At 54.9% G+C, this 57671-nt stretch carries 45 protein-coding genes, 1 tRNA gene and 1 pseudogene (1 of these 47 running past the window's edge); 14 read left to right on the plus strand and 33 right to left on the minus strand.

The window, feature by feature from the left end; genetic code table 11:
* The first annotated feature begins 118 nt into the window (after window positions 1-118).
* Entirely contained in the window at window positions 119-2035 is a 1917-nt protein-coding gene (gene treF, locus Abor_RS04975; protein WP_244877871.1) for an alpha,alpha-trehalase TreF, read from the plus strand.
* A gap of 537 nt (window positions 2036-2572) precedes the next feature.
* Here treF and Abor_RS04980 read toward each other — a convergent pair.
* Window positions 2573-3244 (minus strand): histidine phosphatase family protein, encoded by a 672-nt coding sequence (locus tag Abor_RS04980; protein ID WP_048840750.1) that lies wholly within the window; start codon window positions 3242-3244, stop codon window positions 2573-2575.
* 16 nt (window positions 3245-3260) lie between these two features.
* Window positions 3261-5420 (minus strand): hypothetical protein, encoded by a 2160-nt coding sequence (locus Abor_RS04985; protein ID WP_048840751.1) that lies wholly within the window; start codon window positions 5418-5420, stop codon window positions 3261-3263.
* A 175-nt stretch (window positions 5421-5595) separates the two neighbouring features.
* On the opposite strand from Abor_RS04985, the gene rfbB reads away from it, so the two are divergent.
* The 6 genes from rfbB (at window position 5596) to Abor_RS05015 (ending at window position 12783) form a co-directional block, all read left to right on the plus strand.
* Window positions 5596-6654 (plus strand): dTDP-glucose 4,6-dehydratase, encoded by a 1059-nt coding sequence (rfbB, locus tag Abor_RS04990; protein WP_048840752.1) that lies wholly within the window; start codon window positions 5596-5598, stop codon window positions 6652-6654.
* Window positions 6655-6674: 20 nt separating this feature from the next.
* Complete coding sequence (gene rfbA, locus Abor_RS04995) at window positions 6675-7544, plus strand: glucose-1-phosphate thymidylyltransferase RfbA (RefSeq protein WP_126621540.1); 870 nt, start codon at window positions 6675-6677, stop codon at window positions 7542-7544.
* 62 nt (window positions 7545-7606) lie between these two features.
* On the plus strand, window positions 7607-8164 hold the full coding sequence (rfbC, locus tag Abor_RS05000) for a dTDP-4-dehydrorhamnose 3,5-epimerase (RefSeq protein ID WP_048840868.1): 558 nt from the start codon (window positions 7607-7609) through the stop codon (window positions 8162-8164).
* Window positions 8157-9083 (plus strand): dTDP-4-dehydrorhamnose reductase, encoded by a 927-nt coding sequence (gene rfbD, locus Abor_RS05005; protein WP_048840754.1) that lies wholly within the window; start codon window positions 8157-8159, stop codon window positions 9081-9083. The genes rfbC and rfbD overlap by 8 nt, the downstream gene beginning before the upstream one ends.
* A 392-nt stretch (window positions 9084-9475) precedes the next feature.
* Window positions 9476-12091: an FtsK/SpoIIIE family DNA translocase gene (locus Abor_RS05010; RefSeq protein WP_048840755.1), complete on the plus strand. Its 2616-nt coding sequence runs from the start codon at window positions 9476-9478 to the stop codon at window positions 12089-12091.
* Window positions 12088-12783: an RluA family pseudouridine synthase gene (locus tag Abor_RS05015; protein ID WP_048840756.1), complete on the plus strand. Its 696-nt coding sequence runs from the start codon at window positions 12088-12090 to the stop codon at window positions 12781-12783. Before Abor_RS05010 ends, Abor_RS05015 begins: the two co-directional genes overlap by 4 nt.
* A gap of 45 nt (window positions 12784-12828) precedes the next feature.
* Here Abor_RS05015 and Abor_RS05020 read toward each other — a convergent pair whose 3' ends face one another.
* From Abor_RS05020 to Abor_RS05045, 6 genes are all read right to left on the minus strand, one after another.
* A complete protein-coding gene (locus tag Abor_RS05020; RefSeq protein ID WP_084594384.1) occupies window positions 12829-13992 on the minus strand; it encodes a glycosyltransferase family 4 protein in 1164 nt (387 codons plus the stop codon).
* A gap of 226 nt (window positions 13993-14218) precedes the next feature.
* Window positions 14219-14905, minus strand: a complete 687-nt coding sequence (locus Abor_RS05025; RefSeq protein WP_048840757.1) for a glutathione S-transferase — start codon at window positions 14903-14905, stop codon at window positions 14219-14221.
* A 14-nt stretch (window positions 14906-14919) separates the two neighbouring features.
* Window positions 14920-16002, minus strand: coding sequence for a tRNA 2-thiouridine(34) synthase MnmA (gene mnmA, locus Abor_RS05030; RefSeq protein WP_048840758.1), 1083 nt, complete (start codon window positions 16000-16002; stop codon window positions 14920-14922).
* Window positions 16003-16034: 32 nt separating this feature from the next.
* Complete coding sequence (locus tag Abor_RS05035; RefSeq protein ID WP_048840759.1) at window positions 16035-16349, minus strand: ferredoxin family 2Fe-2S iron-sulfur cluster binding protein; 315 nt, start codon at window positions 16347-16349, stop codon at window positions 16035-16037.
* 44 nt (window positions 16350-16393) lie between these two features.
* Window positions 16394-17578, minus strand: coding sequence for a cysteine desulfurase family protein (locus Abor_RS05040; protein WP_048840760.1), 1185 nt, complete (start codon window positions 17576-17578; stop codon window positions 16394-16396).
* Between the two features lie 30 nt (window positions 17579-17608).
* Entirely contained in the window at window positions 17609-18754 is a 1146-nt protein-coding gene (locus tag Abor_RS05045) for a cysteine desulfurase family protein (protein ID WP_048840761.1), read from the minus strand.
* Between the two features lie 458 nt (window positions 18755-19212).
* Between Abor_RS05045 and Abor_RS05050 the strand changes: the two genes are divergently transcribed.
* On the plus strand, window positions 19213-19878 hold the full coding sequence (locus Abor_RS05050) for an alpha/beta hydrolase (RefSeq protein ID WP_048838910.1): 666 nt from the start codon (window positions 19213-19215) through the stop codon (window positions 19876-19878).
* Window positions 19879-20085: 207 nt separating this feature from the next.
* Here the strand turns inward: Abor_RS05050 and Abor_RS05055 are convergent, their stop codons facing one another.
* Window positions 20086-20862, minus strand: a complete 777-nt coding sequence (locus Abor_RS05055; RefSeq protein WP_179193338.1) for an RNA methyltransferase — start codon at window positions 20860-20862, stop codon at window positions 20086-20088.
* Window positions 20859-22205, minus strand: a complete 1347-nt coding sequence (cysS, locus tag Abor_RS05060; protein WP_048840764.1) for a cysteine--tRNA ligase — start codon at window positions 22203-22205, stop codon at window positions 20859-20861. Before cysS ends, Abor_RS05055 begins: the two co-directional genes overlap by 4 nt.
* A gap of 159 nt (window positions 22206-22364) precedes the next feature.
* Between cysS and Abor_RS05065 the strand changes: the two genes are divergently transcribed.
* A tRNA-Thr gene (locus tag Abor_RS05065) sits at window positions 22365-22439 on the plus strand.
* Between the two features lie 57 nt (window positions 22440-22496).
* On the opposite strand, the gene Abor_RS05070 is transcribed toward Abor_RS05065, so the two are convergent.
* From Abor_RS05070 to tsaE, 6 genes are all read right to left on the minus strand, one after another.
* Window positions 22497-23852: a bifunctional folylpolyglutamate synthase/dihydrofolate synthase gene (locus tag Abor_RS05070; protein WP_048840765.1), complete on the minus strand. Its 1356-nt coding sequence runs from the start codon at window positions 23850-23852 to the stop codon at window positions 22497-22499.
* An 8-nt stretch (window positions 23853-23860) separates the two neighbouring features.
* Window positions 23861-24775, minus strand: a complete 915-nt coding sequence (accD, locus tag Abor_RS05075; protein ID WP_048840766.1) for an acetyl-CoA carboxylase, carboxyltransferase subunit beta — start codon at window positions 24773-24775, stop codon at window positions 23861-23863.
* A 168-nt stretch (window positions 24776-24943) separates the two neighbouring features.
* Window positions 24944-25270, minus strand: a complete 327-nt coding sequence (trxA, locus tag Abor_RS05080) for a thioredoxin TrxA (protein ID WP_048840767.1) — start codon at window positions 25268-25270, stop codon at window positions 24944-24946.
* Between the two features lie 127 nt (window positions 25271-25397).
* Window positions 25398-28967, minus strand: coding sequence for a double-strand break repair helicase AddA (gene addA / locus Abor_RS05085; RefSeq protein ID WP_048840768.1), 3570 nt, complete (start codon window positions 28965-28967; stop codon window positions 25398-25400).
* Window positions 28964-32140, minus strand: a complete 3177-nt coding sequence (gene addB / locus Abor_RS05090) for a double-strand break repair protein AddB (protein ID WP_232014976.1) — start codon at window positions 32138-32140, stop codon at window positions 28964-28966. Before addB ends, addA begins: the two co-directional genes overlap by 4 nt.
* Window positions 32137-32598 (minus strand): tRNA (adenosine(37)-N6)-threonylcarbamoyltransferase complex ATPase subunit type 1 TsaE, encoded by a 462-nt coding sequence (tsaE, locus tag Abor_RS05095; protein WP_048840769.1) that lies wholly within the window; start codon window positions 32596-32598, stop codon window positions 32137-32139. Before tsaE ends, addB begins: the two co-directional genes overlap by 4 nt.
* Before the next feature lie 486 nt (window positions 32599-33084).
* Between tsaE and Abor_RS05100 the strand changes: the two are divergent.
* Window positions 33085-33847, plus strand: a pseudogene (locus tag Abor_RS05100) (response regulator transcription factor).
* Between the two features lie 10 nt (window positions 33848-33857).
* Here the strand turns inward: Abor_RS05100 and thiD are convergent.
* The 17 genes from thiD to secA all read right to left on the minus strand — a co-directional run bounded on the left by thiD (window position 33858) and on the right by secA (window position 52448).
* A complete protein-coding gene (gene thiD / locus Abor_RS05105; RefSeq protein WP_048840770.1) occupies window positions 33858-34667 on the minus strand; it encodes a bifunctional hydroxymethylpyrimidine kinase/phosphomethylpyrimidine kinase in 810 nt (269 codons plus the stop codon).
* Window positions 34667-36025 (minus strand): phosphoglucosamine mutase, encoded by a 1359-nt coding sequence (glmM, locus tag Abor_RS05110; RefSeq protein WP_048840771.1) that lies wholly within the window; start codon window positions 36023-36025, stop codon window positions 34667-34669. The genes thiD and glmM overlap by 1 nt, the downstream gene beginning before the upstream one ends.
* Before the next feature lie 139 nt (window positions 36026-36164).
* Window positions 36165-37199, minus strand: coding sequence for a dihydropteroate synthase (folP, locus tag Abor_RS05115; RefSeq protein ID WP_048840772.1), 1035 nt, complete (start codon window positions 37197-37199; stop codon window positions 36165-36167).
* Between the two features lie 71 nt (window positions 37200-37270).
* Window positions 37271-39220, minus strand: coding sequence for an ATP-dependent zinc metalloprotease FtsH (gene ftsH / locus Abor_RS05120; protein WP_048840773.1), 1950 nt, complete (start codon window positions 39218-39220; stop codon window positions 37271-37273).
* 178 nt (window positions 39221-39398) lie between these two features.
* A complete protein-coding gene (gene tilS, locus Abor_RS05125; protein WP_048840871.1) occupies window positions 39399-40670 on the minus strand; it encodes a tRNA lysidine(34) synthetase TilS in 1272 nt (423 codons plus the stop codon).
* A 49-nt stretch (window positions 40671-40719) separates the two neighbouring features.
* Window positions 40720-41583 (minus strand): tetratricopeptide repeat protein, encoded by an 864-nt coding sequence (locus tag Abor_RS05130; RefSeq protein ID WP_181014209.1) that lies wholly within the window; start codon window positions 41581-41583, stop codon window positions 40720-40722.
* Window positions 41584-41720: 137 nt separating this feature from the next.
* On the minus strand, window positions 41721-42197 hold the full coding sequence (pal, locus tag Abor_RS05135) for a peptidoglycan-associated lipoprotein Pal (RefSeq protein ID WP_048840774.1): 477 nt from the start codon (window positions 42195-42197) through the stop codon (window positions 41721-41723).
* A gap of 445 nt (window positions 42198-42642) precedes the next feature.
* Entirely contained in the window at window positions 42643-44007 is a 1365-nt protein-coding gene (gene tolB / locus Abor_RS05140; RefSeq protein WP_048840775.1) for a Tol-Pal system beta propeller repeat protein TolB, read from the minus strand.
* A gap of 24 nt (window positions 44008-44031) precedes the next feature.
* Window positions 44032-45024 carry a hypothetical protein gene (locus tag Abor_RS05145; RefSeq protein ID WP_048840776.1) on the minus strand — a complete coding sequence of 331 codons (993 nt, stop codon included), beginning with the start codon at window positions 45022-45024 and terminating at the stop codon, window positions 44032-44034.
* Window positions 45025-45056: 32 nt separating this feature from the next.
* Window positions 45057-45488, minus strand: coding sequence for a protein TolR (tolR, locus tag Abor_RS05150; RefSeq protein ID WP_048840777.1), 432 nt, complete (start codon window positions 45486-45488; stop codon window positions 45057-45059).
* Between the two features lie 3 nt (window positions 45489-45491).
* The gene (gene tolQ / locus Abor_RS05155) at window positions 45492-46235 is read right to left on the minus strand and encodes a protein TolQ (RefSeq protein ID WP_179193351.1); all 744 of its coding nucleotides are present in this window, start codon (window positions 46233-46235) and stop codon (window positions 45492-45494) included.
* 97 nt (window positions 46236-46332) lie between these two features.
* Window positions 46333-46746, minus strand: coding sequence for a tol-pal system-associated acyl-CoA thioesterase (gene ybgC, locus Abor_RS05160; protein WP_048840779.1), 414 nt, complete (start codon window positions 46744-46746; stop codon window positions 46333-46335).
* Window positions 46743-47825 carry a Holliday junction branch migration DNA helicase RuvB gene (gene ruvB / locus Abor_RS05165; protein WP_048840780.1) on the minus strand — a complete coding sequence of 361 codons (1083 nt, stop codon included), beginning with the start codon at window positions 47823-47825 and terminating at the stop codon, window positions 46743-46745. Before ruvB ends, ybgC begins: the two co-directional genes overlap by 4 nt.
* Complete coding sequence (ruvA, locus tag Abor_RS05170) at window positions 47822-48430, minus strand: Holliday junction branch migration protein RuvA (RefSeq protein ID WP_048840781.1); 609 nt, start codon at window positions 48428-48430, stop codon at window positions 47822-47824. Before ruvA ends, ruvB begins: the two co-directional genes overlap by 4 nt.
* Window positions 48427-48933 (minus strand): crossover junction endodeoxyribonuclease RuvC, encoded by a 507-nt coding sequence (gene ruvC / locus Abor_RS05175; RefSeq protein WP_048840782.1) that lies wholly within the window; start codon window positions 48931-48933, stop codon window positions 48427-48429. The genes ruvA and ruvC overlap by 4 nt, the downstream gene beginning before the upstream one ends.
* Window positions 48934-48935: 2 nt before the next feature.
* Window positions 48936-49685, minus strand: a complete 750-nt coding sequence (locus Abor_RS05180; protein WP_048840783.1) for a YebC/PmpR family DNA-binding transcriptional regulator — start codon at window positions 49683-49685, stop codon at window positions 48936-48938.
* Window positions 49686-49724: 39 nt separating this feature from the next.
* Window positions 49725-52448, minus strand: coding sequence for a preprotein translocase subunit SecA (secA, locus tag Abor_RS05185; RefSeq protein ID WP_048840784.1), 2724 nt, complete (start codon window positions 52446-52448; stop codon window positions 49725-49727).
* A 234-nt stretch (window positions 52449-52682) separates the two neighbouring features.
* Here secA and Abor_RS05190 point away from each other — a divergent pair, with 234 nt between their 5' ends.
* The 4 genes from Abor_RS05190 to Abor_RS05205 form a co-directional block, all read left to right on the plus strand.
* Window positions 52683-53630, plus strand: a complete 948-nt coding sequence (locus Abor_RS05190) for a peptidylprolyl isomerase (protein WP_048840785.1) — start codon at window positions 52683-52685, stop codon at window positions 53628-53630.
* Between the two features lie 81 nt (window positions 53631-53711).
* The gene (gene argJ, locus Abor_RS05195; protein WP_048840786.1) at window positions 53712-54959 is read left to right on the plus strand and encodes a bifunctional glutamate N-acetyltransferase/amino-acid acetyltransferase ArgJ; all 1248 of its coding nucleotides are present in this window, start codon (window positions 53712-53714) and stop codon (window positions 54957-54959) included.
* Between the two features lie 52 nt (window positions 54960-55011).
* Entirely contained in the window at window positions 55012-55650 is a 639-nt protein-coding gene (locus Abor_RS05200; protein ID WP_048840787.1) for an RDD family protein, read from the plus strand.
* 146 nt (window positions 55651-55796) lie between these two features.
* Window positions 55797-57671, plus strand: partial view of a mechanosensitive ion channel domain-containing protein gene (locus Abor_RS05205; protein WP_084594385.1) — the 5' portion only. Its footprint extends 657 nt past the window's final position; the window shows 1875 of its 2532 coding nt (coding positions 1-1875); the start codon lies at window positions 55797-55799; the stop codon falls past the right edge of the window.

The following is a 57671-nucleotide window of genomic DNA, read 5'->3' on the forward strand; positions in this document are numbered from 1 at the left end:
TGCTCCTGCTCCTGCTCCTGCTCCTGCTCCTGCTCCTGCTCCTGACGCCAAAACATCTGGGGAGACAAAAGCAAGACCAACGCCAGAGCTTGAGCAAAAAAATACAGCCATACCCACCGTGCAGGTAAAACTTTTTGACCTAAAACCCCCACCACAAGCAAACCAACCAGCCCTGAACGTACCGCAAGACTTGCGCCCGCCCTCTATTGCCTTGGGGGATTTGTTTGTTGCGATACATGCCGCTAAAATATTTACAGACCCAAAATCTGTAGCAGATGCCACGCCAGACCAAGCACCGTCAGACTTGGTAGCCATATGGCAACAACAAAAAAAACTGCCTGATTTTAACTTAAAAACATTTGTTTCGCGCCATTTTACCATGCCAGTTCTGCGCTCAGCCTCCTATTCGCGCAAGCCAGATGAAAGCGTGCGAGACTATATAAGCGGCATGTGGGACGTGCTTACCCGTAGCGCTGATATACCGGTAGCGTGGTCATCTTTGCTACCGCTCCCACACGACTACATTGTGCCCGGCGGCAGGTTTTCAGAATTTTATTATTGGGACAGCTATTTTACCATGATTGGTTTATATGAAGACCAACATGTTGACCTTATGCGCAACATGGTGCGCGATATTGCATCCCTTATTGAGCGCTATGGCCACATGCCAAATGGTAACCGCACATACTACCTTGGGCGCTCACAACCCCCGTTCTTTTCTTTAATGCTAGACCTGCTTGCCAGCCATGATGGGCAAATAACCTACACGACTTTTTTACCCGCCCTGCAAAAAGAATATGACTACTGGACAGATAGACCAACAGACCTAAAACCGGACGAAGCATGGCGCCATGCTGTAAAAATGCCAGATGGAACAGTTATGTTTAGACCGTGGGATGATATGAATACCCCACGCGATGAAAGCTACCCACAAGACCAAGCAACAGCACAAACTACCCACCGTGCACCTAAAGAACTCTGGAGAGACCTACGCGCAGGTGCCGAGACAGGGTGGGATTATTCATCACGTTGGTTGGCTGATGGTAAAACGCTCTCCACTATTCAAGCAACCTCACTCCTTACCATAGAATATAATTGCCTGATTGTGCATTTAGCACAAACCTTGTCTCATGCTTATTCTTTACAGGGGAATAAAGAAAAATCTGCTTTTTATATGGCCCAAGCTGAGGCGTTACAAAATGCTATAAATACATATTTATGGAATGAAAAAGAAGGCGCGTATTTTGATTATAACTGGAAAACACACCGCCAGACAAACATACTCTCAGCCGCTACAGCCGTGCCGCTCTTTTTGCACCAAGCCCCCCAAGACCGTGCCGATGCTGTTGCCAAAACCATAGAAAAAAGACTGCTCCATGCAGGCGGGCTTACAGCAACAGACCGAGAAACTGGCCAACAGTGGGACTACCCCAACGGCTGGGCCCCCAACCAATGGATGGCCATTAAGGGGTTAGAACAATATGGACACGACACTCTCGCCGCTGAAATAGGCCGCCGCTGGATGGATCGGGTTATTGGCACATTTGAAAAAAGCGGTGTTTTATTAGAAAAATATGATGTGGTTGCAAAACAGATTAGCGCAACTGGCGGCAAAGGTGGTGGAGAATACCCCATGCAAATTGGCTTTGGCTGGACAAATGGCACTTTGCTAGGCCTTATGAACCGCTACCCACAAAACACACGTAAAGTGCTTGATAAAAACCCACTCTCTGACCAGCCATCTCAGCAACCATTACCACCAGTTGATGCATGGAACGCCAATGGGCCAGACATTGCCGTAACTGATAAATCTCCCCTTAAAGGTGTGCCGCTCTCTGCTTTACATACAGAAGAAACACAAAACCAAAAACAAGAAGAGCCAAATACACCCCATGCATCAGCTAGCGCCCCGACAGAAACACCGCCCCGTATGCGCAAAGAGCTAGAACCAAACAGTATCCCCCTGCCCGTACAGCCTTTTATGACTCCTACACCTACCCCGCTATTAAACGAAGCTATACAGCATGCACCATGAGGGAACGAAAGCCCCTACAGATTTTTGCAAGTATTATGCAACCATAAAAAAAACAGAAATAAAAATGAGTTTCTCAAATGATATTACTAAAGAAAACAAATGAGTGCAAAAAATTGATACTATGCAGAATTTAAAGGCGAAATCAAAAATTACTGCACTGGTTTTAACGTGCAGTTTAGAGCCAGAAGGCGCTGCCTCTTGGCTGGGGCAATGACCTTATTATGTTTGTAAAGCTCTCTATCTTGTTGCAAAAATAAGTATATCAAATCTGAACTTTCACAACACCTCTTTAGCAGGTTCGAAAAATTTGCACGTGATCGCATTCAGAATAATTTTATACTCGAATAATCAGGTTTACAGATACAGGTCATTTTACAAAAGCCAAACAAGATAAATAGAGATGATTCCTGGAATATATTTTAAAAATAGCAAATCTGATTTTAGAAGAAATACTTTCCCCATTTTAGAAAAAGTATTTTTAATTCACCCCAACCCTGCAATGTAATCAAAAACACTACAGGGTTGTGATACTACGCCTTAAATGCCGGGCAGTTCATTCACAGTAACAACACGCCAGCCTTCTTCTAAACGTTCCAGAATAGTTAAAGATAAATTCTGAATTGAAAAATGTAATGCTGTATCAGGGTGAATACGCAGCGCATGAGAAAGAGCTGCACGAATAGCCCCACCATGGCTAACAGCCACAATATCTTGCCCGGCATGCGCCTGCGCGAGTTTATCTAACGCCTGCCCAACGCGCGCACTTACATCAATCATGCTTTCGCCTTCTGGGGGGCATTCTGCGGCAGAAACAGGCCAGAAAGGGTGTGCCGCCAAACGCAAATGCTGGGGCAGTTCACCATGGGGCATACCCTGCCACTGGCCTAGGTCTTGCTCTATCAAGGCGGGCTCCACGGCTAAGGCATGGGGGCCGTAACCAGCATCTTGAATGGCTTGGGCTGTTTTGCGGGTGCGTGATAGCGGGCTAACAAACCAGCGTGCTTTACGCGGCAGGCGGGCAGCCAGTGCCTCGTACATAGGCCGCTGTGCAATAAGGCTTTCTGGGCACAAGGGCACATCTAAAGAGCCATACAGGCAAAGCCGTGCGTTTTGTTCAACCAAAGCGTGGCGGATAAGCCAGAACCGCGTTACGCCAGTAGCGAGTTGTGGGGTATCGAGAAAATTACCCTGATTGGTTTGCTGTGTCATACTCTGCTTTGTGCGGTCAGGACGGGCCAATGGCAAGAGAAGAAAACGTGACAGCACCTTGCCCCATACGCCCAAACAACACAGCATTATGCGGGTCTGTGCTCTCTAAAGCCCCAGAAAGAGGCCTGTAAGAGGGTAAAGGGTCTGCTTGTGCAATGGCAGGCCAATGCGCCAGAATAAGGCTGATTTTATCAAGTACCTTTTTGGCATCAGCACTTTCACGCACCATGCGCGCTTCAAGCCCCAAGCCATTATGAGACGGCTCGCCCGAAACAAGCCGTGCCCCAGCCGAAAGGCGTAAAGCTGCGGCCATGCCCTTTAAAGCATGCGGGTGTGGCAGTGCTACAGGCTGCCCTACATGGCACAAGAGAGCTGCAAGAGGTTTGTCTGTTGCAGGCACATAAGGGGATAGGTCTGCATTAAGCCATTGATACAGCTTGCGGCATCTTTCAAAATCTAAAGGGGTATCTATATCAGCCGCTTCTGGAGCACGTACCATAAGGGAAAGAATAGTTTGCTGCCTGTCCCAGTCCTGCGGTAGCGCTGGGCGTTGCGGCACAAAAGGGGTTACAAGTTGCAAGTCTGGGTTAAGCAAAATGGCCTGTGTAACAGCGTGTAAAAACTGGTGCAGCCTTTGCTGCACGGCTGGCACGGGCACTGCGGCAAAGGCCTCCATTTCGGCGCGGGCAGCAGCCCACCTAAGCAGTAAGCCGTGGTTATACCCTGCCGCCAAACCACGGCAGGCTGGCGCCTGTGGCCATTCGCTTTGGTGCGCATAAGCCTGTAAGCCCGATGGCAATACCGTATACTCTAGGCGTTGCCGCCAACTTTGGGGCAACAATAAAGCCCCGCAAAATGGCGGCCCAGTATAAAATTTTGAGCCAGTAACCATAACAGCCCATTGTTTAGCCAAATAAGCCTGCACCCGCTCTGGCATAAGCCGAGCTTGGCAGACATCTACCACAATATCCAACTGCTCTGGGTATATTTGCGCTAAATGCTCAATGGCCTGCATATCTGGCGCAAGTAAGCCCGTTTTAGAAAGATCAAGCACATGCAATAAAACATGCTGCCCTTTTTCTATGGCTTCCGCCACCATCACCTGGCAGGCCTGCACAACACTTGAAGCAGGGAGAACGCCCCCTTCTTTATTGCGTAGGGGCAGCACAAGACAGACTGATTTTTCTTTAAAACCGTCTATTAATTTACCTTTTTCTACCTGCACACCACAGGCAGTTTCTTGTGCAAAGTGGCACCCTTGTGCAGCAAGCGGTATACCGCTACCCGTTTCATCTGGGGCGGTAAGAATTGTTGTAACCGGCCTATTTTTAAGACCAGAAAGAGCGAGTGTAAATAAAGCACTATCCGTACCAGAGGGAGAAAGAATAACACCTTGGTATGCACTAAGACCAAAAAAGTCTGCTAAAAATTTCCTTGTTTCATCAGCTGTTTTTGTAAGAAAATTATCAGATTTTTCTTCTATAATGGCTTTCATAAAAGCAAGGCGCATATGCTCGCCCGCAGCAAACCCCCGCTCAGATAAAGATGACGCTGTAGATGATGCAAACGTAACAGCCCATGGCCGAGGACGATGAGAACACCCGTAATGATTAAGGCCTGTTGTAGCATCAATATTCAGGCGGCCATCGCCCCCTTCTGCCATTAACGCTTCAACTGGCCCGATAGAGGGCCACACCGTGGCAAGCCACGCCAAAAAATGTGACCATTCAGGCCCAGATAGCGGCAACGTTGTTTCTGGCGCGTTACACAACGGTAAGAGTTGGGCAAGACTTTGCGCCAAAATGTGCTGTGAAGGAGGGTGCTGCGCTGCGTAAGCCTTACCCCATGTAACAGGGCAAGGCGCTTGCCCGTCATGATCTAGCAACCAAAAACGCGCGGCATTACGGGCAGAGACAACTAAAATTTTTACTGTTTCTAAAGGTGTATTTTTTAAATCTTGGAGCAGAAACGCTAACTCAAGCGCATGGCGGACATAAAACGCAGCCTGCGCGTTCTCACCTAAACAGAGTGGTCCAAAAATAATATGCCCATCACGCTGCACCTCAAACGGTAACGTAAGTTTTTCGTTAAAAGAGAAATAACAATATCCAGCCAGAACCTTGACCTCTGGAGCATGAAGACGTTGTGATAACGCTTTCAGTTTTTGGGTTTTCACGGTTCTAACTTCCTATTATTTTTTAACGGCTTATTCGTTTTTAAGCGAACAACAAGGCAACGATACAAAATTTATAACTTTTCATATTTATGCTCGAATTCTGCTATTCGCGCACCCAAACATTTCATAAATTTAACTATCATTCTTTTTGCTCCAAACACAACACGGAGTCTCAATGCGTATTTTATTAACCGGAGGATACGGGTTTATCGGTTCAGCGGTAACCCGTTTTCTTATGCGCAACACGGCACATGTAGTCTTAAATGTTGATTGCATGACTTACGCTGCCTCACCCGAAACTGTGGAAGATGCCAGCTCTAACGAGCGTTACCATTTTACGCAGACCAATATTTTGGAGAGCGCCTCTCTCAACCGCCTGTTTGAAACCTTCCGGCCCGATGCCGTTATGCACTTGGCCGCAGAAAGCCACGTTGACCGCTCTATTGATGGGCCGGGCGCATTTATTCAAACCAATATTGTGGGCACCTATACCTTACTGGAAGCCGCACGGAAATACTGGCTAACGCTGGACAGGTCTGACCGCAAGGCGTTTCGTTTCCATCATATTTCTACCGATGAAGTATTTGGCGCTCTTGCCCCGCAAGACCCACCGTTTACAGAAACCACCCCCTACGACCCACGCAGCCCCTACTCTGCCAGCAAAGCGGCTTCAGACCATCTTGTGCGCGCATGGTACCATACTTACGGCCTACCAACCTTTGTGACCAATACCACAAATAATTATGGGCCATGGCATTTCCCTGAAAAACTCATTCCCCTTATCACTCTTAACGCCATTGAGGGCCAAAAACTGCCTGTTTATGGCCAAGGCACCAACGTACGTGACTGGCTATTTGTAGAAGACCACGCACGCGCCTTGGTGAAAGCAGTTGAATGCGGTGTGCCGGGGCAGACCTATGCCATTGGCGCCCGCCAACCCCGCACCAATTTAGAGGTTGTGCAGGCCATCTGCCATGTGCTGGACGAGCTCGCCCCCAACGCAGCAGGCCCACATGAGCGGCTTATTGACTTTGTAACAGACCGACCCGGGCATGATTTCCGGTATGAAATTGACCCAAGCCATGCTGAGCAAGCTCTTGGCTGGAAAGCTGACTACACTTTTGAAACTGGCATACGCCACACAGTGCAATGGTATTTGCAAAATAAAAGCTGGTGGCAGGCTATACGCGCTAACCGCTATACTGGCCACCGTATGGGAGCTGCCGCAGAATGACCCAACCCTCTAGCACCCCCATGAAAGGTATTTTGCTTGCTGGTGGCTCTGGCACCCGCCTATACCCCATGACATTAGCCGCCAGCAAACAACTGCTGCCGGTTTATGACAAACCAATGGTATATTACCCGCTTTCTACCTTAATGCTGGCGGGTATTCGTGATATTATGATTATCAGCACGCCACTTGATTTACCCCAGTTTCAGCGCCTTTTGGGCGATGGTTCGCAATTTGGTGTGAATTTTGAATACCGCGTGCAGGAAAAACCTGAGGGTATTCCACAAGCATTTTTGATTGCAGAAGACTGGTTGCAAAATGCCCCTTGTGCACTCGCTTTGGGTGATAATCTGATTTTTGCTGACCATTTAAGCACCTCTCTTCAACTGGCGGCGCAACGTACAACAGGAGCAACGCTTTTTGCCTATCAGGTCAGAGACCCTGAGCGCTACGGTGTGGTAAGCTTTGACAAAACCGGGCGTGCTTTGAGCATTGTTGAAAAACCAGCAATGCCTGCATCAAATTGGGCCGTAACGGGGTTATATTTTTACGATAACAGAGTGCTGGACTTTGCAAAACGAGTGCGCCCCTCTGCCCGTGGTGAGTTAGAAATTACAGACCTGAACCGTTTTTATCTTGAAGATGGTAGCCTACATGTTGACCGCTTAGGGCGTGGCTGCGCATGGCTTGATGCCGGACTCCCTGATAGCCTGATGGAGGCTGGACAGTTTGTAAACACCATTCAGGCCCGACAAGGTATGCTGGTTGGGTCTCCGGCTGAGGTCGCTTTTAGAATGGGGTATATTACCCCCGCCCAGCTCAGAACCCATGCACAACGTATGGGCAAAACAGAACTGGGGCGCGTGCTCACATTAATTGCTGATTCTGCATAATTTTGTTTAATAGCAACACAACCTCTCTTGTCGCCCCGTCTATTATTCAGGAGTTTTTTACCATGAAGGTTCAACGCCTTGCTGTTCCTGAGGTCATTCTTGTGACCCCACCACGTTTTGAAGATAGTCGGGGGTTCTTTTCAGAAACGTATAATGCTGAGCGCATGCACGATGCAGGCATTACTCTCCCTTTTGTGCAAGACAACCAAAGCCTTTCGCGCCAGAAGGGGGTAGTCCGTGGGCTACACTGCCAGTTAGCCCCCTACGCCCAAGGCAAACTGATACGCTGCACCAAAGGTGCTATCTGGGACGTAGCAGTCGATGCCCGCACAGGCTCACCCACTTATGGCAAATGGGTTGCAGCCGAATTGTCTGAAGATAACTGGTCTCAACTCTGGATTCCACCGGGCTTCTTGCACGGTTTTTGCACCCTGACCGATAACGCAGAGGTGCAGTATAAATGCACAGCCCTTTACAACAAAGCCTCTGAGCGAGCCGTAATCTGGAACAGTAAAGACCTGAATATTGCGTGGCCCATTAAAGAAGAGGCCGCCATACTCTCTGAAAAAGACCTGATTGCCGGTGAATTTTCTGATGCTAAAGGCTGGTTTCATGTCTAAAACTCAGCACCTGCCCGCCGCCATTTTAGCACCCAACGGTGGCCCTATTCTAGTTACAGGGCAGCATGGGCAACTGGCCACAGCATTACGCGCACTAGGTGGCCCGCGCATTCAGTGCATTGGCCGCCCAGAGCTGGATTTTGACGCACCAGACACACTGCAAAAAACGTTTGATGCCATAAAGCCCAGCGCTATTATTAATGCCGCAGCCTGGACGGCGGTTGATTTGGCCGAGAGCGAAGAGGCTGCCGCCACACGCGCAAACGCCACAGGCCCCGCAGAACTGGCACGGCTTTGCGCCGCAGCCGACATACCATTTCTGCACGTTTCAACCGATTACGTCTTTGCGGGAGATAAAGGGGCACCCTACGTAGAGACAGACCCGATCTCTCCCCAAACGGTCTATGGGCGTAGCAAAGCAATGGGGGAGGCTCTAACACTGGCAGCCAACCCTAAAACGCTTATTTTTCGGACAGCATGGGTTTACTCAGCCCACGGTAAGAATTTTGTACGCACCATGCTTAATGCCGGTGCCAAAAACCCAGCTCTTAAAGTGGTGGGCGACCAGAAAGGTAACCCCACCAGCGCAGATGACCTGGCACGGGCCTTGCTGGAAGTTTTAGCCTACATTGAAAACAATGGGTGGCAGGACGCGTTTGCTGGTATTTACCACGCCTGCGGCACAGGAGAGACAACCTGGCACGGGCTTGCGGTCGCAACCCTGCAAGAAGCGACCCACCATGGGCAAGCCATGCCAGACATTACCGCCATTGCCACGCAAGATTGGCCAACCCCAGCCAAACGCCCGGCTGATTCGCGCATGGATACGAGCAAGTTAGCCCGAACTTTTGGTGTCACCCTCCCGCACTGGGGTGACAGCGTGAAACGCACTGTGCGCGACATTTTTAACCAGCGGTAAGCTGGAACCCTCCGTCTTTTTGTTACACATTCCCCCGCAAAGGGGGCTTTCACAACGGCGCTTACACATATTGCTGTAGGGGGGAGTGCGCACGAGTCTCACTGGCGCCTATACCCAAGCGGCTCTCTTGCAGGCAACGTACATAGCGCCGCCCATAACATTTTCAGTACCGCTACACGGACGCTAAACGCATTTTGCCTGCAGTTTTAATGGCATAAACCCAAAAAAATGCGACATTGCCAAAACTCTGCCGTACAAACCTTCTTTATAACGCGGGTTCGCGGTAGATTGGTGTGCTCTTCTCAACACCTTTTTGTTGCAATTGCCCGACAAGAGCAGCGCCCTTATACGGCGCCTGCTTTTTTGGCCCACTGGAGTCAGGACACAGACCTTTGGCGCGACCAAGCCACACACACACAACTGATTATGGTTCTTCCACTTACAAAAGCAAGTTGCGCCTGCGGCTTGAAGAAGGCGGCGGCATAGTTCTGTGCGTGCTGGCCTGTGCGCTCCTGGTCGCACTGGCAACCTATAACCCAAAAGACCCCTCATTTAACACCGCAACAGGCCAACCCCCTACCAACCTACTGGGTATGGTGGGCGCTGTGTTGTCTGACACATTGTTGCAAGGCATTGGTATAGCCGCAGCCTTACCCGCCCTTGTGCTTATGGCATGGGGCTGGCGGTTTATGGGCCACCGGCTCTTGGGCCATGAAACCCTTATGGTGTTTGGGTTGCGGGTTGTGGCCTTTTTGTGCCTGCTGCCGGTAGCGGGGGCACTTTTTGCGGCCATACCGTTACTCTTTACGGCACTCCCCCCCTTACATTGGCCAACTGAGGCCGGTATTGGCGGCGGTATTGGTTTTTCTATTGCGCAAACCTCTCTCTCTGCTGGTAGTGCCGCCATTGGCCCTGCGGGGGGCATGGTGCTTTGGATTTTAGGGCTATTGCTGGCATGCCTGCTTACGGCCCTTACCACCGGCCTTAACCGGCAGGAGTGGTTGGCACTGTGGCACGGCGTTATGGTTGTAGCCCGCCTGCCCGGTAAACTGAGCATGCGCTTTGTACGCTATTATGCCAGCCGCAAACCGCATACTGATGAAGCCCCCCTTGGCCCCGTGGGCGGTTATGCTACGGGCGAAGAAACCTCTTACGCGCCAAGCAGTGGCCCTACGCAAACACCCCATTCTCTTTTCCATGATGATCTGGACGAAGATGATCTGGCATTTGATGAGCACCCGGCAGCACCCGGTACAGCTTTAGCCCTACGCGATGACGAACCACCGGCACGCCCTGCCCCAACGCCAGAGCCCACCCGTACCACGCCAGCCCTACTGCGCGACGAAAAAGCGGCACCCGCACCATACCCCGTGCAACCCCCAGCCCCACAAACACAGGCTGCACCACCAAAAAATGGTCTTTTAGGCAGGCTCTTTACCCCCAAAGACCAAGCTGGCAGCAGCCCCTCTGCCCGCAGCATGGCCACCACCCAAAAGGGTGGGTGGGAGCTACCGCCACTTGATTTGCTCAAACCCCCACCCCTGAGCGCACAGCATGGCCCTACCCCAGATGTTTTGAACGCCACCGCCCGCCTGCTTGAGCAGGTTTTGGCTGATTACGGCGTGCAAGGCACCATTGTGGGCATGAGTGCTGGCCCCGTGGTAACATTGTATGAGCTTGAGCCTGCCGCGGGTATTCGCTCAGCCCGTGTTATTGGGCTGGCAGATGACGTAGCGCGCTCTCTTTCGGTACTAAGCGTGCGTATTGCTACCGTGCCGGGGCGCAATGTTATTGGTATAGAAGTACCCAATAAAACACGCGAAACCGTTTACCTTTCTGAACTGCTCAGCCAACCAGACTGGCAAAACGACCCAGCACAGCTCTCTCTCGCTTTGGGTAAGGATATTGCTGGCGAGCCAACCTTTAGCGACCTAGCCCGTATGCCACACCTACTGGTGGCTGGTACCACAGGTTCGGGCAAGTCTGTTGGTGTTAACGCCATGATCTTGTCGCTGCTTTATCGGCTTTCGCCCGATGAATGCCGCCTGATCATGATTGACCCAAAGGTGCTTGAGCTCTCTATTTACGATGGTATTCCCCACCTGCTTACCCCGGTTGTGACAGAGCCCCCCAAAGCCGTAAACGCCCTGAAATGGGTAGTGCGGGAAATGGACAGGCGCTACCGCACCATGGCCCACCTTCAGGTGCGCAATATTGCAGGCTACAACGCCCGCGCTGCCGAAGCCCGCGCCGATGGGGAAGTGGTCGTGCGCCGCGTACAAACCGGCTTTGACCCCGAAACCGGTACCCCGGTGTTTGAAGAGCAGTCTGTCGCGCTCGACCCCATGCCCTATATTGTGGTCATTATTGACGAAATGGCTGACCTGATGATGACCGCAGGCAAAGAAATTGATGCCTGCGTACAGCGCTTGGCGCAAAAGGCCCGTGCTGCGGGTATTCACGTTATTATGGCCACACAACGCCCCTCTGTAGACGTGATTACCGGTACCATTAAAGCCAACTTCCCTACCCGTATCTCGTTTCAGGTTATTAGTAAGTTTGATAGCCGCACCATTTTGGGCGAGCAGGGCGCAGAGCAACTGCTAGGCCAAGGTGACATGCTGTTTATGCAAGGTGGTGGCCGTATCACCCGCGTGCACGGCCCATTTGTGGCTGATAGCGAGGTGGAGCAGGTGGTCAACTTCCTGAAAGAACAGGGCGAGCCGATTTACGATGATGACGTGTTGGCCGAACCCGTTGAGGAAGCTGCCGCCAGCGGTGGTGGCCGCTCTGGAAGCAACGATGGCGAAAACGATATGTATGACGAAGCCGTGGCCATTGTAACGCGCGAGGGCAAGGCTTCGACCTCTTTCGTGCAGCGCCACTTATCTATTGGCTATAACCGTGCCGCTAAACTGATAGAGCAGATGGAAAAAGAAGGGGTTATTAGCCGCGCCGACCATGTTGGCCGCCGCAAAGTGCTCGTAGGCTCGGCACGCGAAGAATGAGCAACTTACCCGACCCCAACTCCCCCCCTTTTGCGCTGGATATTCTCTACCAAGACCAGCACGTGGTTATTCTTAACAAACCTGCGGGCATACCAGTACATACCGGGCCTGCTGGAGGTGTAAGTGTAGAAGCCTGTTTTGCCTTTCTATCCCGCCGTAAAGACGGGCCATGGTTGGCCCACCGGCTGGATACAGAAACATCAGGCTGTCTTGCCATAGCCCTGCGCAAGCAACCCCTTATTGCCATGCAGCAGGCTTTTGCCGCTAAAACCGTACACAAAACCTACTGGGCGGTTGTGCAAGGCAGCCCAGACGACGCACAAGGAGACATTACCCTGCCTTTGCGCAAACACAGCACAAAGGCAGAGGGCTGGAGCATAAAACCAGACCCAAAAGGGGAGCCAGCCCGCACGACATGGCGCGTGCTAGGCCGCTCTAAAAGTAAGAATTTAACGTGGTTGGAACTGACCCTGCACACAGGCCGCACACATCAGGCACGGGTGCATTGTGCTGCTATGGGCTGGCCTATTATGGGGGACACGCTGTACGGCAAAGCCCACCCACAAGGCTTGCACCTACTGGCCCGCAGCTTAACCTTACCTTTTACGCCCCCCTTGCACACTATAGCCCCACCACGCCACGGTATGCAGGCAGCCCTTAAAGCCTGCGGATGGCAGAATAAGACCGAGTAAATGGGCTAAAGCCACACTCTTGCAGCAGCTAAACTCCCCCTAAGCTTAGCCACCACAGCACGTGCGCCATGCAGCAATACAGGCGCGCTGCAAACTTTCACGTGTTAACCTGAGTGTGTCTGTTTGAAAAAATTGCGCACGCTCTAGGCCCTTTTGCGCCAACTCTGCGCGTAGGGCTTCGTTGGTTATCAGGTCTGTGAGTTTTGCCACCATTTCGGGCAGGTTGTCGGGGTCACACAGCAGCCCGGCCTCACCCACCACATCTGGCAAGCCACCTTTGTTAGACACAAGCAAGACAGCACCACAGGCCATAGCTTCTAGGGCTACCATGCCAAAAGGTTCTGGCCAGCGGCTTGGCACCACAACAACAGCCGCACGTGCCATAGCCTCCAGCACGGCTGTATGCGTTTGATAGCCTAACAGCACAACACCGGCTTGTTGCGCTTGGGGCCGGAGCGCTGCCAGAAAAGGTGTTTCAGGCGAGGTTGGGCCAAACCGGTCTGCGCCTATCATGTTTGCGCACCATGCGGGGTGGTGGGGTAATACTTGAGCACAGGCTTTTACAAAAATATCGGCCCCTTTATCGGCCACGATACGCCCGGCAAAAAGCAGTGTTTTCTCTCGCTGCATAAGGGGGTGAGGTATTTCTGCTAAATTAAGGCTATTAGGCAAAACCTGCACGCTGCCCTGTACGCCTTGGCTTAAAAAGCGCTGCCTTACCCACTCAGACACCCCAACAACACTGACAGCTTTAGCCAGTTGGGTGCGCTCTTGCGCTGTTTTAGCCCGGCGCATGCCGCATGGGTCGTTATGCAACACCAGCATAATGGGCAGAGACGGCAAAAAACGGCGTAACATAAGGGCAATATCTGGCCGGTTATGCACCTCCAAAATGTCTGGCTTGAGCCGTTTAACCTGCCGGGCTAACGCCCAAGCGTAGCGCCTGCTTTTACTAAAAGGGGCCCAAAGAGGTGTAATGGGCGTAAACGGCACACCCGTAAAAGGCTGCCCACTGGGCGGCTGTCCCAACACACTCTCAACCGTGGTTGTCCCTTGAGTAGCGTGGGCCATACGCCGTACCAGCAACGCTATGGCACCAGCTTCACCCGGTGCAAAACGCTCGGCAGGGGGTAAAATAGTTACGCAGCGGAAAGGCGTGGCCAGCGTAACACCGTGCGTTTGGCTGATATACGCTGCCTCGTGCTGCATTGGCTCCCCTTCTTATTTCTATGCTGCCTGCTCTTTTAAAGGCACGTTCAAATACGCGGTTTTAAAGCTGTTTCAAAAGCCCAAAATTACGGACTGGCAAAGCATTTTTGTAACTGAACAAACAGTTGAGCCTACCCTGATGCTATTCTATCAGGGCGCAGTAATACCGCCTTAGAAAAGAAAAAAGCCACGCCAGACTAGCCTGCGTGGCTTTTGAAACACCCTTTTAGGGAATAGATTCGTATAAAGGGAGTTGCCAGCTTTCTGGCTCCTGCGCGGCATCGGCCTGCCATTCCTGCATAAGAGGATGTTTAATGACCGCCTGCATGTAAGCCTGCGCGACCTCGGACAAACCCGGCACTGCGTAAGAAAGAAAGCGGTACACAACCGGGGCAAACATGGCATCTGCAATGCCAAAATTTGCGCCAAACAGGTAGGGGCCACCTTGGCCAAACTGAGCACGTGTTTCTGCCCAAATGGTGTTAATGCGGGCAATATCCTTCACCGCATCTTCAGGCAATGGAGTGGTAAGAGGCCGCGCAACACGCCCCAAATTCATGGGGAATGTGGAGCGCACCCCCCGAAAGCCGGAATGCATTTCTGCGGCAATAGAGCGGGCCACGGCTCTGGCGGCACGCTCTTGCGGCCAAAGGCTGGGCTCAAACTCTGCGCAATAGTCTGCAATAGCCAGAGAATCCCATACTTTTGCGCCGTCATGCTCAAGGTAGGGCACGCACCCGTTGGGAGACAGAGCTTTGAGGGCACGGGTTTGGCCCGCACCTTCTAGCGCTATAACCTGCACCGTAACTGGCAGTTTAGCCAGCTTAACAGGCAACCAGCCCCGCAATGACCATGAAGAATAACGCTGCGTGCCAATAACAAGCCGCCCGTTGGTGGTCTGGTTGTCTGTCATGCGTCTTTTCTCCCTCAGGCTGCGGTTGCACTTTCTGTACGGCAAATAAACCCACCACCCAAAATACGGGTGCCATCGTAAAACACGCAGGCCTGACCCGGCGCGGGCATGGCTGGCTCTGTGAGCTGCACAAGTGCGCCTTTGGGGGTTGGTATAATATGGGCTGGGCGCGGCACTTCACGCGCGCGCATTTGCACCCGGCAAGACAACCCTTCTGGCGGGGCATCAACCAGCCAGTTTACGTCACGCACGCGCAGGGTATCTACAAACGAGTGGGCACGGGGGCCAATAATAACGCGGCGGCTGGCGGGTTCTACCCCCACCACCATCTGGCGTTCACCATTCAGGCGGGCGGCATTACCCAAGCGCTTACTCTGGCCAACGGTAAAGCGCATAACGCCTTCATGCTGGCCAACAACATTGCCGCTTGCATCTACAATTTCGCCAGCCCCGGCCATTTCAGGGTGCATGCTTTCAACAAGGTCAACGTAAGACCCGTCGCTTACAAAGCATAAATCTTGGCTGTCGGGTTTGCCTGCAACAAGAAGGCCGTATTTTTCAGCCTCGGCACGCACTGCCGCTTTGTCTGGCATATCTCCTAACGGAAAGCGCAGATACTCAAGCTGGTCGCGGGTTGTGGCAAACAAGAACCAAGACTGGTCACGCTCACTATCAACAGGGCGGTGGAGCTCCGCCCCCTGTGGCCCTTCTATGCGGCGCACATAATGGCCGGTGGCCATGGCATCGGCACCAATTTCTTTGGCCAAGCCAAGTAGGTCTGTAAATTTTACGCCCTGGTTACAGGCAACGCAGGGCACTGGGGTTTCACCCGCTGCGTAGGCATCTGCAAAGCGCTCAATCACGCTGTCCTGAAAACGGCGTTCAGCATCTATCACGTAATGCGGGAAGCCGAGGCGGTCTGCTACCGCGCGGGCATCGCGTATGTCTTGCCCGGCACAGCACGCCCCTTTTTTGGCCGCCCCACGAGCATCGTAAAGCTGAAGGGTGGCACCCACCACCTCGTGCCCTTCTGCCTGAAGGCGGGCGGCAACCACTGAGCTGTCCACCCCTCCGGACATGGCCACAAGAATGCGCATGGGCGCTTTCCTTTCTTTCTCTAACGTAAAAATTAAGCCGTGCGCGGCAGGCGCACAACCAGACCATCAAGGTCTTCGGTCATAACAATCTGGCAACCTAGGCGAGAGGTTTTTTCAAGGCCAAAGGCCAAGTCCAGCATATCTTCTTCGTCGTCTGTTGGTTCGGTCAGCTTGGCGGCCCATGTGGGGTCAACAATCACGTGGCATGTGGCGCAGGCCAAAGAGCCTTCGCAAGCGCCTTCAAGGTCAACGCCGTGCTTGTGGGCAATTTCGAGTACGGACAAACCAAGGGGCGCATCTACTGTGCGCTCAGTTCCATCCTGTTCAACAAATGTCATCTGGGGCATTCGGTCTTATCCTGCCAAGGCTGTGTCTTTAACGCGGTGAGAGGTCACACGCACAGTTGTTCCGGGGGTGTGTGGGCTGCACGCACCCTTTGGGCGGCCTGTGCCAGCAACTCTGCCGCACGCTCCGCCTCGGCGGCTGAGGTAAAACGTCCGGGAGAGAGACGCAAGCTCCTTGCCGCTTCTTCTCGCGTTAAACCCATTGCCTCTAGCACGTAAGACGGGGCCAATGCGGCAGAAGAACACGCCGACCCGAGTGACGCCGCAACACCGGGGCACGCAGCAAGTACTGCTTGTGCCCCAACATCTTGCGGCAAACGCACGCTCAGAATACCGGGGTACCGCAGCGCATTATGCGCATTAACGTGCACACCGGGCAGCATTTTTTGCAATTTAGCTAAAAAAGCCGCCTGCACTTGCGCAAGGTGGGCTGCATCTTGTGTCTGTTCGTGCGCGGCAATACGGCAGGCCTCACCAAAGCCAGCTAACAAAAAGCCGGGTAGAGTGCCAGACCGCACCCCACGCTCTTGCCCGCCCCCAGAAAAAAGCGGTTGTAAGCGCACACGCGGCCTACGCCGCACATACAAAGCCCCTACCCCTTTTGGCCCATAAAGCTTGTGCGAAGAGAGCGACGCTAAGGCCAGCCCCATGTGCTGAACGTCTAGCGCAATTTTACCCGCAGCCTGCGCAAGGTCTGCATGCAACAACGCACCCGCTTGTTGTACCAACGGGGCAAGGGTTGCGTAATCTTGCACCACACCGCTCTCGTTATTAACCCCCATGAGAGACACAAGAGCCGTTGGCACCTCTAGCGCCCGGGCCAGTTCTGCCGGGTTAACCAAGCCATTAGGCTGCACGGGCAAAATAACGGGGTCGAACCCTTCTTGAGCGAGGTCGCGCACGCTTTCCAGCACGCATTTATGCTCTGTCTGCGCCGTAATAATGCGTTTGCGCGGGCTACCTTGCGCTGCCAAAAAGCGTGCCGCGCCTTTAATGGCCAGATTGTTGGCCTCAGTCGCACCAGAGGTAAAAATAATTTCTCGTGGGTCTGCCCCTATCAGGGCCGCCACATGGGCGCGCGCGTGTTCGACCATATCTGCCGCCCGCCGCCCCGAGTCGTGCGTGGTGCTGTGCGGGTTACCGTTTTCTTGTGCCAGCGCTTTGGTGACCACCGCCAGCACGCGCGGGTCGCACGGGGTGGTGGCGGCATGATCAAAATACAGTTCTTCCATTTTAGCCCTCCTCCCCCGGTTGTCGGTGGCTTATAAGCCCAAGGCAGGCGTGGCACTTTGGGCCATACGCTCATACGCCTGCACAAAGTGATGTATGTCTTCTTCCTGCACGTTCCAAGGGAGAGAGACGCGAATAGCCTCCCCCGCCTGCTCGCCAAAACCCATGGCCTGCAACACATGCGAATATGCAACCTTACCCGATGAGCAGGCAGACCCGGCAGAGACGCAGATATGTGCCAGATCAAGCCGCATAAGCTGGGTTTGGGCCTTACGCCCCGGCAGTATGAGCGAGCTTGTGTTACCCAAACGCGGGGCCTGTGCCCCACAAACCTTTGCCCCTGCCTTTTGTGCAGCCTCTTCTAGAGTATTGCGCAGGCCACTCAGGTCTCTGGGGGATTGGAGCGAGGCACTAAGCGCCGCAGCTAACCCGGCAATGGCTGGTAATGGCTGCGTACCACCCCTGCGCCCCTGCTCTTGGCCGCCACCTTCAAACAAAGGCTGTAGCCGTGCTGGGGCAGGCCCGGCCAACAAAAGCGCCCCAGCCCCTTTAGGCCCACCCATTTTATGGCCAGAAATGGCTAAACTGCCCACACCACTTTGCGGGACTGAAAACACCATACGCCCAGCAGCCTGCACGGCATCAACATGCAAATGGGCCCCATAACGGGCGCACAGGGCTGCGGCCTCGGCTACGGGGTGCAGAACGCCGGTCTCGTTATTAGCCAGCATAAGGCACACAAAGGCTGGCACATCAGAAGCCGCTAGGGCCTGCTCTAGGCAGTCAAGCTTTACCTGCCCGCTGGCTTCAACTGGTAGCACTGCAACATCTGCCCCCGCTGGCGCCCCTTTGCGCACGGCATCGTGCTCGGTCGCGCCCACTAAAAACCGCCGACCGTGCCCGAGTCCGTGCATGGCCAGTACGTTAGCCTCTGTACCGCCAGAGGTAAAAATGCAGTTAAGCGGGGCGACCTCAAACGCCTGCGCAACCGTATCGCGTGCTTGTTCAAGCAATGCGCGGGCCATGCGCCCTGCACGGTGCACAGAAGATGGGTTACCCTCCAGTTCTGCCGCCTCCAACAAGGCCTCGCGCGCTTGGGGGCGGAGTGGCTCTGTTGCGTTCGCGTCCAGATACACAACACGGGGCTGGCTGGGGCTGCCGTGTGCGCTTGCGGTCATGGTTCGTGGTTCCTGATTTTACAAGGCATAACCGCCATACGAGGCAGAAAACAGCCGATTTGACGATTTATGTGGAATTTTTGCACCCGCACCCGCTATAGAGGGGCCTATGGTCAATACCATACAGCGCAGCAAGGCGTCTCACCACGGAAAAATTTCCGGCAGTGGGGCACCAAGAGACAGAACAGGAGGGAATTATGACCTCATCTTCGGGCACGTCAATGCCGGATTTTCTGCCTCCCCCTTTTCCTGCACCCTGCATGATACCATGTCCATAACTGGTACCCGCCGTTTTGTGCGCTTTGTGCGTAAAATGGTGGGAGAAAATTGCAAGTGGTTGCAGGCGGTATTGGCCTGCCTGTTCTGGGGCAATGTGCGGCATCGCATTGTTTTGGAACACACGCCCAACCTGAATACGCCATGCCCTCGGACGTATTCATACAGTATGCGGAAACCCTATGCCTGAGGTTATGTTTGCCGGTCCAGACGGTCGTCTGGAAGGACGTTATCACCATTCAAACGAACCTAACGCGCCGCTTGCTCTCGTGCTGCACCCACACCCGCTGCATGGCGGCACGATGAACAACCGTATTACCTATGCCATGTACCGCTCGTTTGAAAAAATGGGCTTTTCTGTCATGCGCTATAACTCCCGTGGCGTTGGCCGCTCACAAGGGCGTTATGATGGTGGTATTGGCGAAATTTCAGACGCAGCCGCTGCCCTTGACTGGATGCAGATGGTAAACCCCAATGCCAGCGGCCTCTGGATTGCCGGGTATTCTTTTGGGGCTTTTGTTGGCATGCAATTGCTAATGCGCCGTCCTGAAATTACTGGCTGGATTAGCGTGGCCCCACCCGCCACCTATTACGACTTTGGCTTTTTGGCACCGTGTCCGTGCGGGGGCCTAATGATTGCTGGCGGCAAGGACGACATGGCCCCCGAACCAGCCATTCATAAGCTGGTCGATAAGCTGAACACCCAAAAAGGTGTAACAGTGGACTACCGGGTGTTTCCGGAAGCTGATCATATTTTTGCCAAGCAAGCTGAAAAAATTACCGCAGCGCTTGAAGACCATGTGACAACCGCCATGGCCCAACGCAACATGCCACTCGCTGCTGACTAAAACCTAACACTATACCTCCGGGTGGCGCTTTTCCGCGCGCCCACCCGGAGGTCTGTTTTGCTTAAAACCATAGTCCAAAATTTAGCGCCAAGAGCAAACAGAGCCTTTTATGGCGCAACACGTAGCGTTTGAACTGGCGTTTAAAACACTACGCACCTACGCACGCAGCAAAGCCAACAGCACCTAGCGTGCCGTAAACCTTCTGCTTTAGGCTTTGGGCGTTTTACGTTTATTAGAAAGCTCCCGCACGACACCGTGCAATGTGCGCAGTTCTTGCTCGGTTACTTCCCCACGTGTGAAAAAATGCCGCAGGTTACGCACCATGCCGGGGCGCTTTTGCTCGTTACGCCAAAAGCCACAGTCATCCAACTCTTGCACCATATGGCCCATAAAGTTTTCAAGCTCACCTTTGGTGGCCACGTGGGTTTCGTTGGTCATCAGTTCACGCGCTGGGGTTTGGTCAGCGGCCATCCACCATTCATACGCCATAATCATGACCGCCTGCGCCAGATTAAGCGACATGAAAGCCGGGTTTAACGGGTAGCGAATAAGGCCATCTGCGCGGGCCATATCTTCATTATCTAGCCCGGCACGCTCTGGGCCAAACATAAGGCCCACTTTAAGGCCACGGTTGGTGGCAGACCGCAGTTCAGCAGCGCCACCGCGTGCGGTCATAATGGGTTTTACAATATGCCGAGGCCGTGGGCAGGTGGCGTAAACATGGTGCAGGTCTGCTACTGCATCATCTACCGTTTCATGCACTGTGGCGGCATCCAGAATACGGTCTGCGCCAGAGGCTGCCCGCCATGCCCTCTCTTGCGGCCAGCCGTCACGCGGGGCCACAAGCCGCATATGAAATAAGCCACCATTAGCCATGGCCCGTGCGGCTGTGCCTACGTTTTCGGCCAGTTGGGGGCGTACTAAAATAACAACAGGCGTGTTGCCAACAGGCTCCAGCGGTGCCCCGCCGTCACGCCCGGTCATGCGCGCCTCCAGTTTGTGCCCTCTTTGGTGTCTTCAAGGACAATGCCTTGGGCCTGTAGCTGGTCACGCAAAGCATCTGCCTTGGCAAAGTCTCGGGCTTTTTTGGCTGCAAGGCGCTCGGCTATCAGGGTGTCAATCGCAGCATCTTCTTCAGATGCTTCCCCCTTAAACCAAACCTCAGGGTCTTCTTGTAAAAGGCCCAGCATACCAGCACCTGCTTTTAACGCCCCGGCAGCGGCTCTATCACCCGCAAGTGCTTGGCCTGCTAAAACATGTAGTTCTGCAATGGCAAGCGGCGTGTTCAGATCATCTGCCAAGGCAGCAAGTACCGCTTGGGGCACACTGGCCTGCGGTACGGGGCCTGCGGCCAGCGCACGGTAAAACCGGTCTAGTGTTTTGCGGGCATCTTGCAGGCCTGCCACGGTGTAATTGAGTGTAGAGCGATAATGCGCACCCAGCAGCAGTAAGCGCAGGGCCTCTGCCGGGGCTTGGGCCAACACATCCCGAATGGTCAGGAAATTACCGAGAGATTTTGACATCTTCTCGCCTTCCACCAACAGCATGGCATTATGCACCCAGTAATTGGCAAACTTACCTTGCGGGAAGCAGCACAGGCTTTGGGCGCGCTCGTTTTCATGGTGCGGGAACAAAAGGTCTGACCCACCGCCGTGAATATCAAAACTTTCACCCAAATAACGGTGCGACATAGCCGAACACTCAATATGCCACCCCGGCCTACCCCGGCCCCAAGGGCTTTCCCACCCCGGTTGGTCTTGGCCGGAGGGTTTCCAGAGCACGAAGTCTCCGGGGTCTTTTTTGTAAGTGGCAACCTCTACACGGGCACCGGCCACCAGTTCTTCTGGGTCTCGGCCAGACAGCGCACCGTAAGACGGAAAAGACGCGACTGAAAACAAGACGTGGCCATCGGCTGCATAAGCGTGGCCGTTTTCTATCAGGCGGCTAATAAGCGCCTGCATTTCGGCAATGTTATGGGTGGCACGCGGCTCAATATCAGGTGGCAGCACGTTCATGGCGGCCAGATCAGCGTGGAATTCTTCAGTGGTGCGGGCCGTAAGGGTTGCTATGTCTTCCCCATTGGCGTGGGCGCGGGCGGTAATTTTGTCATCAACATCGGTAATGTTGCGCACAAATGTTACGCGCGGGTAGATAAAACGCAGCAGGCGCACCAGCACATCTGCCGTAAGCATGGCACGCAAATTACCAATATGCGCCAAGTCATACACCGTTGGGCCACAATAATAGACCTTTACATGCTCGGGGTCGAGCGGTGTGAAGGGTACCGTTGCGCGGCGCTGGCTATCATGCAGAGAAAGGTGGGGCATTGTTTCTGGCTCTGAGTGCGGCATGATGGACTAGATGCGCCAGCACTCAGCGCGATGCAATATCGTAACGCTCAAAAATGTCGTATAGAACGCAAAACCAGCCTTGACGTGGAGCAAAATTTCCCGTTTTAATCCGCTCCAACACAGATCGTGCGTTATGCCCTTATAGCTCAGTGGTAGAGCAACCGCCTTGTAAGCGGTAGGTCTTCAGTTCAAATCTGAATGGGGGCACCATTCTCTCTCTTTTTTACCGTGTAATGTAACAGCTGCCTTTATGGCACGCGGGTGCTTTTACGCACCCGGTTTCCAGCCATCTTGGGTAAGCGCTACCCCTGCCAAGTAAAGGCTACCACAAATAAGCACACGCGCTGGCGTGCTGGCAGACTCGGGCTGAGCGCTCAAGGCCGCAAGAGCTTGGGCCAAGGTTGGCCCTACCTGTGCTTTACCGCCAGAAGCCGCCACAATAGCCTCAACCGGTAAAGCTAAATGCTGCTTAGGTTCGCTAATAGCCCAAAGCGTTGTGGCATAGGGTAATACCGGGCCTAAAAAGCCAGATGCGTCTTTGGTTTGCTTCATACCCACCAGTATATGCAGTGGGCGGTCGTTCCAGTTTTGTAGCTCTTTGGCCAGTGCGTGACCGGCACCGGGGTTATGCCCGCCATCAAGCCAGACCTCCCACCCTTGGGGCACTTGTGCGGCCAACGCACCTGTTAGGCGCTGCATACGGGCTGGCCAAGAGACCCGGCCAATGCCCTGCCACGCAGTATCTGGCACACTAAGGCCGGTCGCCCGTAAAGCCGCCACAGCCAAACCTGCATTTTCAACCTGCCACGGGCCAGAAAGTGCTGGGCATGGCAACGTTAGGCTGCCCTTGGCATCTGTATAGGTAAGAGACACCGGTTTACTGGTGCCATCTTGGGGCATGGTGGCGGTAATGTGCCACTCATGCCCACGCCGGTTTAGGGGGGCACCAACACGGGCGGCTTCGGCCTCTAGCACCGGCATAACCTCAGCGGGTTGTGCGCCGGTAATGGCGGGCACGGCGGCTTTAAAAATACCCGCTTTTTCTGCTGCGATAGCGGCAAGTGAGTTACCAAGAAACGCCTCATGATCCATAGAGACTGAGGTAACAATGCAGGCGGCTGGGTGCTTGAGCACGTTTGTGGCATCGCACCGGCCACCAAGCCCTACCTCAATAATAGCAAGGTCTGCCGGGTGGCGGGCAAAGAGTAAAAAGCCTGCTGCGGTAAGCACTTCAAACACGGTAATGGGGCTACCGGCATTAATGCGCTCAATTTCTTCGAGCGTGGCAACCAGTTCAGCCTCGCTTACCAGTTTGCCAGCAATACGGAAGCGCTCCGTAACATCAACCAGATGCGGGGATGTCATGACATGCACGCGCCAGCCTGCGGCCTCGCCCAAAGCCCGCAAGGTGGCACAGGTGCTGCCTTTGCCGTTGGTGCCTGCAACATGAATAACGGGGGGCAGCTTTGCCTCTGGGTTACCCAGTTTGGCCAGCAAAGCCTCTAGCCGGTCTAGCGAGAGGTCTATTAATGCCGGGTAAAGATGGTTGAGACGTTCCAGCACCGCTCCGGTGCGGCCAGAGAACTCGGTCGTCGGCGCGGGGCCGGGGGCAGATGCTGTCACGGACGGGTTTACTCGGCTGCTGTAGGGGCGGCTGGCTGTTTTTCTGGTGCGGGCGGCGGTGGGGCTGTAATGCCCTCTGGTGCGCTGGTAAGCAGGCCAATAAGGCGGCCCAACGTTTCGCGCATGTCTTTGCGGCTTACCACCATGTCGAGCATACCGTGGTCGAGCAGGTATTCAGACCGCTGGAAGCCTTCTGGCAATTTTTCGCGCACAGTGTCCTGAATAACGCGGGGGCCAGCAAAACCGATCAAGGCATTTGGCTCACCAATTTGCACATCACCCAGCATGGCAAAAGATGCCGTAACACCACCGGTTGTGGGGTTGGTTAGCACCACAATATAGGGCAGGCCTGCTTCTTTAAGCATTTGCACGCCAATGGTGGTGCGCGGCATTTGCATAAGGCTTATCGCGCCTTCCTGCATACGGGCACCACCAGAGGCTGTAAAAATAACCAGCGGAGATTTTTGCAGCACGGCCAAACGGGCAGCAGCCACAAAACGCTCACCAAAGGCTGCGCCCATGGTGCCAGCCATAAACTCAAACGCCATAACCGCAACAACGGTTGGGTGGCCACCAATGGTGCCATGCGCCACAACCAAAGACTCATCAACGTGGCTTTTGCTACGCGCGTCTTTTAAGCGGTCGGTATATTTTTTCTGATCTCTGAAGTTGAGCGGATCTATGGGGGCAGACGGCAGCTCGATACGGGTAAAGACGCCGTTATCAAACGTCCAAGCTAGGCGCTCTGCAACGGGGGCCTTCATGTGGTGGCTGCAATGTGGGCACACATTCAGGTTTTTGTGCAGCTCTTTGGTCAGAACCATCTGACCGCAGGACTCGCAGTTGGTCCACAGATTATCCGGCACTTCACGGCGCAAAAGACCGCGAATTTTAGGACGGACATATTCAGTGATCCAGCTCATCTTGACCCTTGTAACTGCGAGAGAGGAAAAATGGGCAATAAGCCCCTTATTGGGCTGTGCATTACGCTGCTTACGCGCATATGCCAAGTATTATGCGCCAAAACCCTTATGGCGCACAGTACGGCAGGCCCTTCAGCAAAGGCCCTGCACAGCCCTTAAAACGGCAGCTTAGAGTGCTGCTTCAACCCAAGCTTTAAGCTGGCTTTTAGGCAGTGCGCCCACTTTGGTTTCGACCACTTTGCCGTCACGCACCAGCATAAGGGTAGGAATGCTACGCACGCCATAAGAGGTTGGGGTTGCTGGGTTTTCGTCAATGTTCACTTTGGCGACAGTGACCTTACCTGCGTATTCTTTGCCAATTTCTTCTAGGGCTGGGCCAATCATTTTGCATGGGCCGCACCATTCTGCCCAGAAATCAACTAAAACCAGACCCTGTGCCTTAAGCACATCAGCATCAAACGTGGAATCGCTGACAGCAAGCGTATGTTCACTCATCTTGTTTATCCTTCTAGCGGGGCGGTGTTTACCCCGTTTGTTTGGCTGCCTTGCACCACAGCGCCGCAAAGGCCGGGCTGGCCGCTTGGCGTGTCTGCTCTTACACTTAGAGTGCTCGGGCCGCGGGTCAAGATGTAGCCCCACCGGGAGCATGTGCCGCTAACATCGTATCGGGCAGCACATCGGCCCGAGGGCCTTCTGTCCAGACCAGCACACACACAATGGGTTTTGTAGGGTAAAGTCCTTGCAACAAGGCCCGGTAAGCCGCCATTTGCCGCAAATAAAGCACAGGGGTACCCGCAACATTACGGGGCATGTGCCGCCCGCTTTTAAAGTCACACACCAGCACGCGGTCTGGTAAAACACGCATACGGTCTACTTGGCCCACAATAACCTGCCCGCCAGCCAGGCCTGCCAGTTTTTGTTCAGCCCGCGCTTCGGGCGCAAATAGGGGGGCTAGGTCTGGCAAGGCCAACACACCTAAAACCTGATGTGCCAAATGCTGGGCCTCTGCCGGTTTTAGGCCACTGGCAGGCCGGGCCAGCCACCCTTGCGCGCGCTCGGCCCATTGCTCTGGCGGGTGGGCGGGCAAATACTGCAACAACGCATGAATAAGATTACCGCGCCTAAAGGCTGCCTCACGCGCCGCAGCGGGGGTAATGCTGGCAACATCAAGCGGTGAGCGCACAGGAGGTAGCGGGCCGAGCATGGCATCATCTGGCCTGCTGGGGCTTAGTGGGCGGGCCAAGGTTTTTTCAGCCACGGGTAGCACCGGCCGCCACAAGGGGGCGTGGCCCATCCAGCTTGGCAACGCAGGGCGGCTTTCTGGGCCGGGGGCTGCGCTGGCCTGCTGGGGTGGCTGTGCGCCGTCTGGCTGTTGTAAGGCTGGTACTTCTTCCAACACCAAGGCTTCGCCCTGCCAGTCACCTTCTTGCCAAGGGCGTTTTTGTGCGCCTGCCGCTTCAAACCCCACTTTACACCGCTCGTACCAGCTTTCTGGTGGAATATGCTGGCTTGGCATCCAGCCACACACAATAAGCCGCTCGGCTGCACGGGTAAGGGCCACGTAAAGCAGGCGGTTATATTCTTCTATGGCACAGGCTTGTGTTGCCGCCCGCAAAGACTGGGTTAGCCCGGTCGCCAAAGCGCTGCGGGGCACATACACCGGTACATCTAGCCCGGTATGTTTGTCTTTGGCCCAAAAAAGCCGGTCTTCGTATTTTGGTTTGCCTACCGTATCGGGCAGAATAACCAAGCGGGCCTGCAAACCTTTAGCCCCGTGGGCGGTCATCACACGCACGGAGTCCCCTCCGGCTTCGGCCTCTCGCTTTACACTTTCTTCTGAGTTGCGCAGCCAATGCACAAACCCCTGCAAAGACGGCGGGTGCTGCTCTTGGTAGCGCAGGGCGGCAGACAGCAGTTCATCTATCGACTCGGCTGCTTCTGGCCCAAGGCGGGCCAGCAGGCGTGCACGCCCCCCTGCCCTGCCCAAGGCTTCAGAGAGCAGTTCATGCGGGGTCAGGTAATCTACCCGGTGGAACAAACTATCAAGCAATGCCCAAGCCTGCGCCCACTCTGGCCGCTCGGTATGGCGGGTGCGCAAGGCAGACCAAAGTGGCTCTGCGGGCCTGCGCTGTGTCGCTAAATCCATCAAGCTGGCATCAGACACCCCGCCCAGCGGCGAGGTTAGGACACACGCCAGTGTCAGGTCATCTTGGGGTAACAACAAAGCCGCGCACAGTGCCATAAGGTCTTGCACGGCCAATTGGTCTGCCAAGCCAGTACGCACCAAGGTTGCTACCGGCACGTTCTCGGTTTTAAGGGCGCGAATAAGGGCCGTTACAAAAGGGGAGCGCCTTGGCACCAGAATAAGCACATCACCCGGTGTAAGAGGTTTTTCTCCTGCCTGCGGCGGGGTGGCCAAGGTGCGGGCAATATGGCGGGCAAGGGTATCTGCCAGTTTTTGGCGCGGGCTTTGGCGGGTGGTGTTCGCTTGGGCCGCCTGCCATGGGCTGGTGCTTTCATCTTCCTCCTCTCCCGCTTCGGCCAAGGGCCAAAGCTCTACGCGCCCACCTTGGCCGGGCCGGGCACTTTGGTGGTGCATGGCGCGGCCATCTTCCTCCGCAACGCCTTTGGCGGCTTCTGGCACAGAAAAAACAGCATCAACCAAGGCCAGAACAGGGGCGGTAGAGCGGAAAGACACCGTAAGTTCAGGCTCGCGCCAGCGTAAGCCCGCAGCCTGTGTGCGCTCTTTAAACACCCGCCGCCATGTTCTGAACGAATCCGGGTCTGCCCCCTGAAACCCGTAGATGGACTGTTTATAGTCCCCCACAGCAAAAACAGTGCGGGGTGTTTCGTTGAGGGTACGGGTTCCTTCTCCGGCAAAAAATTCCTCGGTCAGGTCTCCGGCAATGCGCCATTGCTCGCGTGAGGTATCTTGCACTTCATCAAGCAGCAAATGGTCTATGCCGCCATCTAACTTATACATAACCCATGCTGCCCCCGGCTCGCGCAGTAGGCCTAAGGTGCGGCGTATCAGGTCATCATATTCAACTAAACCGCGCTGGGTTTTACGCGCGGCATACAGGGCGGCAACGGGGGCGGCACTTTGTAAAAGCGCTACCCCTAAACCGGCCAAAGCACGGGCACGCAGGGTTTCTTCTACGGCCACAATACGCTCGGCCTCGCGTACTAAATACTCAGCTTGGCTTGTATATTTGGTGCGGAGCTTGGCGGTAATAAGCCCGGTGCTACGGGGTTTGCCATCTTTGGTCAGAAAACCATTACGCCAAACATCCCACTGCTCGGCCCGTTGAATAGGGGCAAGGGTGAGCCAGTCGAGCAATACCAGCACATTACGCTTAACCGTATCTGTGCCTTCATCTGCCAAAATGCCCAAAAAAGCACGGAGCGTTTCCTCGTGCGGGATAGCGGTGCAGGCGGCTTGGCGTTGGTCGAGGTCTGAGCCTTTTAGTGCGGCAGGCGAAAGACCCAGCACCCGGCTAAAAATGGTCGGAATATCCTGCGGCTGTTTAAGTGCCCATTCCAACATACGCTCAGCCTGTGGCAAATGCCGCAATTTACCGGCCAGAGAGACAAAGTCGCTTAAGCCTATTTGCCCTGCTAAGGGGGCAAGAGTAGCGGTGTTTTTGCCGCCCAGCACGGTTTCTACACACCCCAACAACGCGAGGGAGGCATCTGTTTCCTCCATCACGGTAAAATGGGGGTTCATGGCAGCTTCAAGCGGGAAGCGGCGAAGCAGCGACTGGCAAAAAGCATGAATAGTGCCAATACGCATACCGCCGGGCAGGTCGAGCACATCTGCAAACAAAGCGCGGGCCCGGCGGCGGGTTTCTGGCGTGCAAGGCACAGACAGCGCGTGCAGTTCTCGATCGAGCGCCGTATCTGGCAGCGTGACCCACCGGCCAAGGCGCTGTTGCAACCTAATGGCCATTTCTGCGGCTGCGGCTTTTGTAAAAGTAAGGCACAAAATATGGGCGGGGTGGCTGCCCGGTGCAATATCTCCACTTTCAAGCTGGCGGGGCAGCATAAGCCGCAGCAGGCGGTCTATGAGCAGTTTGGTTTTACCGCTCCCCGCAGAAGCCGACACAAAAACCGATGCTGTAGGGTCTGACGCCAGCCCTTGCTGCACGTTAGCCTGCGTAATGGCATCTAAAGAAGCAGGATGCGTGCTCATGCGTCGTCCTCCGTGCGGGCGGTGTTCCACTCCGGCACGCGGGCCAAGCGGGCATAGTCTGCAAACCGCGGCTCTTGCCCTGGGTGGGGGTGTGACAGGTAGGGTTGCTCGGGGTTGTCATACGCCTCTACCCGCGCACGCAAGTTGGCCCATGTCTGCTCTGCCAGATCGGTCAGGGTGCAGTCTTTTTCTGACTTAACGCCAGCCTCCTGCCCCGGCTCTGCCCCGCCGGTGAGCCGCCAATACACCAAGCCTTCAATATCTGGTGGGGGGCTGTCTTTTGGTAAGGGCAAACCAGCAAACCCGCCGCGCAACAACATGGCGGCCTCAAGCGGTAATTGGGGGCTCCACCCTGAAAGCACATCTCGGATGGTGGGAAGCGTGCCGGTTTTATAGTCACGCACAATAATGCGGCCCTGTTGGTCGTAATCAATACGGTCTGCCCGGCCAACCAGTTGAAACGCGCCATGTGGCGCATCTGGCATGTCTACCTTACCACGCAACTCGGTTTTAATGGCGGCTGGGGTGCCGTTTTCGGCGCGGTATGCGTCTTCGGCCTGCACAACCCATGTGGCTATGCGCATAAGCCTTGGCTCCCACCATGCGCGCAACGCAGGGCGCAGGCTTTGCTCTGCCAATACGGTTTGGAACATGGCCTGCAATGCGGCCTCTGCATTGTTTGGCCACGCTGTACCGTGGTGGGCAAACCAACGCTCTAGGGCGGCATGCACGATCATACCGTAATCAGACGCATCGGCGGCTTCTTCAAGCTCGGGCATGGGCTGTAGGCGCAACACATGGCGGGCATAAATGGCGTAGGGATCGCGCATCCATGTTTCAATTTCGGTCACGCTTAAGCGGCGGGGGCGGAGGGCAACCGCAGGTGTGGGGCGGGGTGGTTTAACGGGCTGCGCTGGCCCTGCCGGGCGGTCTAACATGGCCAGCCAGTCTGCTACCGGGTGAAGCGGCACTTTAGCCCCCCGCCCCGCCAGAAATGCCTCCAACCGCGAAAGCCAACGCGCAGGCACAACCGGTGCGCCGTCTCGCCGCCGGGGGCAAGACAGCACGACCTCAGATGCGGCTGTAGCACTCGCAAAAAAATCGTGCGCAGCTTGGCCTATGCTTTGCTCGGGCGATGGTAGGCCAATTTCTTGGCGCATAGGGCGGCTCATCCATGGCCCGGCATCAGCTACCGGGGGCCATACGCCTTCTGCCAAGCCCCCTAAAATAACAGTATCTGCTGTTTGCAGGCGGGCCTCAAATAACCCCCAAATAAGTACACGCGGGTGTAGGGCTGCGGGGTCTCCCCCCCGGCGGCTGGCCACACGTTCTTCAGCCAATACAGCACTCAGCAAACCATCGAGCACGGCAGGGGGTTGGGGCGGTAAAATATCTGTTGCCAGCATAAGCTCTGTCAGTTTGCCAGCCAGAAGGTTACCGTCCTCACCCCGCCAAAGGCGTTGGGGGGCTTCTTCCGTATCGGTTGCAACCAGACGCTCCACCGTTTGTACCAATGCGGCCAGCAGGTCTGGCACGGGGGCCTGAAAACCGGGTGCGCCTACGGTAACATGCTCTGGCATAATAGCAGCCTGTTCGGCTGTATCAGGCCATGCCAGCACAGGCTCCAAGCACGTTGCCACACGGTCTATAAAGGCAAGTAGTGGCTCTGGGCCAAAGGGGCGGTCGGCCTCGGCCCCCGCTTCTGTCTGGGCGGCTTTTTTCTCGTGCTTAGCCTGCTCTGCCAAAGCGCGCTCTGCGGCCGCACGTAGGGCTGCAAAACCGGGTGGGGGTGCTGGGCCGCGCAGCACAACACGCTCTAACAAACGGGCAGACGCACGGCACACACCCGCAGGCAGCCCACACGCCACAAGCGGGTGTTTTAACAAAGAAAGTAACGGCACCGGGGCGTAATGGCTTTCTACCACTTGGGCCACAAGCCGCAGCAACACCCCACCCGGTGTGCCAATGAGAGAGGCCCCGCCGCTATCATCGGCCAAAATACCCCAGCGTGAGAGCTCGGTTACCACACGGGCTGCCAAGCCCCGGTCTGGAGTAATAAGGGCTGCCCGCTTACCCGGTTGCTCCAGCACATTGCGCATAACCATGGCAATGGCCACGGCTTCTTCCTGCTGGTCTGCCGCATCAAGTTTAGACACATTAGGCAACGCCACGGGGCCAGCTTTTGCCCAGTCATCCAACGCAGAAGCCGGGAGTAGGGCACGGCCTAAAACATGTGCACGCTCTATAAACCCACCTTGGCCGTGCCACACCTGCACATCGGCCCGCGTGGCCTCTAGGGCCGCAAGTAAATGGCTTAAACCAGCTTGCGGGTGGCTATCGGGTAGGGTCGCAAACACATCGTCCGGCATGGCCATATCTAGCCCCGGCACAACCACCATACCGGCGGGGCAAGCCATAATAGCCCGTAATGCCTCTGCCGTTGCGGGCATAATATTGGTAAACCCTGCGGCCCATAGGGGTGTTTCGTCACCCTGCTCCGCCTGTTTGTGCCACGCTGCAGCTTGCGCACGGAGCAAGGCCACCTGCCGGGCTACGGGGTTCATCACGCCTTGCGCCTGTAACCATGCAGGCCATGCCTTGGTTACAATTTCCAGAAATTCGAGAATAATTTGCCAATGTTGTGCAAAACCGTCCTGCACGGCACCGGGTAAGCGCTCGGCTAAGGGCACATCGGCCCACTCGGCTTCGTCCATTAATTCAGCGAGTGCTTTGGCGAGTGGCCATGCTTGGTCGAGTGTTGGGCGTGTGCCAAAGGCTTTATCGGCATGCAACACAAGCCGGGTCAGGACAGCAAGGCGGGTCATGCCTGCTACGGCGGGGGGAAGAGCCAGCCCTTGCTCGCCGCCTAAACCAGAGGCAAGGCCAAGCTCTGCTTCATCCAGCGCACTAATAGGCACAATGCGGGGCAGCAGCATGGGTTTGCCGTCCATGTGCCGCAAAAAGGCTTCAGTTAAGCCGCGCGCCGCGCGCCTGCCGGGCAAAACAAGTGTACCATTGCCCATAAGGTGCGGGTCCCACCCGGCAGCGTCGAGCCAGCGCAGTGCAAGTTGATCCAGAAATGGTAAATGCGCAGGAATTGTAGCCAGCTTAACCTTACCAACGGGTACATTGGCATGCGGCACCATGTGCCCAAATACTTCAGCGTGGGTCATGGGGCTTGCACTACCCCCGCTGCAGGTAGGCGGTCTTGCCAGCCTTCGACACTCAAGCTGCGCACACCATCAGCCCCAACGGTTAAAGTAAGCTGCAAAGCGTCTTGTGGGGCTAGGTCTTCTAGGCGTTCTGGCCATTCAACAAGCACAATCCCTTCTCTGGCTTCGTCCCACCCCAACTCTTCCAGTTCATCTGGGCCGCCAAGCCGCCACAGGTCAAAATGAGAGAGTGCGCCAATGGGAGCCTGATAGGTTTGCACCAAGGTGTAAGTAGGGCTTGGCACTTCTAAGGCCGGGTTTTGGCAAACGGCCCGTAAAAAAGCCCGTGCAAACACGCTTTTGCCTGCCCCAAGCGGGCCAGAAAGCAAAATGACATCACCCACACGCGCCAATTTGGCAAAATATCTCGCCAGATCCTGCGTCGCGTCTTCAGTGTGCAAAAGGTGGGTGCTGGCCATTATCTTTTCTCTCCGCAGCCGAAGGGTACGCTTCTGTTTAAGCGTTTAAGCCCCAGAACAAAAGGCAGACACACCCAGAGCCCCACGCTTTGAATGTGCGCTCCATCATCTGTCTCCGCTTTTTCTTACGCTTGTTTGGTGCGGAAACTCTTTTTTAAGAGTGTTTCATCTTTCTTAAACATTGCTCAATTTTTATTTATAGTACATAACGCAGTAATGTTTTTTCTGCTTTGTTTGTATTTTGATAACGTATGAAAATTTGGTTTACTTAAAGAAATCAAAGGAAGGATTCAATTTTCAATGACAATAAAAGCAACATTCATGAATTTAAGGTTTAATACATCTTTTTTCACTAAAAATTTTATCACGAAATCGACAATTCACTTTTTCGTGATATTATATAAAAACACCTAAAAGTATATTATAGCCTTAACATCACAACCAATAGGTGTGATGCACACTCTTTGTGGGGGAGTTCAAACCACAATGCGTATTCTATTCGCTGAAGATAACCAGGCCTCGGCCAAGAAGATACTTCCTGCACTAACGCGCGCTGGTTTGGTGACGGATATTGCCACATCTGGGCAAGACACGCTGGAAATGCTGCGTAACTACAGTTACGGTCTTGCCGTTATAGAGCTGATTTTACCCGATATGGACGGGTACGATATTATCAGCGCCGCCCGCACCATGAAAATTCAGACTCCCATCATCGTGCTGTCTTCCATTGATAAGCCTCATTCCAAAATAAAGGCTTTTACCAATGGTGCAGATGATTACCTCACCAAACCATTCGACACAGATGAACTTGTGGCACGTATTCAAGCCATTTTGCGGCGCTCTGGCGGGTTCTCAAGCCCTATTACGCAGGTTGGCAACCTGGTGATGGATATGAACACCCATGCGGTTATGGTGAACGAGCAGCCCGTACACCTAACAGGCAAAGAGTTCTCTATTCTGGAACTGCTGATTTTGCGCAAAGACATTGCTCTTACTAAGGAAATGTTCCTTAACCACCTTTATGGCGGCAGAGATGAGCCAGACGTAAAAAATTATTGATGTCTTTATCTGTAAGTTGCGCAAAAAACTGCAAGAAGCTGGAGCGGGCAACCTTATCTCTACCATCTGGGGCCGTGGTTACATTCTAACCGACCCCAAAAATAAAAAAAATGCAGCCCCCAACGCTAACCACACAACCTCTCCACCACCATGCTTTCAGCCTGATCTGTGCCGTCAAGCCGCCAGCTAACACTGTAAACCTATTGTTGGGCAACCACTGTGTGTGCGTGCCAAAGCGGGCCTGCCCCCTGCCCTAAACCGGGAGCTTGTAAAATAGCTTCCCGCACATACTGCCGCGCTTTTGCAACCGCGTCTTGCATGGCATGCCCTTGTGCCAACAGGGTTGCAAGCGCACTTGCTAAAGTACAGCCCGTGCCATGCGTGTGCCGGGTTTGAACGCGCGTATCGGTAAATTCGGTAAAGCCTGCGCTATCACACAACACATCTACCAAAATATGACCGCTCAAGTGGCCACCCTTTAGTAAAACGGTAGCGCCTGTTTGGTTGCGCAGCATTTGGGCTGCGGTACGCATAGCCCCAACACTGTCTATACTCAGCCCCGTTAAGCACTCAGCTTCTGGTAAGTTGGGGGTCAACACACTTGCTTGCGGAAACAACACCGCCTGCATGGTGCTTACTGCCTCGTTTTGCAAAAGGGCCGCACCACCTTTCGCTACCATAACGGGGTCGACCACGACTGGCAGGTTAGGTATGTGCTTGCGGTAACGTGCTATTTCTTCTGCAATGGTACAAATTTCTGCGCAGCCACCCAGCATGCCGGTTTTAATGGCATCGGTGCCTAAATCATCCAGCACACAGCGTATCTGTTGGCGCACAAAGTCTGGTGGCACAGGCAAAATACCCGCTACACCCAACGTGTTTTGCGCAGTTAAGGCCGTTATGGCCGTGGTGGCATAGCCACCAAGGGCCATTATGGCCTTAATATCTGCCTGTATTCCGGCCCCTCCGCCAGAATCACTCCCGGCAATGGACAGAACACGCGCTGGCATTAGACCTGCTCGCTCACGGTTTGAATAACGTGGCACATCTCGGCCACCGCGCCATCAACCAAGGCAGCATCTTCAGCTTCTACCATAACACGCACCAATGGCTCTGTGCCGCTTTTGCGCAACACCAAACGCCCACGGCCTTTAAGCAGGTTTTCAACTTCTATACGTTTGCTTTGCACACAGTCTGCTTCTAACGGGCTGGGGCCTGTAAAGCGTACATTCTGCAATTTCTGCGGAAAGGGGTTAAACAAACGGCATACTTCACTGGCAGGCCGCCCCTCTTCAACCAAAACTGCCAGAATTTGCAGGGCCGCAACCAAACCATCGCCGGTAGTGCCAAAGTCTGTCAGCACCATATGGCCAGATTGCTCGCCCCCTACATTGCTACCCAGCTCACGCATGCGCTCCACCACGTAGCGGTCTCCTACCGCGGTGCGCTCCAACCCAACGTTCAGGCCATTCAAAAACCGCTCCAGCCCCATATTAGACATAACGGTTGCCACAACAGACTGGCCAGCCAAGCGCCCTTCGCGTGCATAAGACTTCGCAATAAGAGCCAGTATCTGGTCACCATCAATAAGGCAGCCTGTCTCATCGGCTATCAGCACACGGTCGGCATCCCCATCTAGGGCAATACCGAGATGGGCTTTGTGTTGCACAACGGCGGCGCACAAGGCTTCGGGGTGGGTAGAGCCGCATTGCTCGTTAATATTTACCCCATCTGGGCTACACCCAATACGGATAACTTCTGCCCCCAACTCCCACAATGCGGTAGGGGCCACGCGGTAAGCCGAGCCGTTGGCACAATCAATGACAATTTTCATGCCATCAAGCCGCAGCTTACGCGGGAAAGACGATTTAGCATTTTCAACATAACGCCCCGCCGCATCGTTCAAGCGGGATGCACGGCCTATTTTTTCAGGTGTGGCCAAACGGTGCGTTAGGTCGGCCTCCATCAGGTCTTCAATTTCTGTTTCGTCCTGATCAGACAGTTTAAAGCCGTCTGGCCCAAACAGCTTAATACCGTTATCGCCAAACGGGTTATGCGACGCTGAAATCATAACCCCGAGGTCTGCCCGTAAAGAGCGTGTAAGAAAGGCAATGGCAGGGGTAGGCAATGGGCCAACCAGTGTTACGTCCATACCAGCAGACAAAAAGCCTGCCACCATAGCGCTTTCAATCATGTAGCCAGACAAGCGGGTATCTTTACCCAGCAAAACGCTGTGTCGGTGCTCGCCCCGTGTAAAACGTAAACCAGCGGCTTGGCCCAAACGTTGGGCGGTTTCTACCGTCATGGGGGCAATATTGGCTGTGCCTCTAATACCGTCTGTGCCAAAAAGCCGTTTAGTGCGCCCCATGCTGTACTCTCCTTACTTGCACGCTGTTTTATAGACAGCCCGCACGCCCTAAACAGGAACGAGAGCTGTTTGCTATAGGCATGTTCCTAAAACGATTTGAGGTGTTACGGAACCATACCCACAGAAAATGCGGCAATTTTTATACGTTATGGACAGACTGCCAAACTTTAACGGCCTGCACCATGCCCCCCACGTCATGCACGCGCAAAATACTGCCCTTAAGCGCTAAACCACACAGGCTGGCGGCTTGCGTACCGGGGTCTCGTCGTGCCGGGTTTTGCGCGCCTGTTACCGCCCCAATCATGCGCTTGCGTGAAACGCCCACAACAACACGGCACCCCAAATTAGCCAGTAATGGCAGGCGGGCCAGTAGCTGCATATTTTGCTCTGTGGTTTTAGCAAACCCAAAGCCGGGGTCTACCATTAGCCGGGCAGGGTCTATGCCCCCTGCAACTGCGCGCTGCACACACTGGCCCAACTCACGCACCACATCATACCCAATGTCGGTATAGTGGGTGTGCTGCTCCATAGTTTGCGGGGTGCCCCGCATATGCATAAGCATAACCCCGCATGTATGCTGGACAAGCAGTGGCAGGGCTTGGGGGTCGTGCATTAGTGCTGACACATCATTAATAACATTAGCCCCAGCGTTAAGAGCCTGCTCCATAACAAAGCTATTGCGCGTATCGATAGACAACACGGTGTTGGGCGCCTGCGCCCGTAATGCGCATAAGGCCTCTTCAAGCCGGGCCCATTCTTGCTGCGGCGTAACCAGAGCGGCACCGGGGCGGGTACTTTCTGCCCCAAGGTCGAGCAAGCCCGCACCTGCCCGCACCTGCTCCAAACCTGCCGCCACAGCATGTTGCGCCTGAGCATGCACGCCGCCATCGCTAAAGCTGTCTGGGGTAAGGTTTAAAATACCCATAACCTGCGCACCCAGCGGCACCATACCGCCAACAGGGGCAGCAACCACGCGCGCCAGTTCGGCCTGCCACCCAGCCGGTACAGCTGCAACCGGCATAAAGCCACTGCGGGTATAACCTTCTATGAGGTCAACCAAGGTAAAAGCCGCAGGGCCACCAGCTAACGGCAGGGCATTACCGGCTTTAACAGCCTCTTGCGCAGCACGGCCATAAACCAGCCCAGCGGGTTCAACTAAACGCGTAAAATCCATACCCTACCCCACAAGACAAAGAAGGGCGGCATTACTGCCGCCCTTCTGGTACCGTTACCAAAAATGTTCTTTTAGCCGGGCTGCGGCACTGGTGCAGCGCCGTCATCACCCTGCTCAGGTTTTGGCTCGGGCGGTGTTATTTCTGGGCCAGAAACCTGCGGCACAGAAGACCGGCGGTTAACGGGGGCTGTATCGTCAATTTCTACGCGCTCAATAGGTTGACCGCGCATAATTTGGCGAATTTCCTCACCAGTCAGTGTTTCAAGCTCCAGCAAGGCTTCTGCCAAGCGGTGCAGTTCATCAACATGGTCGTGCAGGTAATTGCGGGCTTGGTCGTAGGCTTCATCAATCAAACGTTTGATTTCAGAATCAATTTCCATAGCCGTATGTTCAGAGAAGTTTTTAGCGGCCCCACCAAAGAAGCCCATACCGCCCCCTTGGTCGTCGTTGGCATAAGCAATCATGCCAACTTTCTCGCTCATCCCCCATTCGGTCACCATGCTGCGGGCAACACGGGTGGCCATCTGAATATCACCCATTGCGCCGTTGCAAATGTTGTCTTTGCCGTAAATGACCTCTTCTGCAACGCGGCCGCCCATTGCGACTACCAGATGAGCAATGCAGTTCTTTTTGCTCATTGAAAGGCGGTCACCTTCTGGCAGGCGCATGACCATACCCAGTGCGCGACCACGCGGAATAATGGTGGCTTTGTGAATAGGCTCACTTTCTGGCACCAGCACCGCGGTAATGGCGTGCCCAGCTTCGTGGTAGGCTGTGCGCTTTTTCTCTTCTTCGTTCATGACAAGAGAGCGGCGCTCTGCCCCCATAAGCACTTTGTCTTTCGCGTCTTCAAACTCACGCATGGCAACAGTGCGTTTACCCAAGCGCGCGGCAGCCAAAGCGGCCTCGTTCACGAGGTTAGCCAGATCAGCCCCAGAGAAACCGGGGGTGCCACGGGCAATAATACGTGGGTCAACGTCTGATGCCAGCGGCACTTTGCGCATGTGCACACGCAAGATTTTTTCACGCCCGTTTACGTCAGGGTTAGGCACAGTCACTTGGCGGTCAAAACGGCCGGGGCGCAGCAAAGCGGGGTCAAGCACGTCTGGACGGTTTGTTGCCGCTATCAGAATAACGCCCTCGTTGCTTTCAAACCCGTCCATTTCAACCAGCATTTGGTTAAGGGTCTGCTCGCGCTCGTCGTTACCGCCGCCCATACCGGCACCACGGTGGCGGCCTACGGCGTCAATTTCGTCAATAAAGATAATGCACGGCGCAGCTTTTTTGCCCTGCTCAAACATATCGCGCACACGCGATGCACCAACACCCACAAACATTTCCACAAAGTCGGAGCCGGAAATGGTGAAGAAAGGCACGTTGGCTTCACCCGCAATAGCGCGGGCCAGCAGGGTTTTACCTGTACCGGGCGGGCCACACAGCAGCACACCTTTGGGAATTTTACCGCCCAAGCGGGTAAATTTCTGCGGGTCTTTCAAGAAGTCCACAATTTCTTGCAGCTCGCCTTTGGCTTCATCAATGCCCGCCACATCTTCAAACGTAACGCGGCCCTGCTTTTCGGTCAGCATTTTGGCGCGAGACTTGCCAAAACCCATAGCCCCACGGCCACCGCCACCTTGCATTTGGCGCATAACAAACAACCAAGCCGCAATCATGATGATAATGGGCAGGGAGTTCAGGAAATAGCGCAGCAGCGGGCTGCCATCACGGTCGAGCGGTTTGGCAACAACCTCTACCCCTTTACCCACCATGTGCGAGACAAGGCCGGGGTCTAGCGGGGCGTAGGTTTCAAACGCTGTGCCGTCTTTGAGCGTGCCAGAGATATTATGCTCCTGCATGACCACAGAGCGCACGCGGCCTGTATCTACGTCTGTAACAAAATCAGAATAGGCAAGCTGTTGGGCCGCATGCTGTGTGCTCCCCGGCTGGAAGACATCTACCAGCAAAAGCAGCAGCACGATGATGCTGACCCAGAGAGCCAAATTGCGGCCTAAATTATTCATCTTGGCTGTGTTTCCATAACTTATCGTGCGAGAGCGCGGGTAGGCTCCCAATCTGAACGGCAGATGCCCGAAAATGCAACCTCTGGCTTAATACATGGTACGCCAGATGCATATTCCTAGCCCGCACAGCATTTTTCCGCCAGTTTGCTGCGCCAGTAACGCTTTATTTAGGCATTTTTCACACTTCTGCACCATAAAAACTACCGGGGCCAAGAGAGGTCGGTGGTTGAAAGACTATCTCAAGCCCCTGCAAAGCCGTGTCGTGCCATACACCAAGGTGGGGTATGGCAACCCGTTGGCCCTGCACCCATATGGCGGGCAAAGTGGCACAAAACTGGGCAGGCCACCCCATACGGGCAGCACGGGGTATGCCCAAACCGGCAGCCCCAATATAGGCCCCTTGCGGCACAGAGCCAGAAATCTGGCTTACCAGAAACCGCTGGTCCCACATTTGGTTGGCCCGTAACGGTACTGGTGCTTGCAAGGCTGCTCTTTCTCGTACCAAAAACCACTGGCTTTGGTGCTTTACAAGCTGCACGCCGCACACAGTGCCGCCATTGCTATGCTGGTATAACCCCGCCACAGCTGTGTGCGCGGGCGGGTAAACCAGCCCCCCCACTGTGCGCACAAAGCTGGCCAGTACCGCACTCTCTGGCAGGGTTGTGCCAAGGCAGGCCCACCCTAAAGGCAAAAGGGCCCCAGCATACGCCTGTGCTGCCGCCAGAATGTGCTGCCTGAGCATACGCCCCTGCCCTTGCCGGGCAGCTTCGTGCCAACAGGCAAGGCGGGCGGCGGGGTCTTGCGCAAAATATTGCCGCACACGCACACGCTCAGCTTTGCGGTCTTCGTTCGAAGGGTCATCGACCCATGCTAGGCCTTGCACCTGCAAAGTGTTGCGCAACGCAACACGAGAAAACCCCAGCAATGGGCGTACCAGCCGCATGGTGGGTAACGCGGTCACCCATGCCATACCTGCCAAGCCATCTGGCCCGCTACCAGCACGCTGGCGCATGGCAACGGTTTCAGCTTGGTCATCTGCCTGGTGGCCTAGCAGCAGGTCTATGCACCCGGCATCGTGGCAGGCTTGGGCCAATATGGCATAGCGCGCGTGGCGGGCACGCTCTGCCATACCGGTACCTTTACGCAAATTGGTTAAGGTTAACAGGCGTGCGGGCACCCCAATGGCCGCTAAACGCTCCAGCGTTAAGCGGGCTTCTGCCGCAGAATTTTCCCGCAACCCGTGGTCAACCACAAAAGCCAGCACGTTTTTGCGCCAGTGGGTAGCCAGCCACGCAAGGCACAGGCTGTCTCCACCACCAGACACAGCTATGCCAACAGGCGGCAGGTCTGGGCAGTCTGGCAGCCAAGGCCCCAAATGCGCCATAACCGCAGTAAACTGCTCTGGCTGGAGTGGGGCTTCTGCAAAGGGGTGCGCACACTGTGGGGGCATAAAGCCCCCGTGGTTACTGTAGCAAGGCGTAAAGGTCATACGCTCAGGGTTAAGAGCACCCACCCTTTGCCGTATAGCTTTCTGCCGCACGCGCCACGCGGGGTGCCGGTGTGGGGAACTCAGATTTTAGCTTACCCAAAGCCTGACAAGCTGCTTTTTTGTCGCCCATTGCCAAAAGCGATGCAGAAACACCAAGCAACGCATCTGGTGCGCGCGCACTTTTGGGGGCTTGGCGGTAGGCATCATAATACGCCACGGCAGACTGGCGGTACTGCTTTTGGCCAGCCAGAGATTGCGCAAGCAGGAACTGGGCATCAACCTTAAAATTGCCCTTGGCATTTTTAAGCGCTGCCTCAGCATTATCGTAAGCCGTGGTGTAGTCACGCTGCTTAAGGGCCGTTTTGCCAGCGGCCAAAAGGGCGTCAGGCGTTGTGGCTTTGGCTGGGCTTGCTGCCGCAGTTTCTGCCGTAGCCGCAGGCGCAGCAGCTGCCGCACCACCACCGCCATTTTGCATGGCAAACTGCGCGTCTGACACTTGTTTAGACAACGCGGCTGTTTGCTTTTGCAGGTCGTTGGTAAGTTGGTCTATCTCACCACGCATTTCGCGCTGTTGCTGCTCTAGCGTATTAACACGCTCAAGCAGTTGGGCCGTAAGGTCACCATTGCTACCACCAGACGGTGCAGAAACAGTGGAAGGGGCCGCAAGCGCACCACTGCCACCGGCAGACTGTACCTGATCTAGCTGCTGCTTAAGGGCTAAAATTTGGTTTTGCAGAGCCAGCCCTTCACGGCTGGACACGTCCTGCGCGTGGGCTACATTTGGGGCCACAAAGGCAGTTGCTGCCAGCAGAGGCACACAAAACGCTGCCATACGCCCCTTGGCAGTAACAGACGTTATAGACAGGCGTTTCATAACAAACCTCACCCTTTATAGTATCGGGCAACAGTTTCATGATTCCAGCCCGAAAAACAAGAGCCTGAATAACAAAACAGGCCGGGTGAAACCACCCAGCCTGCCTTGATCAGACCAAATCTGAACGAACCCGAAACCTACTTAACAGCAGTAATCGCGTTACGGTTCTGGGCCCATGCGCTTTCGTCATCACCCACTGCGGTCGGACGGTCTTTACCGTAAGAGATGGTGGAGATGCGAGAAGAAGCAACGCCTTTAGCAACCAGGAAGTCGCGGGCAGCGTTTGCACGGCGCTGGCCAAGGGCAATGTTGTATTCTTCGGTGCCGCGGTCATCGCAGTTACCAGCAATTTCAACATTAACCTGTGGGTACTGAGCCAGCCAGGAAGCCTGCTTCTGCAGAGTTGCCTGTGCGTCTGATGTCAGACCGCTTTTGTTCAGGTCATAGAAAATGCGGTCGCCTACGTTAGCAACCAGGTCAGCTTCACTGCCGGGAACTGGGCCGCTTGGAGCAGCCGTCGCTGCGCCAGAAGACGCACCGGTATCTGCTTTTTCATGCGCACAGGCTGAAAGCAGGGCAACCATACTAAGCGCAGCGATAAACTTCAGTCTCATGTGTCGGATCCTGAGATCTAGTTCCGTAATTGGAACTATGTCGGAGAAAAAAACAATGTGTTTCTACAATCTCCGCGCATTCTTCTGCTCCTCTCCGAAGCCTTCGAAGAGCCGACGAACTTTGGGAGACTATCTTGCCCTAAGCCATAGCTTATTCTTTGGGTCAAGCATCATCTTCATGTGTGATAACAGCCATTCGCAAAACGATGCCAAAAGGACACAAAAAAGGCTCAATTCCTTCTTTTTACTTTGCATGCTAAGTAAAAATTAAGCTCTCGTGTCTCTTTACTTAACTGTTACCCGCCCCCACACCTCTGGATTCGTGACACTAATTTTTATTAAGCACACCCCTTACGGCATAAAAAAGGCAGGGGCCACGCTTGCAGCCCCTGCCCTAAAATAACCCCACACCCCAAACAGAAGGCGCGGTTTTATAACGCTCTTTTTACCCGTTAAGCGGAGACCACGCCGGGTCTGACGCCTGGCCGGGGGTAAGAAGGGCACGGTCGTTAAAGCCGGTAATATCCACCATACCAATGGAGGAGTTAAAGCCAGCACCACCTGCACCAGCACGAGACTGGCGGCAATATGCCAGAACACGGCCATTGGGGCAGAAACTGGGGCTTTCAACCGTAAAGCCTTCGGTCATAATACGTTCACCCGTACCGTCTGGGTTCATAACCCCCAAAGAGAAGCTACCATTGGCAATACGGGTAAAGGCTATCAGGTCTCCACGCGGTGACCACACGGGCGAGCCATAAGTGCCATGCCCGTAAGAAATACGGCGCGCACCACCGCCAGAAGCACTCATAATGTAAAGTTGAGGGCTGCCACCACGGTCAGAGTTGAACACAATTTGTGAGCCATCTGGGCTATAGCTTGGGCTGGTATCAATTGCGCCAGAAGCCGTAATTTGGCGGCGTGAGCCAGAGGCCAGATCAACCACAAAAATGTCTGACCCACCGTTACGGGTTACAGACAGCACAACCGAGCGCCCATCAGGTGAGAAACGCGGCGCAAACGAAATGCCCGCAAATTCACCCAAAATCTGCTGGCGGCCACTGCCTAGGTCAAACAGATACACACGGGGGCGGTTGTTGGCGTAAGACATAAACGCCACTTGGTCTTTAACCGGGCTAAAGCGTGGGGTCAGGGTCAGCCAGTTGCCAGCGGTAAGCATACGGCTATTAGCGCCGTCTTGGTCCATAATAGCCAGGCGGGTACGCTGGTGCGCACGCGGGCCAGAGCGAGAAATGAACGCAATGCGCGTATCAAAATACCCTTTTTCACCCAGCATACGCTCATAAATAACATCACCCACAATGTGGGCGATACGCCGCCAGTTAGCGGCAGATGTGGTGTAGGCCGTGCCCTGTATTTGCTGTTGGGTGAGCACGTCCCACAGGCGCATTTCAACGCGCACGCTGCCGCTACCAGAAACCGAGCCAGTTACCAGAGCGCGCGCACCCATAGACTTGGCAGACGCAAAGTCTGGCGCGCCGCCAGATGCGCCACCTGGCAGCACTTTAAACAGGCCAGTATTGGTCAGGTCGTTGGTAAGCACTTCTGCAATCTGGCCACCCAGACCGCCCCCAAAGTTAGGCAACACAAGGGGGATAGGCGCTGTGCGGGCCTGATCAACCGTAATTTCTGCTTCTGGCTGGCCAGATGCCGCAAATGCTGAAAGAGGGGTTGCCAGCACGCCACCAGCCACAAGCCCCGCCCCCATAAGGGTGCGGCGCTCAAGCAGCAGATTTTTCAGGGCATCGGCATCCTGGTCAGAAATAAGCGGCCGAGAGTTGGTCAGCATTCGTGTTTCCTCCGTGCGGCCCGATCAAGGCCGGAATACAAATTTCAACTGCCGGGTCTGGCCCAGAAGGTTTTTGGGGATCGGCAGCTTGGAGCAGGTTGGGCTAAGCACTGCCGCCCGTGCGCGTTCAGCCAACGCACGGTAAGACGGGTCAGCGTTCATCTGCGCCTGGGTTTGTGGTGCAAACTGCACAATACGTGCCTCACCTGTTGCATCGACTGTCACAATCAAATGCGCAACAAATGTGGCATAATTCTTGGCGGCGGTATCTTCTGTGTAACAACGCCTTACAGCGCCCCCAATGGCCTTTTGCTCCCCACTGCTCATGCTGCGGGTAATATCACCATCAGGCGAGCCGCCACCATTAGGCGCACCCCCCTGCACGGGGTTGGCCTTGGCTTTGGGTGCGTGTGTCTGTTTTTGGTCAGACCTAAACGAATCCAGCGTTTCCAGCAGAGAGTGTGAGTCTTCCTGCGTTTTTTTAGCCTTATTGGGCTGCGTAATGTGTGAGGGCAACGGCGTGTCTGGCAGCGTATCCGTTGGCTGTGTCACGGGTGATGGCGGCGCAACACTCGGCGTGGCCTTAGGCGGCGCAGGCGGAGAGGGCGGCGTTTTCACAACATCGGGCGATGGCTCATCTGCCTTGGGCGGCATTGGCGTATCTGGCAGTTGCTCCGCCTGCGGTACAGGCGGGGGCGGCACAGGCTGTGGCGGCGGAGGAGGCGGTGGTGGCTCCTCGTTTGGCACAGGCTTGGGCGGCTCTGGCGTTGGCGGCGCATCATTTGGCACCGGCGCAGGGGCTGGAGCCGGTGTAGGCGAAGGCTGAGACGCCTTGGCCTGAGACCCACCAGCATCGGCACTCTCAAACTGCATTTCAACCACTGGTGGTGGTTCTTCGGGCGGTTTTTCTGGGGGGAGTGACAACAGCATAGCCAGCAGGAGCGCAATATGCGCCCCCCCTGACAGATAAAGCGAGCGCCGGAGCAGTCGCTGGTCGGAACGGCGTGGCCGCACCATAATATTACGCCCTCTCCACGTGTGGGAGAAATTTAGTGCCCACTGCTGGCGGGTTGCTGCGCCAGCAGGGCCACGTGAGTGAAGCCGCCTTCGGTAATCTGCCCCATAACCTGCATGACGCGCCCGTAGTCAATGTGCGAGTCACCCCGCACAAAAATACGGTGCTCTGCATCGTTATTGGCCGCAGCTTTAAGCTGCGCCACCAATTGGTCGGGCGATACCTGAGATTCCCCAAGGTACAGGCTGCCATCAGCTCTGATAGAAACCGTTATGGGTTTGGTGTCTGAGTTAACCGGCCGGGCATCGGTTTTTGGCAGGTCAACATTCACACCGCTGGTCATCATGGGAGATGTGACCATAAAAATAATGAGCAGCACCAACATGACGTCCACCATGGGGGTCACGTTAATGTCAGCCATTGGGCGCCGACGGCGACGCCCCCCTCCGCCCGATGGCATACCCATAAGTTAGGCCCTTTCCTCGGACTGGCGGGAGAGAATGGCTGCAAACTCGGTACCAAACCCTTCCAGACGGTCCTGAAACAGGTCTAGGCTGTTGCTAATAACGTTGTAAGCCACATAAGCCGGAATAGCGGTCATGAGGCCAATAGCCGTTGCAAACAGCGCTTCTGAAATACCGGGGGCAACAACGCTCAGGTTGGTATTATGTTCTGCCGCAATGCTGGCAAAAGAGTGCATAATACCCCAGACCGTACCAAACAGCCCGATAAACGGTGCCACAGGGGCCACCGTTGCCAGAAAAATAACCCAGCGCCGCAGACGGTCCATCTCGCGGGTAACCGTAATCATAATAGCGCGGTCAACGCGCTCTTTTACGCCACCACGCACCAAATCCACACCGGGAATACGGGCAGAACGCCGCCACTCACCCATGGCCGCGCCAAAAACGGCTGCCAGCGGGTGTACAGGCTTTGCGCCATCGCTTTCGTACAGGTCATCTAGGCTGCCACCAGACCAAAAACGGTCTTCAAAATTGGTAGCGGCTTTATTAATGCGCCGTAGGGTTACAATTTTATCAAAAATAATGGCCCAAACCACTATGCTACACAGCACAAGGCCCAGCATGACCAACTTGACCATTGGGGAGGCATGCATGAACATGCCCCACACGGACAGGTCTCCCGCCGCCGCTGTTCCGCCGAGATTTGCCGCGTCAACCGCACGATCCAAAAACGCCTCCTGCCTCTGCACCCATACCGGGCAACCTGTCTCCGACTCGGGCTTTGTTTTTTAAAACCCAATTGCCCTGTATTTACTGTCTTCCAAGCAAAAGCAGAAGAGGGCGTGTTTAATCCTCTGCCGCCAATTTGCGTAAAAGATCACGCCATAACGGCGGAAATCGGGCAGGGCGCCCATCTTGGGCGCGCACGCATGCCAGCACTACCTCAACATGAGCGCACAATACGCCCTCCCGCGTGAATGTTTGAGAGAGCTTGCAGCTCGCCGCCCCTTGCTCAAGCAAGCGTGTGGTAACGGTAAAAACTTCGTCCAGTTTTAAAGGCGCGCGGTAATTCAAAGTGGCGTCACGCACCACAAAAACCAGCCCATATTCATCATGCATGCTAGAGGCAGGCATACCTAAACTGCGGATAGCCTCTGTTCGTGCACGCTCGGCAAAGGCCAGATAGCGGGCATGGTATACAATGCCCCCGGCGTCTGTATCTTCGTAATAAATCCGGAAATCGATGCTATGCGTGGTCATGCGTCATCGCCTTCGTTCTCGGGTAAAAGATCCATCTGGGCAGAGCGTGGCTCGTCTGGGCGGGCGGGCGGTGTTAAGCCAAGGTGCCGCCACCCCCGCTCTCCCAACATGCGGCCACGACTTGTGCGCATAACAAGCCCTTCCTGAATCAGGTACGGCTCAATTACATCTTCCAAGGTATCACGCGCTTCGGCCAAAGCGGCGGCAAGTGTTTCTACCCCAACCGGCCCACCGTGGTGGTATTCAGCAATACGGCGCAGGTAGCGCCTGTCCATGGCATCTAGGCCAAGGGCGTCTACTTCCAAACGGCTTAGGGCGGCATCGGCTACTTCGCGGCTGACAGGGGCATTGCCCGGTACAATCACCGCGGCAAAATCTCGCACGCGGCGCAATAACCGCCCGGCAATACGGGGTGTCCCGCGCGAGCGGCGAGCTATTTCCTCCGCCCCTTCAGAACTCAGAGCAAACCCTATTTTTTCCGCGCCGCGCGCTACAATGGCGCGTAGTTCATCTGGGGTGTAAAACACCAACCGGAGCGGAATACCAAAGCGGTCGCGCAATGGGGTGGCCAGCAAACCTGCCCGCGTTGTTGCGGCCACCAGTGTAAAAGGTGGCAGGTCAATACGCACAGAGCGCGCGGCTGGGCCTTCGCCAATAATCAGGTCAAGCTGGAAATCCTCCATCGCGGGGTAGAGAATTTCCTCAATAGCGGGCTGTAGGCGGTGAATTTCGTCAATAAACAGCACATCACGCGGCTGTAGATTGGTCAAAATAGCAGCAAGGTCTCCCGCCCGTTGGATAACCGGGCCAGACGTTGCCCTAAACCCCACCCCCAACTCGCGCGAGACAATTTGGGCCAGCGTGGTTTTACCCAACCCCGGCGGGCCATGCAGCAAAACATGGTCTAAGGCCTCGCCGCGCTGGCGGGCAGCAGCAATAAACACAGATAAATTTTCGCGGCTGGCTTTTTGCCCTGTAAAGTCTGCCAACGTTTGTGGCCGTAAGGAGGCCTCGCCGGTGTCTTCTTCGCGCCGGGTTGCGTCAATTTCACGCTCGGGCGGGTACTCTGCCCCGCTCATCGGGCAAGTTCTTTCAGGGCATCACGCAGCACGGAATCCAGTGTGGCCTCTCCCCCCCGCTCTGCCAAAAGGCGGCCAACAACCGGCACCGCTTCCGAGCGCCTAAAGCCAAGCCCGGCCAGTGCCATAAGGGCATCGGCCTCTATACCGCCATCGGGGGTTGCGCGGGCAGGTATAACAATACCCCCCCCACCACCGGGCATTTTGGCTGCTTTGTCGCGCAGTTCGGTTAAAATACGCTCAGCCAGACGCCCACCCACACCGGGGGCACGGGTTAGGCTTGCTTTGTCTGATGTTGTAAGGGCTGCCACCAACTCACCGGGCGAAAGGGTAGAGAGAATACCCAAAGCCACTTTGGCCCCTACCCCTTGCACACTGGTAAGTAGGCGAAACCACTCACGCTCAGCGCTTTCAACAAAGCCGTACAGCAAAATGGCGTCTTCACGCACAACGGTTTCTATTAAAATACGGGCTTTTTCAGGCGGGTTAGGCAGGGCCGCCAAAGTACGGGTAGACGCCGCAACCAAATACCCAACGCCATTCACATCCACCACGCACGAGCCGGTATCAACCTGAATAATCAGGCCGCATAAAAACGCTATCATGCCATTCTTACTCCGGCTGCAATATGGCGGGCACTGGCCCTATGGTGCGCGTGGCAAATAGCAACCGCCAACGCATCAGACGCATCGGCGCGCATAACGCTCACACCGGGCAGCAGACGGCGTACCATCATTTCCACCTGGTCTTTGTCGGCCGAGCCAGTACCAACCACAGATTTTTTGACAGAAAGCGCGCCGTATTCGGCAACACTCAACCCGGCCAAGGCTGGCACAAGCAAAGCAACGCCACGCGCGTACCCAAGCTTAAGCGTGGCCGCGCCATTTCGGTTTACGTAGGTTTCTTCTACGGCGGCCTCAACCGGCGCCAGACGATCAATAATGATCATCAGGTTGTCATGCAGTACTTTCAGGCGCTCTGGCACGCTGTCTGCACTATTGGTCGCAATAACGCCGTTTTCAACGTGCTTAAGCCGGTTGCCCTCAACATCAATAATACCCCAGCCCGTAAAGCGCAGGCCGGGGTCAATGCCGAGCAGGCGTACCACTGTTAGGACGACAGTTTTTCGGCCAGCTCGTCTGGCAGGTCAAAGTTGGCGTACACGTTCTGTACGTCGTCGTTATCTTCCAAAACGTCTAACAGCTTGAAAACACTGGTGGCTTTCTCTTCGTCTAGCATCACGGTGTTTTCTGGCCGCCAATCTAATTTGGCATTTTCTGGCTCACCAAATTTTGGCTCCAAAGAATCCCGCACAGCAAAGAAGGATTCAACCTCGCAGGTTACTTCATGCGTAGTGCCGTTAGATTCAACGTTTTCCGCACCGGCCTCAATCGCGGCTTCCAGCATGTCGTCTTCAGAAGCAACGGCAGCAGGGTAGGTAATAACCCCAAGACGGCGGAACATGAAGGACACCGAATTGGTTTCCCCCATTGACCCACCGTATTTAGAAAACGCTGCCCGCACGTCTGAGGCCGTACGGTTACGGTTGTCGGTCAGACCTTCAACAATAACAGCAACACCTGCGGGGCCGTAGCCTTCGTAGCGCACTTCCACATAGTCTTCCCCACCGGCGGTGCCGGTTGCCTTTTTAATGGCGCGGTCAACGTTGTCTTTAGGCATATTCACTTCACGCGCGGCCACAATGGCAGCACGCAGGCGTGGGTTAGATGCCGGGTCTGGCAGGCCGGAGCGGGCGGCAACCGTCAGCTCACGGATAACCTTGGCAAACTGTTTCGCCCGTTTGGCATCCTGCGCACCTTTACGGTGCATAATGTTCTTAAATTGGGAATGACCCGCCATATCTTCTTACCTGTTGTCTTAACCTGCCCTAGCGTCTGGTTAAACCAGACGCCCGTGGCAATGCTTATATTTTTTACCAGACCCGCATGGGCACAGCGCATTGCGCGGTGTTTCACCCCAGCTTGAGGGGTCGTCTGGCATAATGGCGCTACCGCCAATTGGTGTTGCCATTGCGGGGTCTGCCCCCACAGAAAGGCCCGGCCCCGGCTCAGACTGGTAGCCCTGCACTTCGGGGTTGGCATGAATTTCTGCCGTATTGGCAAACGGGTCTACCGTAGCTGGTGGCGCAACCTCAACCCGCGCCATAAGCGATGTTACCCGCTCGCGCATTTCTTCCAGCATGATGGTGAAAAGCTGGAAGGCTTCGTGCTTATACTCGTTAAGCGGGTCTTTCTGGCCATAAGCCCGCAGGCCAATCCCCTGGCGCAGTTGGTCAAGAGCATGCAAATGCTCTTTCCACACCGCGTCATAGGTGGTCATAAGCACCTGCTTTTCAATAAAGCGCATTAGGTCTGGGCCAATATTAGCAGCGCGTGCAGCCTGTGCCTGTGTTGCGGCCTCACTAATACGCTGGGCAACCAGCTCGGCATCCATGCCGTCTTCCTGCGCCCATTGCGCCAGCGGCAGGTCTAGGGCCAGAGTTTTATCAACCTCGGCATGCAGACCGGCAATATCCCACTGTTCTGCAAAAGATTTTTCAGGGATATGCCGCATGACCATGGCGTCAATGACATCATCAAGTGCCTCACCCACAATGGAGGAGACATCTTCAATGGCCATATATTCGCGGCGCTGTGCGTAAACTTCTTTACGCTGGTCGTTCATCACATCGTCGTATTTAAGCGTGTTTTTACGCATATCGAAGTTACGCGCTTCGACCTTTTTCTGCGCACGCTCAAGGGCTTTGCTCAACCATGGGTGAACAATGGCCTCGCCTTCTTTCATGCCCATTTTCTGGAACATGCCGCTCATGCGGTCAGACCCGAAGATACGCATCAAGTCATCTTGCAGAGAAATAAAGAAGCGCGAATTACCGGGGTCACCCTGACGGCCAGCTCGGCCGCGCAGCTGGTTATCAATACGGCGGCTTTCATGCCGCTCTGTACCAATAACGTACAAGCCACCAGCTTGCTTAACAATGTCGTGGTCGCGGGCCACTTGGTCACGAATACCCTGCTCCAGCGCCGCACGCTCGGCGGGGTCTTCAACCCCTTCCAGCTTTTGGGCAATGAGCATATCTGTATTGCCGCCCAGCTTAATATCTGTGCCACGGCCAGCCATATTGGTGGCAATAGTAATGGCACCCGGTGCACCGGCTTGCGCAACAATTTTAGCTTCTAGCTCATGGAAGCGGGCATTAAGCACATTATGGGGCACCCCTTCCTGCTTGAGCAGGTCAGACAGGGCTTCACTTTTTTCAATAGACGTGGTGCCAACCAGAATGGGCTGGCCCCGCGCTGTAACCTCCCGGATAAGACGCACAACAGCCGCAAATTTCTCTGCTTCTGTCAGGTAAATTTCGTCATCTTCATCTTTACGGGCAATGGGCCGGTTGGTGGGAATTTCCACCACATCCAGCTTGTAAATTTCCGCAAACTCGTCCGCCTCGGTCATGGCGGTGCCGGTCATGCCAGAGAGTTTGGGGTAAAGACGAAAGAAGTTCTGGAAGGTAATAGAAGCCAGCGTCTGGTTTTCTTGCTGAACCTCAACATGTTCTTTGGCTTCAAGGGCTTGGTGCAGGCCGTCTGAATAACGGCGGCCATCCATCATACGGCCCGTGAACTCGTCAATAATGACCACTTTGTCGTTACGGACAATGTAGTCAACATCACGCGCGAACAAGGTATGAGCCCGCACGGACTGCTGCACATGGTGCACAACGGCAACGTGGTGCAGGTCGTACAAGCCGCCCTCACCCAGCACACCAGCGGCGCGCAAAAGCTCTTCTACCTTGTCCGACCCGACATCGGTCAGAATAACGCTGCGGAACTTTTCGTCTTTTTCGTAGGTCGCTGGGTCTTGCACCAACTGCGCCACCACTTCATCAACAGCCCGGTACAGGTCTGAGCTGTCTTCTGCCGGGCCAGAAATAATGAGCGGCGTCCGTGCCTCGTCAATCAAAATGGAGTCCACTTCGTCCACAATGGCGTGGTAGAAGGGGCGCTGCACCATTTCTTCCAGACGGTACTTCATATTATCGCGCAGATAATCGAAGCCGAATTCGTTATTGGTGCCGTAGGTAATGTCTGCTGCGTAAGCCTCGCGCCGGGCATCGTCTGGCATATTGGGTACGATAACGCCGGTAGTCAGCCCTAAAAATGTATAGAGCTTGCTCATTTCGGCGGCGTCACGCGCGGCAAGGTAGTCGTTTACAGTAACAACATGCACGCCTTTACCGGCCAATGCGCTCAGGTAAACCGCCAGTGTTGCCACCAGGGTTTTGCCCTCACCGGTGCGCATTTCAGCAATACGGCCTGCATGAATAACCATGCCGCCAATAAGCTGCACATCAAAGTGGCGCATACCCAGCACACGGCGCGAAGCCTCACGCGCAACAGCAAAGGCTTCTGGCATAAGCTGGTCAAGGGTCGCCCCTTGCGCCAACCGCTCACGAAATTCGAGCGTTTTGCCAGCAAGCGCGGCATCGTCCAGTGCCTGCATTTGGGGTTCGAGGGCGTTGATTTCCGGCACGCGGCGCTGGAACATCTTGAGCGTCCGGTCATTGGCGGTGCCGAACAGGGCGCGGACGAAGCTTGCGAGCATGAAAACCTTTCCAGAACAATGCACGACCTGAACCGCTTTCCGCCCGGAACCAGACCGGAAGAAATCGGACGGGGTATCAGCATGCGTGGCTTAGTAGGCAAAATACGACCGGGGCCGCCTGCGGTCAACCAAGCAGCCCTGTTTCTTGCACAACAGAGTGCCAAGAGGGCTTGCAGGGCATGGGAGGCTCCTTCATACAAGACAATACAATTTATCTTGCTAAGGTTTGTCCTCATGCGGTTTACCACCAAGGCCATTGCTCTTGCAGCTACGGCCCTGATTGCCTCTACAGCACTCCCTTCCAGCTCTTTTGCTGCTCCTGCCGCTCCGGCAGCAGCACCAGCTGCAACCCCGGCAGCGCCCCCGGCAAAACCCGTTGACCCCAACGCAGTGGTTGCCACCGTAAACGGTGAAAAAATTACGGTAGCTGATGTGCAGGACGCCCTGTCCAACCTGCCACCCCAGATGCGCCAGCTCCCCCCCAACATGATTTTCCCGATGCTGGTTAACCAGTTGGCAGACCAAAAAGCCATTCAGCTGGTTGCCCACAAGGAAGGTCTGGACAAAACCCCAGACGTCAAAAAAATGATGGATGCAGCGGCTGTTAGCGCGCTGCAAAATGCGTGGCTGTCTAAACAGGTTACCCCGCAGCTTACAGATGCCGCAGTGCAGGACTATTACCAGCAAAACTTTGCTGGCAAGCCACCAGAGCAGGAAGTGCATGCACGCCACATTCTGCTGAAAACAGAAGCTGAAGCGAACGACGTTATCAAGAAACTCAAAGCGGGTGCCGACTTTGGTAAGCTGGCCGCAGAAGTTTCTACCGACACAGGCAGCGCCAAACAAAACGGTGGCGACCTTGGTTGGTTTAAGAAAGACGACATGATTCCGGCTTTCTCAACTGCCGCTTTTGCCATGAAAAAAGGTGAAGTCAGCAGCACGCCAGTTAAAAGCCAGTACGGTTTCCATGTTATTCAGGTGCTGGACACCCGCACAGACCCCATTCCGTCTCTGGACAGCGTAAAAGACAAAATCCGTCAGGCGCTTATTCAGAAATATGTGCGTGAAGCCGTTGGTAAAGCCACAACACAGGTTAAAATTGTGCGCTTTGACCCCAGCACCGGCAAAGCCCTGCCAGATGCCCCGGCTGCCGGCGCACCAGCAGCACCTGCCAAAAAGTAAGTTACCTTACCTTTTAACCTCCTACTTCCTGCCCGCCATGCCCTAGCATGGCGGGTATGCCGCTTTTAAGGACTTTGCGTTATGGCGCACGCTCTCCCCATTTCTCCTCTCGCCCGGCCACTGCCTGAGCTTGGTGTTATTCGTGGGGTGCGCCTTGGCGCGGCAGCAGCGGGTATTCGCTACAAAGGCCGTACAGACCTTGTGCTGGCCGAATTTGCTGCGGGCACAACCGTTGCTGGCGTTTTTACCAAGTCCAAATGCCCCGGTGCCCCCGTTGACTGGTGCCGTGCGGTTCTGCCGCATGGTCAGGCAGGCGCACTGGTGGTTAATGCTGGCAACGCCAATGTTTTTACAGGCAAAGCAGGCCGAGACACCTGCCAAGCAACAGCCGAAGCCGCAGCCAAACTGGCAGGCTGCCCGCTCGATGCCGTCTATCTGGCATCAACCGGCGTTATTGGCGAAATTTTACCCCATGAGCGTATTACGGCCGCTCTGCCAACCCTGCACAGCAGCCTGACAGAAGACGGCTGGGAAGCAGCAGCCCGTGGTATTATGACCACAGACACCTTCCCCAAGGCAGCTATTCGTACCGCAACGCTTAATGGTGCCACAGTTACCATTCAGGGCATTGCAAAGGGCAGTGGCATGGTTGCGCCAGACATGGCCACCATGCTGTCTTTTGTTGCAACCGATGCCGCACTCCCGGCACCGGTTTTGCAGGCTCTCCTTGCGGCTGAAGTAAAAACCACCTTCAACTGCATTACCGTTGATTCTGACACCTCAACCTCAGACATGGTGCTGCTATTTGCCACCGGTGCGGCCAATAATGGCCCCGTTGCCGCAGAAACAGACGCCCTGACAGACCCCACCCTTGGGGCTTTCCGTGCAGCCCTGCATGCCGTGCTGCACGAACTGGCCCAGCTCGTGATCCGTGATGGTGAAGGAGCGACTAAACTTATGAGCATTCAGGTTTCTGGCGCTGTATCAGACCTGTCTGCATGGCGGGTGGCTATGGCCATTGGTAATTCCCCACTGGTTAAAACCGCCATTGCCGGAGAAGATGCCAACTGGGGCCGTATTGTTATGGCTGTTGGTAAATGTGGCGAACCCGCAGACCGCGATACGCTCTCTGTTTCTATTGGTGGGGTTTGCATTGCCCGCAACGGCACCGTTGTACCGGGGTATGACGAAACACCAGTTGTTGCCCACATGAAGGGCCAAGAAATCGATATTGCCGTAGACCTAGGCCAAGGCGCCGGTGCCGCACAGGCATGGAGCTGTGACCTAACGCATGGTTATATTGACATTAACGGCTCTTATCGTAGCTAATTTACTGCCAGTGGGTTAGCCTACCTAAACAGCCGGATAAGGAGCGGTCTGAATGTCTAACGATCTTCCACCCGGTTGGGGCGGCCCCGCGCCATCGCAAACTGGCTACAACACCATGGGGCAAGGCAGCCTAAACCGCCCTATCTGGATTTATGCCGGGTTCTGGTGGCGGGTCTGGGCGTTTTTGATTGATGCTGTGCTCTTGAGCATGGTCGAGGGTGTGCTGGGCTTTTTTCTGCTGCCGCACATGACGGTAGAGTGGGAAGAAACCCCTATTCCCGATGCGTCTGGCCAAACTATGGACGTTGTGGATATTGCCAGTATCCAGCCCGATACCGTGTCTGTGCTTATTCCGCACATTCATACCGGAGACTGGCACGCAGCCTCTATTATACTGGCCTGCATTCCCGCCTTGTATTTCATTTTATTTGAAGCCTCGTCTTACCGAGCTACACCGGGCAAACGCCTGTGTAACCTTGAGGTTTTAACCTTACAGGGTGAGCAGCTTTCTCTTGCCCGGGCGGCTTTGCGCTTTGCCATTAAAGCGTTTATCTCTTTCCCGTTCGTTTACATCGGCGTGCTTATGGTGGCCTTTACGCGCCACAAACAGGCCCTGCACGACCTTATTGCTGGCACACTGGTTGTACGGGCAGAAAACAAGCAAACCGTTACTTTTGAGCGCAGGTTTTAAGCGCTCTTAGCCTGCGCGTTAAATCTGGCCTCTTGCCACCCCGGTCTTGATACCGCCTGAATTGCCCCCTACGCTTATGCCCTGATACTAGGCATTTCATGCCTTTTCCTGTTTCTTGTTGCGTAAAATAAAGGATACGGCACGCCATGGCGGCAGATAGCCACTCTCAAGGCTCGACCGGTCTTTCCCTCCGTGCTGGGGGTAAGTCGTTTTTTTCTTTCCTGTTTGCAATGCTACTTATGGTTGGGCTGTTGCCCACCTTTGCCCAGAGCGCACAGGCACAAAGTGCAGCTTCTGCACCCACAACGACGGCCCCAAGCCTAAGCCGCCAAGATGCAGAGCAACTGCTCAGCGTGCTCAACGACCCCAAAAAACGCGACGACTTTACCCATACCCTCTCCCTTATGGCGAAGGGCTTACCCGCAGCAGCACCCGCTGCCGCCCCGGCCAAAAGTGCCGCCGCAACCCCAGCCGTGGTCGATACCGACATTAATTCCGAACTGGATAACCTGTCTGATTCTGTGCAGGGCTATGTCCAGAATTTTGCGGGCCTGTTTAAAGATCTTGGGTTTGTTGGCTCATGGTTCCGCTCGCAAATTAGCAACCCCGACACGCGCAAAACGCTTATTGATGCCTTCAGCCGGGCATCTCTTATTTTGCTAACAGCTCTGGCACTTGAACGCGGGGCCAGCTTACTGCTGAAAAAACCCCTAACCGCCGTAACGGCCCTAGCCGAAGCACGCGAGCGTAAACGCCAAGCCGCAGCAGCCGTTGAGAGTGTGGCAACGGCCACCTCAACCCCAGATACAGATAACACCCAAACCAGAGTTAATGACCAGTTACACCGTAATCAGGTCATGCAGTATCTGGTGCGCGTGCCTTATAATCTGCTGCATTTTTTGCTCAAGTTACTGCCTGTTCTGGCTTTTTTTATTCTGGGCTACCTTGGGGCAGAATTTCTCACCACAACGCCGCAGGCACGCACGGTCACCCTTACGCTCACCAACGCCTATGTTATTGCACGTGGCTTTTACCTGTTGCTTGAAACAGCATTTGCCCCCCGCTCTCCGGCTATTCGGCTTGCCCCTGCTACAGATTCAACCGCCCGTATGCTTACGCGCTGGTGGAACGTGCTGGTCGCAGCCCCCTCTCTTATTATCTGCCTTTCAACACTAGGGAGCGAGTTCCATCTGGCGCAGCGCGGTACAGATGCCATGCTGCGTGCTGTGGTGTTGGTGCAGCACCTTATTATTGCGGCCTTCATTTGGCGGTTGCGGCATATTGTGGCACGCGCCCTTCAGCCTTCTCCGGCTTTGCGTAAGCATGCGTTTTGGGCCTTTGTGGGTACTATGGCCCGCTTTTGGTGGATCCCGGTTCTGTTTTTAGACATTGCACTGTGGTTTGTCTGGGCTGCCCACCTACGCGGCGGGTATAAATGGATTTTGCATGGCACGCTGCTGACCGTTGCCTGCCTTGTGCTTTCCCGCCTTGTGGCTGTGCTGCTATATGGCCTGCAAGACCACTTATTTAGAGTGTCAGACACCATTGAAGCCGAATACCCCGGCCTACAAAAACGCGCAGACTACTACTACCCCGCTGTGCGGCGTATTCTGACCATCTTCATTATTTTTGTAACCGCAGTATGTGTGGCGCAAAGCTGGGGCCTGCCCGCATTTTACTTCTTTACCCAAAACCCCTTGGGCGAACGTTTGGTCAGTGCGGCCATTATTCTTACCATTGGTCTGGTTATTGCCGCCGTTGCATGGGAAGCCATTAATGGTGCGCTCAACAAGCAAATTGACCGCTATACCTCAAGCGCCCAAACATCACGCGCAACGCGCTTGCGCACTATTTTACCTATTATTCGTACCGTGCTGCTGGTGGTTATTATTATTATTGTGGCCGTTACCACCCTGTCGCAAATTGGCATTAACGTAACACCTTTGCTTACCGGTGCTGGTATTTTGGGTGTGGGCCTGTCTTTCGGGTCTCAAAGTCTCTGGAAAGACGTTATCACCGGG

It is taken from the genome of Acetobacter orientalis, from assembly GCF_000963965.1.
GTDB classification, from domain to species: Bacteria; Pseudomonadota; Alphaproteobacteria; order Acetobacterales; family Acetobacteraceae; genus Acetobacter; species Acetobacter orientalis.

Coding starts and splice junctions, on each gene's coding strand:
- Abor_RS04980 (WP_048840750.1), bottom strand. CDS start 3,244: ATGACACAGCAAACCAATCAGGGTAATTTTCTCGATACCCCACAACTC.
- rfbB (WP_048840752.1), top strand. CDS start 5,596: ATGCGTATTTTATTAACCGGAGGATACGGGTTTATCGGTTCAGCGGTA.
- rfbA (WP_126621540.1), top strand. CDS start 6,675: ATGAAAGGTATTTTGCTTGCTGGTGGCTCTGGCACCCGCCTATACCCC.
- rfbC (WP_048840868.1), top strand. CDS start 7,607: ATGAAGGTTCAACGCCTTGCTGTTCCTGAGGTCATTCTTGTGACCCCA.
- rfbD (WP_048840754.1), top strand. CDS start 8,157: ATGTCTAAAACTCAGCACCTGCCCGCCGCCATTTTAGCACCCAACGGT.
- Abor_RS05015 (WP_048840756.1), top strand. CDS start 12,088: ATGAGCAACTTACCCGACCCCAACTCCCCCCCTTTTGCGCTGGATATT.
- Abor_RS05020 (WP_084594384.1), bottom strand. CDS start 13,992: ATGCAGCACGAGGCAGCGTATATCAGCCAAACGCACGGTGTTACGCTG.
- Abor_RS05025 (WP_048840757.1), bottom strand. CDS start 14,905: ATGACAGACAACCAGACCACCAACGGGCGGCTTGTTATTGGCACGCAG.
- mnmA (WP_048840758.1), bottom strand. CDS start 16,002: ATGCGCATTCTTGTGGCCATGTCCGGAGGGGTGGACAGCTCAGTGGTT.
- Abor_RS05035 (WP_048840759.1), bottom strand. CDS start 16,349: ATGCCCCAGATGACATTTGTTGAACAGGATGGAACTGAGCGCACAGTA.
- Abor_RS05040 (WP_048840760.1), bottom strand. CDS start 17,578: ATGGAAGAACTGTATTTTGATCATGCCGCCACCACCCCGTGCGACCCG.
- Abor_RS05045 (WP_048840761.1), bottom strand. CDS start 18,754: ATGACCGCAAGCGCACACGGCAGCCCCAGCCAGCCCCGTGTTGTGTAT.
- Abor_RS05050 (WP_048838910.1), top strand. CDS start 19,213: ATGCCTGAGGTTATGTTTGCCGGTCCAGACGGTCGTCTGGAAGGACGT.
- Abor_RS05055 (WP_179193338.1), bottom strand. CDS start 20,862: ATGACCGGGCGTGACGGCGGGGCACCGCTGGAGCCTGTTGGCAACACG.
- cysS (WP_048840764.1), bottom strand. CDS start 22,205: ATGCCCCACCTTTCTCTGCATGATAGCCAGCGCCGCGCAACGGTACCC.
- accD (WP_048840766.1), bottom strand. CDS start 24,775: ATGAGCTGGATCACTGAATATGTCCGTCCTAAAATTCGCGGTCTTTTG.
- trxA (WP_048840767.1), bottom strand. CDS start 25,270: ATGAGTGAACATACGCTTGCTGTCAGCGATTCCACGTTTGATGCTGAT.
- addA (WP_048840768.1), bottom strand. CDS start 28,967: ATGAGCACGCATCCTGCTTCTTTAGATGCCATTACGCAGGCTAACGTG.
- addB (WP_232014976.1), bottom strand. CDS start 32,140: ATGACCCACGCTGAAGTATTTGGGCACATGGTGCCGCATGCCAATGTA.
- tsaE (WP_048840769.1), bottom strand. CDS start 32,598: ATGGCCAGCACCCACCTTTTGCACACTGAAGACGCGACGCAGGATCTG.
- thiD (WP_048840770.1), bottom strand. CDS start 34,667: ATGCCAGCGCGTGTTCTGTCCATTGCCGGGAGTGATTCTGGCGGAGGG.
- glmM (WP_048840771.1), bottom strand. CDS start 36,025: ATGGGGCGCACTAAACGGCTTTTTGGCACAGACGGTATTAGAGGCACA.
- folP (WP_048840772.1), bottom strand. CDS start 37,199: ATGGATTTTACGCGTTTAGTTGAACCCGCTGGGCTGGTTTATGGCCGT.
- ftsH (WP_048840773.1), bottom strand. CDS start 39,220: ATGAATAATTTAGGCCGCAATTTGGCTCTCTGGGTCAGCATCATCGTG.
- tilS (WP_048840871.1), bottom strand. CDS start 40,670: ATGCCCCCACAGTGTGCGCACCCCTTTGCAGAAGCCCCACTCCAGCCA.
- Abor_RS05130 (WP_181014209.1), bottom strand. CDS start 41,583: ATGAAACGCCTGTCTATAACGTCTGTTACTGCCAAGGGGCGTATGGCA.
- pal (WP_048840774.1), bottom strand. CDS start 42,197: ATGAGACTGAAGTTTATCGCTGCGCTTAGTATGGTTGCCCTGCTTTCA.
- tolB (WP_048840775.1), bottom strand. CDS start 44,007: ATGCTGACCAACTCTCGGCCGCTTATTTCTGACCAGGATGCCGATGCC.
- Abor_RS05145 (WP_048840776.1), bottom strand. CDS start 45,024: ATGGTGCGGCCACGCCGTTCCGACCAGCGACTGCTCCGGCGCTCGCTT.
- tolR (WP_048840777.1), bottom strand. CDS start 45,488: ATGGGTATGCCATCGGGCGGAGGGGGGCGTCGCCGTCGGCGCCCAATG.
- ybgC (WP_048840779.1), bottom strand. CDS start 46,746: ATGACCACGCATAGCATCGATTTCCGGATTTATTACGAAGATACAGAC.
- ruvB (WP_048840780.1), bottom strand. CDS start 47,825: ATGAGCGGGGCAGAGTACCCGCCCGAGCGTGAAATTGACGCAACCCGG.
- ruvA (WP_048840781.1), bottom strand. CDS start 48,430: ATGATAGCGTTTTTATGCGGCCTGATTATTCAGGTTGATACCGGCTCG.
- Abor_RS05180 (WP_048840783.1), bottom strand. CDS start 49,685: ATGGCGGGTCATTCCCAATTTAAGAACATTATGCACCGTAAAGGTGCG.
- secA (WP_048840784.1), bottom strand. CDS start 52,448: ATGCTCGCAAGCTTCGTCCGCGCCCTGTTCGGCACCGCCAATGACCGG.
- Abor_RS05190 (WP_048840785.1), top strand. CDS start 52,683: ATGCGGTTTACCACCAAGGCCATTGCTCTTGCAGCTACGGCCCTGATT.
- argJ (WP_048840786.1), top strand. CDS start 53,712: ATGGCGCACGCTCTCCCCATTTCTCCTCTCGCCCGGCCACTGCCTGAG.
- Abor_RS05200 (WP_048840787.1), top strand. CDS start 55,012: ATGTCTAACGATCTTCCACCCGGTTGGGGCGGCCCCGCGCCATCGCAA.